This is a genomic window from Chlorobium sp. (assembly GCF_049593655.1).
Taxonomy (GTDB): Bacteria; Bacteroidota; Chlorobiia; order Chlorobiales; family Chlorobiaceae; genus Chlorobium.
The window spans coordinates 1-56,473 of sequence record NZ_JBAWHG010000015.1 but is presented as its reverse complement, the minus strand read 5'-3'; the positions used below and the strand labels follow the sequence as shown (position 1 = coordinate 56,473).

General features: G+C 55.1%; 56 protein-coding genes and 1 pseudogene (1 of these 57 cut by a window edge). 28 read left to right on the top strand and 29 right to left on the bottom strand.

What is annotated here, in order from left to right; translation table 11 throughout:
* The 4 genes and pseudogenes from WBP50_RS02515 to WBP50_RS02500 form a co-directional block, all read left to right on the top strand.
* A protein-coding gene (locus WBP50_RS02515) for a trans-sulfuration enzyme family protein (protein WP_423931490.1) crosses the window boundary here: on the top strand, positions 1-154 show its final stretch. The gene continues 983 nt to the left of window position 1, outside the view; only the last 154 of its 1,137 coding nucleotides appear in the window; its start codon lies beyond the left edge, outside the window; the stop codon is at positions 152-154.
* Between the two features lie 235 nt (positions 155-389).
* Positions 390-2,249, top strand: coding sequence for a protein-disulfide reductase DsbD (gene dsbD, locus WBP50_RS02510; protein WP_423931489.1), 1,860 nt, complete (start codon positions 390-392; stop codon positions 2,247-2,249).
* Positions 2,250-2,447: 198 nt separating this feature from the next.
* Positions 2,448-2,588, top strand: a pseudogene (locus WBP50_RS02505) (class D beta-lactamase); the annotation flags it as partial.
* Positions 2,589-2,717: 129 nt separating this feature from the next.
* On the top strand, positions 2,718-3,089 hold the full coding sequence (locus WBP50_RS02500; RefSeq protein ID WP_423931488.1) for a pyridoxamine 5'-phosphate oxidase family protein: 372 nt from the start codon (positions 2,718-2,720) through the stop codon (positions 3,087-3,089).
* Between the two features lie 201 nt (positions 3,090-3,290).
* Here WBP50_RS02500 and WBP50_RS02495 read toward each other — a convergent pair whose 3' ends face one another.
* The 5 genes from WBP50_RS02495 to WBP50_RS02475 all read right to left on the bottom strand — a co-directional run bounded on the left by WBP50_RS02495 (position 3,291) and on the right by WBP50_RS02475 (position 8,652).
* A complete protein-coding gene (locus tag WBP50_RS02495) occupies positions 3,291-5,105 on the bottom strand; it encodes an ABC transporter ATP-binding protein (protein WP_423931487.1) in 1,815 nt (604 codons plus the stop codon).
* A gap of 7 nt (positions 5,106-5,112) precedes the next feature.
* Positions 5,113-6,279, bottom strand: a complete 1,167-nt coding sequence (locus WBP50_RS02490) for a CXXX repeat peptide maturase (protein WP_423931486.1) — start codon at positions 6,277-6,279, stop codon at positions 5,113-5,115.
* Positions 6,272-7,471 carry a radical SAM peptide maturase, CXXX-repeat target family gene (locus WBP50_RS02485; protein ID WP_423931485.1) on the bottom strand — a complete coding sequence of 400 codons (1,200 nt, stop codon included), beginning with the start codon at positions 7,469-7,471 and terminating at the stop codon, positions 6,272-6,274. Before WBP50_RS02485 ends, WBP50_RS02490 begins: the two co-directional genes overlap by 8 nt.
* 159 nt (positions 7,472-7,630) lie before the next feature.
* Positions 7,631-7,873 (bottom strand): hypothetical protein, encoded by a 243-nt coding sequence (locus WBP50_RS02480; RefSeq protein ID WP_423931484.1) that lies wholly within the window; start codon positions 7,871-7,873, stop codon positions 7,631-7,633.
* Positions 7,874-7,953: 80 nt separating this feature from the next.
* Positions 7,954-8,652 (bottom strand): hypothetical protein, encoded by a 699-nt coding sequence (locus WBP50_RS02475; RefSeq protein WP_423931483.1) that lies wholly within the window; start codon positions 8,650-8,652, stop codon positions 7,954-7,956.
* Between the two features lie 327 nt (positions 8,653-8,979).
* On the opposite strand from WBP50_RS02475, the gene WBP50_RS02470 reads away from it, so the two are divergent.
* Complete coding sequence (locus WBP50_RS02470) at positions 8,980-9,228, top strand: hypothetical protein (protein ID WP_423931482.1); 249 nt, start codon at positions 8,980-8,982, stop codon at positions 9,226-9,228.
* 385 nt (positions 9,229-9,613) lie between these two features.
* Here WBP50_RS02470 and WBP50_RS02465 read toward each other — a convergent pair whose 3' ends face one another.
* The 3 genes from WBP50_RS02465 to WBP50_RS02455 form a co-directional block, all read right to left on the bottom strand.
* Positions 9,614-9,862 carry a DUF2442 domain-containing protein gene (locus WBP50_RS02465; RefSeq protein WP_423931481.1) on the bottom strand — a complete coding sequence of 83 codons (249 nt, stop codon included), beginning with the start codon at positions 9,860-9,862 and terminating at the stop codon, positions 9,614-9,616.
* A complete protein-coding gene (locus tag WBP50_RS02460) occupies positions 9,819-9,992 on the bottom strand; it encodes a DUF4160 domain-containing protein (RefSeq protein ID WP_423931499.1) in 174 nt (57 codons plus the stop codon). Before WBP50_RS02460 ends, WBP50_RS02465 begins: the two co-directional genes overlap by 44 nt.
* 229 nt (positions 9,993-10,221) lie before the next feature.
* Entirely contained in the window at positions 10,222-10,659 is a 438-nt protein-coding gene (locus tag WBP50_RS02455) for a C40 family peptidase (protein WP_423931480.1), read from the bottom strand.
* Between WBP50_RS02455 and WBP50_RS02450 the strand changes: the two genes are divergently transcribed.
* The 4 genes from WBP50_RS02450 to WBP50_RS02435 all read left to right on the top strand — a co-directional run bounded on the left by WBP50_RS02450 (position 10,658) and on the right by WBP50_RS02435 (position 13,238).
* Positions 10,658-10,954 carry a hypothetical protein gene (locus tag WBP50_RS02450; RefSeq protein ID WP_423931479.1) on the top strand — a complete coding sequence of 99 codons (297 nt, stop codon included), beginning with the start codon at positions 10,658-10,660 and terminating at the stop codon, positions 10,952-10,954. The two genes, WBP50_RS02455 and WBP50_RS02450, sit on opposite strands and share 2 nt — an antisense overlap.
* 189 nt (positions 10,955-11,143) lie before the next feature.
* Positions 11,144-11,758 (top strand): YecA family protein, encoded by a 615-nt coding sequence (locus WBP50_RS02445; protein ID WP_423931478.1) that lies wholly within the window; start codon positions 11,144-11,146, stop codon positions 11,756-11,758.
* 32 nt (positions 11,759-11,790) lie between these two features.
* On the top strand, positions 11,791-12,420 hold the full coding sequence (locus WBP50_RS02440) for a M15 family metallopeptidase (RefSeq protein WP_423931477.1): 630 nt from the start codon (positions 11,791-11,793) through the stop codon (positions 12,418-12,420).
* Positions 12,417-13,238: an SDR family oxidoreductase gene (locus WBP50_RS02435; protein ID WP_423931476.1), complete on the top strand. Its 822-nt coding sequence runs from the start codon at positions 12,417-12,419 to the stop codon at positions 13,236-13,238. The genes WBP50_RS02440 and WBP50_RS02435 overlap by 4 nt, the downstream gene beginning before the upstream one ends.
* A gap of 21 nt (positions 13,239-13,259) precedes the next feature.
* On the opposite strand, the gene WBP50_RS02430 is transcribed toward WBP50_RS02435, so the two are convergent.
* The 3 genes from WBP50_RS02430 to WBP50_RS02420 are packed head-to-tail and all read right to left on the bottom strand — an operon-like array spanning position 13,260 to position 17,032.
* Complete coding sequence (locus WBP50_RS02430; RefSeq protein WP_423931475.1) at positions 13,260-14,663, bottom strand: transglycosylase SLT domain-containing protein; 1,404 nt, start codon at positions 14,661-14,663, stop codon at positions 13,260-13,262.
* 50 nt (positions 14,664-14,713) lie between these two features.
* Complete coding sequence (locus WBP50_RS02425; RefSeq protein WP_423931474.1) at positions 14,714-15,457, bottom strand: ParA family protein; 744 nt, start codon at positions 15,455-15,457, stop codon at positions 14,714-14,716.
* A gap of 9 nt (positions 15,458-15,466) precedes the next feature.
* Positions 15,467-17,032, bottom strand: coding sequence for a CHAD domain-containing protein (locus tag WBP50_RS02420; protein WP_423931473.1), 1,566 nt, complete (start codon positions 17,030-17,032; stop codon positions 15,467-15,469).
* A 236-nt stretch (positions 17,033-17,268) separates the two neighbouring features.
* Between WBP50_RS02420 and WBP50_RS02415 the strand changes: the two genes are divergently transcribed.
* Both WBP50_RS02415 and WBP50_RS02410 read left to right on the top strand, forming a co-directional pair.
* Complete coding sequence (locus tag WBP50_RS02415; protein WP_423931472.1) at positions 17,269-18,312, top strand: BMP family lipoprotein; 1,044 nt, start codon at positions 17,269-17,271, stop codon at positions 18,310-18,312.
* Positions 18,313-18,365: 53 nt separating this feature from the next.
* Positions 18,366-19,361 carry an SDR family oxidoreductase gene (locus WBP50_RS02410; protein ID WP_423931471.1) on the top strand — a complete coding sequence of 332 codons (996 nt, stop codon included), beginning with the start codon at positions 18,366-18,368 and terminating at the stop codon, positions 19,359-19,361.
* Between the two features lie 105 nt (positions 19,362-19,466).
* On the opposite strand, the gene WBP50_RS02405 is transcribed toward WBP50_RS02410, so the two are convergent.
* From WBP50_RS02405 to WBP50_RS02390, 4 genes are all read right to left on the bottom strand, one after another.
* A complete protein-coding gene (locus WBP50_RS02405; RefSeq protein WP_423931470.1) occupies positions 19,467-20,255 on the bottom strand; it encodes a class I SAM-dependent methyltransferase in 789 nt (262 codons plus the stop codon).
* Between the two features lie 75 nt (positions 20,256-20,330).
* Positions 20,331-20,525 carry a hypothetical protein gene (locus tag WBP50_RS02400; protein ID WP_423931469.1) on the bottom strand — a complete coding sequence of 65 codons (195 nt, stop codon included), beginning with the start codon at positions 20,523-20,525 and terminating at the stop codon, positions 20,331-20,333.
* A gap of 120 nt (positions 20,526-20,645) precedes the next feature.
* Complete coding sequence (locus WBP50_RS02395) at positions 20,646-21,971, bottom strand: dihydroorotase (protein WP_423931468.1); 1,326 nt, start codon at positions 21,969-21,971, stop codon at positions 20,646-20,648.
* A gap of 47 nt (positions 21,972-22,018) precedes the next feature.
* Positions 22,019-22,753, bottom strand: coding sequence for a fumarylacetoacetate hydrolase family protein (locus tag WBP50_RS02390; protein WP_423931467.1), 735 nt, complete (start codon positions 22,751-22,753; stop codon positions 22,019-22,021).
* A gap of 170 nt (positions 22,754-22,923) precedes the next feature.
* On the opposite strand from WBP50_RS02390, the gene WBP50_RS02385 reads away from it, so the two are divergent.
* The 4 genes from WBP50_RS02385 to WBP50_RS02370 are packed head-to-tail and all read left to right on the top strand — an operon-like array spanning position 22,924 to position 26,768.
* Positions 22,924-23,511 carry a 5-formyltetrahydrofolate cyclo-ligase gene (locus WBP50_RS02385; protein ID WP_423931466.1) on the top strand — a complete coding sequence of 196 codons (588 nt, stop codon included), beginning with the start codon at positions 22,924-22,926 and terminating at the stop codon, positions 23,509-23,511.
* Between the two features lie 16 nt (positions 23,512-23,527).
* On the top strand, positions 23,528-25,666 hold the full coding sequence (ppk1, locus tag WBP50_RS02380) for a polyphosphate kinase 1 (RefSeq protein ID WP_423931465.1): 2,139 nt from the start codon (positions 23,528-23,530) through the stop codon (positions 25,664-25,666).
* Entirely contained in the window at positions 25,663-26,097 is a 435-nt protein-coding gene (gene rpiB, locus WBP50_RS02375; protein WP_423931464.1) for a ribose 5-phosphate isomerase B, read from the top strand. Before ppk1 ends, rpiB begins: the two co-directional genes overlap by 4 nt.
* Entirely contained in the window at positions 26,088-26,768 is a 681-nt protein-coding gene (locus tag WBP50_RS02370; protein ID WP_423931463.1) for a CBS domain-containing protein, read from the top strand. The genes rpiB and WBP50_RS02370 overlap by 10 nt, the downstream gene beginning before the upstream one ends.
* A 6-nt stretch (positions 26,769-26,774) precedes the next feature.
* Here the strand turns inward: WBP50_RS02370 and WBP50_RS02365 are convergent, their stop codons facing one another.
* Positions 26,775-27,503: a helix-turn-helix domain-containing protein gene (locus tag WBP50_RS02365; RefSeq protein ID WP_423931462.1), complete on the bottom strand. Its 729-nt coding sequence runs from the start codon at positions 27,501-27,503 to the stop codon at positions 26,775-26,777.
* Between the two features lie 287 nt (positions 27,504-27,790).
* On the opposite strand from WBP50_RS02365, the gene WBP50_RS02360 reads away from it, so the two are divergent.
* Positions 27,791-29,017 (top strand): M20 metallopeptidase family protein, encoded by a 1,227-nt coding sequence (locus WBP50_RS02360; protein ID WP_423931461.1) that lies wholly within the window; start codon positions 27,791-27,793, stop codon positions 29,015-29,017.
* Between the two features lie 91 nt (positions 29,018-29,108).
* Here the strand turns inward: WBP50_RS02360 and WBP50_RS02355 are convergent, their stop codons facing one another.
* Positions 29,109-30,083: a class II fructose-bisphosphate aldolase gene (locus tag WBP50_RS02355; protein ID WP_423931460.1), complete on the bottom strand. Its 975-nt coding sequence runs from the start codon at positions 30,081-30,083 to the stop codon at positions 29,109-29,111.
* 142 nt (positions 30,084-30,225) lie between these two features.
* On the opposite strand from WBP50_RS02355, the gene WBP50_RS02350 reads away from it, so the two are divergent.
* Positions 30,226-32,316, top strand: coding sequence for a carboxy terminal-processing peptidase (locus WBP50_RS02350; RefSeq protein ID WP_423931459.1), 2,091 nt, complete (start codon positions 30,226-30,228; stop codon positions 32,314-32,316).
* A 75-nt stretch (positions 32,317-32,391) separates the two neighbouring features.
* Here the strand turns inward: WBP50_RS02350 and argH are convergent, their stop codons facing one another.
* The 7 genes from argH to argC all read right to left on the bottom strand — a co-directional run bounded on the left by argH (position 32,392) and on the right by argC (position 39,873).
* Positions 32,392-33,774 (bottom strand): argininosuccinate lyase, encoded by a 1,383-nt coding sequence (argH, locus tag WBP50_RS02345; protein WP_423931458.1) that lies wholly within the window; start codon positions 33,772-33,774, stop codon positions 32,392-32,394.
* Between the two features lie 103 nt (positions 33,775-33,877).
* Entirely contained in the window at positions 33,878-35,080 is a 1,203-nt protein-coding gene (locus WBP50_RS02340) for an argininosuccinate synthase (protein ID WP_423931457.1), read from the bottom strand.
* Positions 35,081-35,098: 18 nt separating this feature from the next.
* Positions 35,099-35,545 carry an arginine repressor gene (locus WBP50_RS02335; RefSeq protein ID WP_423931456.1) on the bottom strand — a complete coding sequence of 149 codons (447 nt, stop codon included), beginning with the start codon at positions 35,543-35,545 and terminating at the stop codon, positions 35,099-35,101.
* 7 nt (positions 35,546-35,552) lie between these two features.
* Entirely contained in the window at positions 35,553-36,569 is a 1,017-nt protein-coding gene (argF, locus tag WBP50_RS02330; protein WP_423931455.1) for an ornithine carbamoyltransferase, read from the bottom strand.
* Between the two features lie 10 nt (positions 36,570-36,579).
* Entirely contained in the window at positions 36,580-37,491 is a 912-nt protein-coding gene (gene argB / locus WBP50_RS02325) for an acetylglutamate kinase (protein WP_423931454.1), read from the bottom strand.
* Between the two features lie 35 nt (positions 37,492-37,526).
* A complete protein-coding gene (gene argJ / locus WBP50_RS02320; RefSeq protein ID WP_423931498.1) occupies positions 37,527-38,813 on the bottom strand; it encodes a bifunctional glutamate N-acetyltransferase/amino-acid acetyltransferase ArgJ in 1,287 nt (428 codons plus the stop codon).
* Positions 38,814-38,841: 28 nt separating this feature from the next.
* Positions 38,842-39,873 carry an N-acetyl-gamma-glutamyl-phosphate reductase gene (gene argC / locus WBP50_RS02315; RefSeq protein WP_423931453.1) on the bottom strand — a complete coding sequence of 344 codons (1,032 nt, stop codon included), beginning with the start codon at positions 39,871-39,873 and terminating at the stop codon, positions 38,842-38,844.
* A 279-nt stretch (positions 39,874-40,152) separates the two neighbouring features.
* Between argC and WBP50_RS02310 the strand changes: the two genes are divergently transcribed.
* The 4 genes from WBP50_RS02310 to WBP50_RS02295 are packed head-to-tail and all read left to right on the top strand — an operon-like array spanning position 40,153 to position 44,887.
* Positions 40,153-41,085: a substrate-binding domain-containing protein gene (locus tag WBP50_RS02310; protein WP_423931452.1), complete on the top strand. Its 933-nt coding sequence runs from the start codon at positions 40,153-40,155 to the stop codon at positions 41,083-41,085.
* 5 nt (positions 41,086-41,090) lie between these two features.
* Entirely contained in the window at positions 41,091-42,350 is a 1,260-nt protein-coding gene (locus WBP50_RS02305) for a GGDEF domain-containing protein (RefSeq protein WP_423931451.1), read from the top strand.
* Complete coding sequence (locus WBP50_RS02300) at positions 42,347-43,618, top strand: ABC transporter permease (protein ID WP_423931450.1); 1,272 nt, start codon at positions 42,347-42,349, stop codon at positions 43,616-43,618. The genes WBP50_RS02305 and WBP50_RS02300 overlap by 4 nt, the downstream gene beginning before the upstream one ends.
* 15 nt (positions 43,619-43,633) lie before the next feature.
* Positions 43,634-44,887: an ABC transporter permease gene (locus tag WBP50_RS02295; RefSeq protein ID WP_423931449.1), complete on the top strand. Its 1,254-nt coding sequence runs from the start codon at positions 43,634-43,636 to the stop codon at positions 44,885-44,887.
* 4 nt (positions 44,888-44,891) lie between these two features.
* Here the strand turns inward: WBP50_RS02295 and WBP50_RS02290 are convergent, their stop codons facing one another.
* A complete protein-coding gene (locus WBP50_RS02290) occupies positions 44,892-45,062 on the bottom strand; it encodes a rubredoxin (RefSeq protein ID WP_423931448.1) in 171 nt (56 codons plus the stop codon).
* On the bottom strand, positions 45,059-45,532 hold the full coding sequence (locus WBP50_RS02285; RefSeq protein WP_423931447.1) for a GNAT family N-acetyltransferase: 474 nt from the start codon (positions 45,530-45,532) through the stop codon (positions 45,059-45,061). Before WBP50_RS02285 ends, WBP50_RS02290 begins: the two co-directional genes overlap by 4 nt.
* Positions 45,533-45,676: 144 nt before the next feature.
* Between WBP50_RS02285 and WBP50_RS02280 the strand changes: the two genes are divergently transcribed.
* Together WBP50_RS02280 and WBP50_RS02275 are read left to right on the top strand one after the other, a co-directional pair.
* On the top strand, positions 45,677-46,228 hold the full coding sequence (locus WBP50_RS02280) for a lipocalin family protein (protein WP_423931446.1): 552 nt from the start codon (positions 45,677-45,679) through the stop codon (positions 46,226-46,228).
* Positions 46,229-46,379: 151 nt separating this feature from the next.
* On the top strand, positions 46,380-47,015 hold the full coding sequence (locus tag WBP50_RS02275; protein ID WP_423931445.1) for a TMEM165/GDT1 family protein: 636 nt from the start codon (positions 46,380-46,382) through the stop codon (positions 47,013-47,015).
* A gap of 69 nt (positions 47,016-47,084) precedes the next feature.
* On the opposite strand, the gene WBP50_RS02270 is transcribed toward WBP50_RS02275, so the two are convergent.
* Complete coding sequence (locus tag WBP50_RS02270; protein ID WP_423931444.1) at positions 47,085-49,640, bottom strand: helicase HerA domain-containing protein; 2,556 nt, start codon at positions 49,638-49,640, stop codon at positions 47,085-47,087.
* Positions 49,641-49,762: 122 nt separating this feature from the next.
* Between WBP50_RS02270 and WBP50_RS02265 the strand changes: the two genes are divergently transcribed.
* Both WBP50_RS02265 and WBP50_RS02260 read left to right on the top strand, forming a co-directional pair.
* Positions 49,763-50,440 (top strand): ABC transporter ATP-binding protein, encoded by a 678-nt coding sequence (locus WBP50_RS02265; RefSeq protein WP_423931443.1) that lies wholly within the window; start codon positions 49,763-49,765, stop codon positions 50,438-50,440.
* Positions 50,437-51,222, top strand: coding sequence for an ABC transporter permease (locus WBP50_RS02260; protein WP_423931442.1), 786 nt, complete (start codon positions 50,437-50,439; stop codon positions 51,220-51,222). Before WBP50_RS02265 ends, WBP50_RS02260 begins: the two co-directional genes overlap by 4 nt.
* On the opposite strand, the gene lgt is transcribed toward WBP50_RS02260, so the two are convergent.
* Positions 51,205-52,059, bottom strand: a complete 855-nt coding sequence (gene lgt, locus WBP50_RS02255) for a prolipoprotein diacylglyceryl transferase (RefSeq protein WP_423931441.1) — start codon at positions 52,057-52,059, stop codon at positions 51,205-51,207. The genes WBP50_RS02260 and lgt overlap by 18 nt on opposite strands.
* A 137-nt stretch (positions 52,060-52,196) precedes the next feature.
* Between lgt and WBP50_RS02250 the strand changes: the two genes are divergently transcribed.
* From WBP50_RS02250 to WBP50_RS02240, 3 genes are all read left to right on the top strand, one after another.
* Positions 52,197-53,393, top strand: coding sequence for an ATP citrate lyase citrate-binding domain-containing protein (locus tag WBP50_RS02250; protein ID WP_423931440.1), 1,197 nt, complete (start codon positions 52,197-52,199; stop codon positions 53,391-53,393).
* A 63-nt stretch (positions 53,394-53,456) separates the two neighbouring features.
* Positions 53,457-55,289 carry a citrate/2-methylcitrate synthase gene (locus WBP50_RS02245; protein ID WP_423931439.1) on the top strand — a complete coding sequence of 611 codons (1,833 nt, stop codon included), beginning with the start codon at positions 53,457-53,459 and terminating at the stop codon, positions 55,287-55,289.
* Positions 55,290-55,441: 152 nt separating this feature from the next.
* Complete coding sequence (locus tag WBP50_RS02240) at positions 55,442-55,906, top strand: DUF6790 family protein (protein ID WP_423931438.1); 465 nt, start codon at positions 55,442-55,444, stop codon at positions 55,904-55,906.
* Positions 55,907-56,111: 205 nt separating this feature from the next.
* On the opposite strand, the gene WBP50_RS02235 is transcribed toward WBP50_RS02240, so the two are convergent.
* Positions 56,112-56,473 (bottom strand): WD40 repeat domain-containing protein (locus WBP50_RS02235; RefSeq protein ID WP_423931437.1); only part of this gene is annotated, 362 nt, incomplete at its 5' end.

Sequence of the window (56,473 nt, the reverse complement as noted above, 5' to 3'; positions counted from 1 at the left end):
GTCGCTTATCGAACATCCGGCAACGATGAGCCATTTGTCGATGGGCAACGAGCATCGTCAGGCTGTAGGGATTACCGATTCCGTGATCCGGCTTTCCATAGGGATTGAGGACCGCGATGACCTCATTGATGATCTGCGGAGGGCTCTCGGCTGATCGCTGCGACTGCCCACCCTGTCCCGCTTATCCCGAAATATGGCCGGGACAGGGTTTATTGCTGCCGATTCCTTTCCGTCCGGGAAAAACGTTGACATAATTGTTCCGGCTCTCTCTTATATTTCCGAGTGATACTCCGGCCAGTCCGACGTATGGACTGACCCTGAGGTTTTTCATTCGCTATTTCCGGAATAAGTCTTTTCATTCAACCATTCTTTTTCCCGATATACAGGTTATGCGTGATTCCTTGTTATACAGGCTGTCTCGACTTCTCTTGTTGCTGCTTTTCCTGCTCATTCCGGTACAATCCGTTTTTTCGGCCGGTTTTCTCGATCCTGAAGATGCGTTCAGGCTGAAGGCTGAATATACCGGGTCGCGCTCCCTCGTGCTCGACTGGGAGATTGCCGAAGGGTACAAGCTCTCCGGCGACCAGGTGAAGGTGAACCTGAAAAGCGGCAGGGCGGATCTGGGCGTTCCCGTGCTGCCGGCAGGGGAGCGCGTGAAGGACCCTTCCAGCGGCGAAGAGTCGGTGGTGTATCACAGGCAGCTGCATGCAGAGGTGCCGGTTTCCGGCGCCTCCGGCGTTTTTACCGTTGCGGTTGTCTATCAGGGATGCTCCGAGGATGGACTCTGTTATCCTCCTTTTACCCGTATGGTGACTGTAGATCCGGCCAGGCCGGGAATGCTGAAGGTTGTCGTGGATCCTGAATCCGGGGGCTTCGGCGGTTTTGCCGTTACGGAAAATGCCGCCGGTGATTCCTCCCCGGCCGTCGAGCCGGCCGGAAAGGATGATGATTTCTCGCTGGCGCAATCGACACTCGCAAGCCGCAGCCTGTGGAAAATCGCGCTCGCATTCCTGTTTTTCGGCATGCTGCTCTCCGTTACTCCCTGCGTCCTGCCCATGATCCCCATTCTTTCGTCAATCATCGTCGGCGACGGTGGCTCCGGCAGGGGACGCAGTTTCATGCTGGCCGTGGCATACAGCCTCGGTATGGCGCTCGTCTACACGCTGCTCGGCGTCGCCGCCGGCCTTGCCGGAGAGGGCTTTGCCGGAGCGCTGCAGCAGCCCAGGGTGCTGAAGCTTTTCGCGATTCTGCTGGTGGTGCTCGCCCTCTCGATGTTCGATGTCTATCAGCTTCAGATACCCGCTTTCATGCAGAGCGCCCTGTCGAAAACATGCGGCAGGCTGAAAGGAGGCCGGATTGCCGGAGTTTTTCTTATGGGAGCCCTCTCCGCGCTGATTGTCGGCCCCTGCGTTGCCGCACCGCTTGCCGGTACGCTGGTCTACATCAGCCAGACCCGCGATGTGGTTATCGGGGGTGTTGCGCTTTTTTCGATGGCCATCGGCATGAGCGTTCCGCTTCTCCTGGTGGGGCTCTCCGCCGGAACCCTGCTGCCGAAAGCCGGAGCGTGGATGAATGAGGTGAAATACCTGTTCGGCCTGCTCCTTATCGGTGTGGCCATCTGGATGGTTTCGCCGGTCATTTCCGGCCCGGCGGTCCTGCTGCTCTGGGGCGCTCTGGCCATACTCTCGGCGGTGTTCCTCCACGTATTTGAAATACTGCCGGAAAAGCCTTCCCCCATGCTGCGTTTCGGCAAGGCACTCGGCATCCTGCTGCTCCTTGCCGGCATTCTGGAACTGGCCGGAGCGGCTTCAGGGGGCGACAATCCGCTTCAGCCGCTTTCGAAGTTCCGTACGTTTTCCGGCAAGACCCCAAGCCCGGCGGTTGATGGGGGGCTGTTTACCCGGATCAGGACGGAAGCCGAACTCGAACAGGCGCTTGCGTCAGCCGAAAAGCCGGTCATGCTCGACTTCTACGCCGACTGGTGCGTCTCCTGCAAGGAGCTTGATCATTTCACCTTCAGCGACCCGGAGGTGCGCAAACGCATGGAAAGCATGACTCTTCTGCAGGTTGATGTTACGGCGAACAGTGCCGAAGACAAGGCGCTGATGAAACGCTTCTCCATTTTCGGCCCTCCCGCCATCATCTTTTTCGATGCATCGGGCCGGGAGATTCAGGGCAGCCGCATAGCCGGATTCGTCAAGGCGAAGCCGTTCCTCGACCATCTCGGGAGGTACGTTCCCGTCCGGTAGACTCCTGGCTTTGTGTCTCTTCTTTATGACCGAACAGGGAAATCCAATCACGTGAACCGTCCGAAACGCAGCACCCTCAAGCCGGCGATGTTGCGTATCATGCTGCTCCTCATGTTTCCGTCTCCTGCAGCGGCAGGGCTGTTCGCCCGTAAAGGCGTCGAGGGCACGATGGTGCTTTCGTCGCTGAAAACTCAGGTCGGATGGTATGTCGGTTATATCGAAACGGAGGATGAGGTCTGGTTCTTCGCCCTCAACATTGATGTTCTCGGCGAAGCCGACCTGCCCCTTCGCAAGCAACTGGTGCGCGAGGCCCTGCAGGCGAAAGGCATCATCAGGTAAGGATTCATGCGTCACGCAGGGATTTGTCTGAAGGAACGCAATATCTTGACAATTGTTTGTATATACCCTTACAGCGATGGAGCAACCGGCAGCATTACATTTTTTGTTACAACATAATGGAGAATACCGATGATTCCGGAGAAATTAAGGGAAGTATTAAAACAAGACGGAGTGGTTGCGATAGCCACACTGGGGCAGGATGGTCCTCACATGGTCAATACCTGGAACAGTTATATCCGGATCACTGATGATGAGCGAATCCTTATTCCTGTCGGGTACATGCACCGTACGGAAGCGAACATCGCTTTTGACAATCAGGTACTGATTACGCTGGGAAGCCGCAAGGTTGCCGGGCATATTGGCCCTGGAGCAGGCTTCCTGATCAAGGGTACTGCGAGCATGGAAGCTTCCGGTTCCGATTTTGACCTTATCAGGGCAAAATTTGCATGGGCTCGCGCTGTAATGGCCGTAACCGCCAGTTCCATTGAACAGACATTGTAGGGTGCCGTTACGCCGTTCTCACGGTACGGACGGGACTTCGGCCCGCATTGCAGCCTGACAGGAAGAGACTGCCTCCGGCGCTCTTCGGCAAAACCGGAGCGGAGGGTATTGTGCAGCCCATCGCGGTATCTTCCTTCAGAAGTTTCCCTCGACGTTCGATTCCATTTCCATTCGGGACTTCGAAAAAAAACGGATAACCCTTCAGAATGCCTCTTTGTCCATTGTCTCGTTCGGCCAGACTTGAGTTGCCACACGCTCCTGTTCATTTCGAATCATCCAAAATCGGGTATACCGGCCTTGCTTGTTGAGCAGCTCCGTATGGGTGCCTTCTTCGACGATCTCTCCATGGTGCAGCACCAGTATTCGATCTGCATTACTGATGGTATTGAGCCGGTGGGCGATAACAAAGCTTGTCCGGTTTTTCATGAGCCTGTCCAGCGCTTCCTGAATAAGCTGCTCGGTGGCATTATCGACGCTTGCAGTTGCTTCGTCAAGTATGATAACTGGTGCATCTTTTAACAGCGCTCGGGCAATGCTGATACGCTGTTTCTCGCCTGAGCTGAGCATGACACCCCGTTCGCCGACAAGGGTTTCGTAGCCTTCAGGCAATGCCTCAATGAATGCGCTGCAGTTAGCGGCATCCGCAGCAGCAAGCATTTTCTCCAGTGAGGCTTCGAGTTGGCCATAAAGCAGGTTGTCGCGTATGGTGCCGTTGAACAGAAACGGTTCCTGGCTTACGAGGCTGATCTGTTTGCGCAAGGAGTGGATCGGCACCGAGGAGATATCCCGTGAATCGATGAAAATCTTTCCGGAAACTGGACGATAAAAGGCTAACAAAAGGTTTACCATGCTTGTTTTACCTGCCCCTGTCGAGCCTGCAAGCGCGATCTTTTCTCCCGGTGCGGCATGAAGCGAAATGTTTTTCAGGACAGGCACTCCCTCCTTGTATCCAAAGCTGACGGACTCATACCGGACATCTCCTAGCACTTTTTCCGGAAAAGGGGTGTTTCCGGTACTCTCTTTCCGTTCGGTATCCAGATCAAGAATCGTGAAAAGCCTTTCCGAGGACGCCCGCGCTGATTGCACCATCTGGTTCAACCCGTCGATTCGTCCGACAGGTTCGTAAAAGAGTCCGAGATAGAAAAGAAACCCTACAAGTTCGCCAAGGGAAAGCTGTCCGTGCATCACCATGGGCGTTCCCGCCCAGAGAACCAGTACTGTTCCGAGCGAGCCAGCAAAAGTCATGGAGGGAGTATAGACGGCCCAGATGTCCATGACTTTGATAGTACTTTGGCGGAGCCTTTCGGCCTGTCCGGAGAACCGTATGCTTTCGAATTCCTCACGTCCGTAAGCTTTGATCTGTCGGATTCCTTGCAGGGAGTCCATGATTAGAGCATTCAGTTTTCCGATTTCCCGGCGTTGACTCCGGTAGCCTGGATGAGCGGAGAAGGTATACCAGAGTGCTCCAGCTGTCAGCACGGCAAGCGGTAGCAATGCAAGTGCGGTGAGACTGTAGCTCTTGAAAAGAAGAATCACCAGTACGGCAAGAATGCTCATGAAGGTTGTCAGGGCGCGTTCAACGCCGTCTGTGAGTATGCGCTGTACGGAAGCTACATCGTCGATGATGCGCGTCATGAGGTCCCCCGATGCATGGCGATCGAAAAATCCTGTCGGCAGAGAGAGCAGATGATCGTAAACATCCCGCCGCATATCGAGAATAACCTTCTGTCCGAATCGGGTGTTGACTGCAATGCGGAGCGCATTACTGACGGCATGCAGCAAAAATGCGCCCGTTAGGGCCACTGCTGCGGGAATGATCATTGATTCCTGTCGTTTCGCAATAACAGCATCAATGATGTACTGCGTTATCTGCGGGTACATGAAATAGAAGCTGATGGTAAGCATGGCCAGCAGCATGTTGGCTGCCGCCATAATCCGGTAGGGCTTGAGATAAACCAGCGTGCGCTGCATAAATTCCGTTACGTTAACGGTGCGCGGAGTGGTGTACTGCGTCATTGCCTGCTCAGTTTGTTTCGAGGTCAGGTGGATGACAGCAGCGCTGTTTCAGCTTTGTGAGCAGGGCTGGATCGATGCGGTAGAGCTGCAGAAGAAGCTCCTTTACCGGTACCTCTTCGAGCGGCCTAGAAAGCAGTCCGGCAAAGAGGCGATCCTTGTCCGCCGGGCCGAGCGAGGGATCGGCGAGAGGAAGAAGCGGATCGAGATAATCGATAGCGGGAATCGGGGCAATCCGTTTTTCGGGAGGAAGATAATGATTGATCGTTTCCGCCAGTTTCCTTGACTCGTTGCGCTCGGTATGTGCAATTGAGCACTGTTGGCTCGAAGGCGTATTCAATTCCCCTGTAAGCTTCCTGTTCAGAAATATGCATCGTTTGCAGTGATATGCATCGCAGTTGCGGCAGACTGGTGCGTGAGCAAGATCAAGTAGATGCGAGTCGTCGATCGTGTATCCAGAGGCGATATCGCCAATGCTGTTTTCAGGATTTTCGTAATAAAATGCCGGGCAGAGGTAGAACCTGCCGTTCGGTGCAAGTGTAAGATGATCGAGGCCAGCGCCACAGTTATGCATGGAGGAAAGAAACAGTCTGTCGGAAACAACGTTGATTTCGCCGAATGCTCCTTGCCGGTAACGCTTTTCGAGCTGTCGCCGGATGGATTCGAGTTCAGCTCTGTAGCTGTCGAGTTCAGCCTGACCGAATTTTTCCGGGTCACGGATTACCAGATTCACCCTGCGGCAGTTTTCGGCAAGATGATTGACGGTTTCAGCCAGAAAGGGGATCTCTTTTCGCGAAAATCGCAGGATAATATTGCTATTGCTGTCGTCCCTATCAGGAAGTGCTTTGGCACGCATCAAAGTTTCGGAGACACCGTTGGCCAGATCGATTACCTGCATACAATCGGTACCGTGACAAACCGTTTGGTCTGGAATGATCTTGACGTGTTCAACCGATTCAATGAGTATGGCATGAGCTGGCGGCAGGGGGGTGTCGCCATAAAGAAAACTTGCAAACAGCCTGTTGGTGATGGCATAATGGACAGCCTTTCGCAGGATGTCTGCATCGATCAGGCAGCTCTGAGCGGAGCCGCTGTTTTCGTAGTGACAGAACGAGGTTGACCCTTCTTCAAGTATTACAATCAGGAGGTGCGGCATCTGGCAGAAAAATTCAGGCATGAAGAATACGGTCGAGCCGGTTCCGGTAATAGTTATTGGCCCTTACCCTGGCTTTGTGCATGGAGCAAAGGTTGGTGGCTCTCCTGAAAATGGTTTGGGTTTCTGCATAATCGTAGTTTGCCCCCTGACACCAGGCACAACCCGAGGCAACAGGACATTCCACGCACTCGGCTGTGCTTTGTGAACGCAGATCAAGCGAGAGGAAAGGCCGCAATCTGTTGAGATTAATCCCGTCAAAGCAATTGCCAACAGAAATTGCTTTTTTCCGCGAAAGCGATGGAGGGGTAAACCGATGGCAGGGGTAAAAGTTTCCCTCACTATCGACGGCAAGCATCCTTCCTGCGCCGCACCAGTTGTTATTGTCCATTCGCGGATAACCAATGGTTTCAGAAAAGAACGAGCAGGTGCATTGCCTGAATAATTCCTGATCGATGAACGCGTCGGCAAGCGTGATCAACTGCTCTTCGAACAGTTGATCATCGCCTTCTTTCCACGCATCTTCGAAGACGACATTGATGCTGACGTGCCTGATACCCAGATCATGCAGGTGCAAGACGCTTTCGGCTACAAAAGGCAGATCGTCGCTCGAAACCGTTACTTTCGTACTGGCGTCAGGAAACTGTTTGAGCCAGAGCGGGATATTTTTGACGATGTCTGCATATGAGCCCTTTTCCGAGGGATAGACTCTGTTCAGATCGTGTTTTTGTGGTGTTCCGTCAAGTGTGAGACCGATGCTGAGATTTTTATGGTTTTTCGTGATATAGCGTTGTACGGCAGGATTGGCATAGAGGATGCCGTTTGTTGTAATGCTGAAACGGTAACTTGCGCCCCACGGATGATGCTTTTCTTGTTGACGGACCTTTATATAGTTACAAATTTCATCGATAAGACGAATCTCCAGCAGGGGTTCCCCACCGATAAAATCCCATACAATCGAGGGCTCTGAAAAGAGTTCCCGATTTTCTGTAAGGTAATCCACAACCTTCCGGGCGACCTCAAAACTCATGGCGCTGTGGCTGTTTTTTCCTGTGAAATAGCAATATCGGCAACGTAACTGGCAATCTTCGGTTACCATGAACGTTACGGTTTTCGCTTTGGACTGCTGCCACACGACTGGTGGCCTGGCGACAGATGCACACATAAATACACGATAATCATTGATCACAAGAGGGGAAGGCGTACAGCGATACATCAGCTGTTGCTAAAGCATGCAAATACTGCATCATCTCAAGACCATAAAGGAGGTTGGGGCAAAAACACAGTCGTTGAATGCGGAAATACAAACTGCGGGGATGAACATTCTGATTCGATCCCCGCAGTTTGTAACGGATATCCTGAATAGCGGAACAGCTTATTTGCTGACCGTAATGCACTCATCTTTACAACCGGAGAGGCACTGGCCTCCACAACCCCCATCGCAGTCGCTTGCGGCCTGTATGTCCATATGGGCTACCGTATTTTGTGATCCCGAGTTCAAGAAACCAAAACCGGGGAGGGTCTTTCTTGCCATGCGATGCAGGCGTTCCCTTTCTGCGCTGATGATTTTTTCCATTGCATTATTCATGATTTGGTTTGCAAAAACGGCAATTCTCATTGACCAATGATACTGATATGGAATCTTATTTACAATAGCCATAACAAAATACGGAGATATATCAGTGATTTCTTCTGTAACTAACCAGGGCTCTGAACCGGCAGGGGTAAACTTATGTGCCTGCGAGCCTTCAGATCGTAAATATAGAAAGTATGAAGGTTTTGGCTGAAGCGAACATAGTGTTCATCGTAAGAGAAATTTGCGGCGATGGGGCGACTCCAGAGTATTTTGCCATCACGGCCAAGCAGTGTAAACGCCATGTCGCTGTTATCGCTCTTGCGGGTAGCTACCAACGAGTAATCTCCTTTCGGTGAAACCACAATATCGACGACAACACCAAGGCTGGTATTCTGTGTCCATGCAATATTGCCGGTTGCGGTAATGAACATGGTAATGGTTGATTGTTTTGTTCCATTTTCGCCGGTCACAATCATGTCTCCCTCAGGAGAAACCGCATATTTACTGATCCACCGGAGCGAGTTGTTCTCCGTTGCTGCATTCCTGAAAAGTATTTCCCGAACCAGATTTCCATCCCTGTCATGGACAGCCATGCCGCTCGATCCGCCTTCGTCGCTCCAGCCCCAGAGCGGGAGAATAATGACCGAGCCGTTGTCGGACACTGAGGCATGACCGGGCTCAACCCAGAGCGGCTTGTTCCAGAGTTCATAACCATGCTCTTTCATACTCCATGATGCGGAGTTGTTCCCGTAGGTGATCGTCACCGTATAGCTTCCATTATCGGACGTATACGTTTCCGCCTTGCCAGCAAGATTTGACATCCGTTCAGCTGTGATACGAGCATGACCGCTCGGCAGTTTAAGAGAAAAAATAACTGCGAATATAAGGCAGCATCGTAAAATGGTTTCTGTTACGGCCAGCGTTTTTGACGGCCTTATTGTGCCACTCCCCATTGTTACCGGTATTGCGTTTATTTAAGAAATAACGTTTTGGCCGTCAGATTATCAAGGCAGGAATACATCGGTTAAGTCATTGTTTTAAAAAAACTTTTTCATGATATGGATTTTTAATGGATTGTGTTTGATAAATGATATTTTCAGATGTTTTTTTGTGTAATTGATCCAATCAGGAATGAAAACGCCACAGTTATGAAAAAAGTGTATCGCGTCCTTTTTTTAATTGCCATGGTTGGCATGCTCGGCAACAACAGCATATTTGCAGAAAGTGCTCTTGATCAACTCAACGATGCTGCCAGAGATGGGGATGCTGCGACAAGTGAACCAACAGATGAAGGCGCTCGAGAGGGTACTTCATACGGATTCGACAAACCCTCAGATACGCCTGTGGATTTAAGTGACGACCAGGATGTCGTTGATCCTGCTGATCTGAAACAATAAGCTATTATAGGAACGGTATTATTGGATGTGTTGTTCGCACGAAAATCCTTTGACACCATGAAGATGCTCTGCTGATTATCGGCAAACACTGCCCGTTCAAGAAGCGGGAACGGGAATATATGTGATTTGAAATATCAGAAGCACTACTTCTGGGCAGAAGAAGGGAACAGCCTTAATCCGCTTTGCTGAACCTGTCGGTTCCGGTCAAACAGTCCCGTCCAGTTGTACTTTTCGAGAGAAAGCTTCCCTCGATGTTCGATTCCATTTCCTGATACATCAGGTAGCGAGTTCGAGCGTATGATCGCCACAGGCATGAATTGCACAGGCCCTTTATGGCCTGCCTGGGGGGAGCTTTTCGCGTGAGGGGGGAATCCATAAGAAAAAACTATTCAAAGGAGAGCGGATAGTTTTCGGGATGCTCAATCATACCGATGCTGATATCGACATCCAGTTCGGGCCAGTAAAAATGGCCGGGGCATGGTTCTTCAATATTCAGGATTTTTCTGAACCAGGGAAATTCGTCGAACGAAAGGAAGTGCTCCTTTCCGCAACTGAGCAACCAGAATCCGTGAGACGAGATGTTTGTCACCTCAGGCTTTAATGTGTTTTTGCCGGGAGTTTCCGAGCTCATCATGACGATCCCTGATGATTCCTTCTATCTCTGACAGTTCTGCAGGTGTTAAACGATAATTTTTTTCGAGCTGTATTTCAGGTTCGAGCCGGAATTTTGCCTCACCGTTGCCACAGTGGACATGAACAGGCATTCTGTTTTTTTTCTTGAAAAGAAAAAAGCCTATAATCTTTTTCAATGAAAATAGTTAAACAGTCTGATGGGTTCTTTGCGCCGGAAAGCCTCTATCTGACATAAGCAGCAAATACCTCTGCATGCTTACTGAACCTTGTCAAGCAGGGCAAAAGGATATGAATGCCTGACAGGTTAACCGCTTGTCGGCAGAATGGAAGAAAGAAAAAAAAGAAAACCCCGCAAGCCTCTCAGGAAGCTTCTTTGTTCTCTGTGTTCCTGCTGGACTGCAGGGGCAAGGAAGGGAAGTCGGGGATGATGTTGTCGAGCACCCGCACGGCCCCGGCGAAGCGTTTGTCGTAGTAGTTCTGCTGGAGCTTGTCTTCGGTAATGCCCCTGGAGACGGAGGAGTGTACGAAGGTGTCGTTGCCGACGAAGATGCCTACATGGCTGATACGGTTGCCTCCGCGGGTCTGGAAAAATACCAGGTCGCCGGGCTTGAGTTCGCTGCGCTCGACCTTCTGCCCGATGCTGGCCATTTCAATCGAGGTGCGGGGAAGTTTCGTGTTGAACACCCGGTCGTACATGAACCGTACAAATCCGGAGCAGTCGAATCCTTCCGTACTCTGTCCGCCGAAGCGGTACCTGATGCCGAAAAACTGCCTGACGTCGCTGAAAAAGCTCCGCATGGAACAGGCGGCCTTTTCGGTGCCGGACTGGATGAGACTTTGTTCAGAAGATGGAGCTGCAAAACTGTCGGAAGAAGGAGCGAGGAAAATCGAGGAAGAGAGAAAGAAAAAGAGGCAAAATGAACGGAACGGGTGCCGGGATTTTCCGGAAACGGAGCGCGGTAGGCATAACAAATTCCTGTGCTGCATATGCGAAGCGTTTGTTAAGATGAACGGGATTGTCACTTCTGGCTTTTGGCCGGTCGGCACTCAACTTTTCAAGTTAGTTGTTTTTCAGCATGAAATCCAAATGTAATTCCAAAAAATCCCGCACGTTCATGCCGGGTATCTTTTTCCTGAACAGGCGGTCGAAAAACTCATAACAGACGAAATTATAAAGCTTTTATTCATCTTCTCAAGGAATATCGTTACCTTTCGTATAGGCTTTCTGTCTGAAACTCCGTGTAAAAACGTGCAAGGCTAACCACCGAAAACATTCTTTTTTATGACTTCTTCCGACGATCTGTTTCAGTCGCTTTCAAGCGAAGAGCTCGACGAGCTTGAGGATTTTCTTCTTCTCGACACCCACGACGACAAATCCATGACGCTCGATATGCTCGACGGGTTCCTCGCCGCTCTGGCGGTTGGGCCCTCGCTCATCACACCATCAGAGTGGCTGCCGATGGTTCTGGATGTCGAGGGTGAGGCGCCCCCCTCGTTTTCATCTCCCGAGCAGGGTGCCCGTATGACAGGCCTGATCGTACGTTACATGAATTCGGTTGTTTCGGTTTTCGATGCCGATCCCGAGAGTTACTCCCCGCTTTTCGACCAGTGCGTGTTCGGCGATCCCGAAGAGGAGGAGCTTGCCGTAAAGGCCTGGGCGCTGGGATTCATTCTCGGCATGGAGCTGCGGTGGGACGACTGGCTGCCGGTTTTCGACGCCCTCAATGCAGAGGGCGATGCCGAAGCGCATCTGCTTACCCCGATTTTTCTGCTGTCGGGAACCGACGAAAATATGCCCGAATTGAATGATGAAGAGCGCGAGGAGTGGCGTGAGCTGATTCCTGAAAGTGTTTCGAGGCTCTACCGTTACTGGCTGCCTTCCCGCTCCCAACAGTAATATCAATCAATGCATTCGGATTTCATGATCATATGAAAAAAGGGTTCATTTTTCTTTTTCTGCTCGTGCTGCCTTTCGGATCGGCTATTGCACGAGGACCTGATATGATGTTCGCCGATCTTGCGGACTATGACGCTTCGATCATTCTCGACATCCGTTACGCGACAGCAAACAATTTCACCGGCAAAGCGATCTATCCCGCATCGAGGTGTCTCCTGCGCCGCGATGTCGCCATGCGGCTTCTGAGGGTAGAGGAAAAGCTTCGCCGGAAGGGGTACCGGCTGATTGTTTTCGACTGTTACCGCCCGTTGTCGGTGCAGAAAAAATTCTGGGCCATTCTCCCCGACGAACGCTATGTGGCCGATCCGAAAAAAGGGTCGCGCCACAATCGCGGAGCCGCCGTCGATGTAAGCCTCGCCGACAGCACCGGGCGGCCTCTTGAGATGCCTACGGGTTACGACGATTTTTCCGAGAAGGCGGCCAGGGGCTGGACCGGTTCCTCGGCTGCCGCCCGGCGCAACAGCGAACTGCTTGAATCTTCCATGAAGGAGGAGGGGTTCGAGCCGTTTCCCTCCGAGTGGTGGCATTTCGACGCATCCGGCTGGGAACTTTACCCGGTTTCCGATTTTCCTCTTGAAAAAACCGGCGGTTGCGAAGATTGAACACGACGGGACAGCTGGGCGTGGTCATTACCGGGGGAAGTGCGGGGCTCGGTCTTGCGCTTGCAGCGGGATTTCTTGAGGCCGGCGACCGGGTGGCGATCTGCGGCAGGGATGCGGTGCGTCTGGCAGGCGCCCTTGACGATCTCGTACTCCGGGTGCCTTCGGGTGAGGTGCACGGGATGGTGTGCGACGTTTCCCGTCCCTCGGAGCTGACCGGTTTTCTGTCGTTCGTGCGCGAACGCCTCGGGAGGGTGGACCGCTGGATCAACAATGCAGGAAGCGCCGGTACCCTGCAGCGTCCGCTCTGGGATCTCGACAGCAGGGAAATGCTCGAGGTCTGCTCTACCAATCTTGCGGGCAGCATGATGGCCTCCGGCGAAGTGGTGGGGCTCATGCTCCGGCAGCCCCCTTCGCTCCGGCCGCTCTATCACCTGTTCAATATGGGGTTTTCGCCTGCAGGAGCACGTTTTTCACGCTCTTCGCTGCCGCACAGGGTCTCGAAAACCGCCGTGGCATCTCTCACGGCCTTTCTTTCGGAGGAACTTCTCCGAAACGGCGTCGGCTCTATCGGCGTGCATGAACTGAGTCCCGGCCTGGTCAGAACCGAGCTTCTTTTTCGGGGAGTTTCACCCGAAACCCGACGATTTCTGGAGCATGTCGCCGAAGATCCGGAACGGGTGGCAAAAGCCCTGGTCCCGAAAATCCGCCGGATCTCCAGCCGAAGCCGCCCTGTACGACACGCTTCGTTTCCGGAAATTCTTTTCAGGTCGCTCAAAGCCGTATTGGTTTCCCGAATGGCCCGTCCGGCAACGTCTTAGCATCCGCTGGCTGACGGCTGTTCACTGCGGAATGACCTGTTTGTACTGTGCGTATCTGGAGAGAATGTTCCGCGCGTAATTGACCGGCATGATGCCGTTGCAGAAACCATATTCGGCTACTTCGTCGCGGTAGTAGAAGGGGTCCGATTTCAGCTCCAGATACCTTTCCACGCTGCCTTCCCAAACATCGGGATCCCTTCCGTATTTCCTTGCCAGTTTCTGTGCGTCGCGAACATGGCCGGGACCGGCATTGTAGGAAGCGAGAATGAAGCGTATGCGGTTTTCCGGGTCCGCAATATCGTTCCACTCCCTGTGCAGCCAGGCAAGGTAAAGCGTTCCCGCCCTGATGTTGGTTTCCGGGTCGAAGAGATCGCTCATGCCGAACATGCGCGCCGTTGCCGGCATCAGCTGCATGAGGCCCATGGCTCCAGCCCAGGAGACGGCCTGAGGATCGAAATGCGACTCCTCGTAGAGCAGCGAAGCCAGCAGCCTCCAGTCCCACTTGATGCTTTGAGCATATTTTTTGACCAGAGGGTCGTAGTCGGAAATTTCGCCGGCTTTTCCGGAATAGAAGGCGTGCATCGCCCTTTTTTTGAAGGTGTACTGCTGCCGGTAGTATTTGTCCTGCAGCACCTTTACGTATGTTTGCGTGCTTTCACGGGCGAGCCACCGGTTCAGCGCTCTCAGCAGCCCGGCGGATTGCTTCGGGACGGCCCATGCCAGCGGAAGGTTTCGGCTCAACCCGGTTTCGAAATCGAGATCGGGGTAGAGCGACCTGTGCGCATCGGCAATGTTCCGGTCGGTCACCGTATAGGCGATCTTCCGGTTGGCGACATCCGTGATGATCTCGCTGGTGCTTTTCGAGCCCGGTACGGTGAGAATATCGAGATCGATTCCCTCGGAACGCTGGAGATTCTGCAGCCGGGTGTAGTAGGCCGAGCCTGAGCGGACATGGATGGTTTTTCCGTGGAGTTCCCTGATTTTTCTGATCGGCTCCTTTCCCGCCTCTTTTCTCTGCACCAGCACCTGGCTGGTGAAGCTGATGGGTTCGGTAAAGTTCACTTCGAGCTTTCTCGGGCCGGTAATGGTAAGGTTGTGGGCTACGATATCGCCATTGCCGGACCTCAGGCTCAAAAGCAGCCTGTCGAGGTCGCGAACCATGACCACCTCCATTTCCACGCCGAGATCGTCGCAGAACTTCCGGGCAAGTTCGTAACTGTAGCCCATCGGGGCGCCTTTGTAGATGAAATAGTTGACCGGATCGCAGGTCATGATGACCCGGAGTTTCCCTGATTTTTTTACGGCATCGAGATCCTGCGGCGGTTTCAGGAAGTGGCAGAATGCAAGAATCAGCAGGACGGCTGCCGATGCAATGCCGGCAAAGATGGTCCGGTTCAGGTGGAAAGATGCCTTTGCCTTTTTCATACTGGATCAGGAAAGGTTTCAAAATAGCAGGCCGGGCTTGCTTCGGAGGGTTACCGCAACGCTTTCAGGCACAGTTCTTCCCAGAGCCGGCTGTAGGCTTTTGCGGCGACGGAGGAGGGGAGCACGGCATTGAGAGGCGCCCGGTAGAGCCCCATTTTTTCGACTTCGGAGTTGTACGGGATGATCTCCCGGAAAAAGTCGGGCTGGCTGGAGCCGGCTTCGATAATGTCCCGGTGCATCGATTTGCGTTTTTCGGCCATGGTAAAGAACGCCCTGATTTTCGAAGCGTCGAGGCCGCTGCTTTCGAAAAACCCCTTGAGCTGCTCATAGGTTCGCATGGAAAGGGTGGTGGGTATGACCGGCACGAGAATCAGATCGGCGGCGGCAAAGATGCTTTCGGAAAAGAGGGTGAGGTTCGGAGGACAATCGAAGAATATGTAGCGGTATTCATCGCTGAGTTCCTCGAGATTTTTCCTGAGTTTTTTCTGCGGGTTTTTCTCCTCGAGGAGCTCAAGGTCGAGATTGCGGTATGAAAAATCCGACGGCAGCAGATCGAGGTTTTCGTAGTCGGTCGCCTTGATGTTCCGGTATATTTTTTTGCTGCCCTGAAGAAACTTGCTGCTGTTGTATTTTTCACGCGCGGCTATCCGGAAGTAGTAGGAGCTTGCGCCCTGGGGGTCCAGATCGCAGACAAGGGTCTGTTGCGAGTTCCTCGATGCCAGATAGGAGAGATTTACGGCGGCGGCGGTTTTTCCGACCCCTCCCTTTATGCTGTAGAGCGCAATGGTTTTCATTCTGGTTTATCAGCTGTTGAGAAGTTCCCTGAAAAGTGTCCCGGTTTCGTCGTTGTCGAAAAGCCGGAAGGTGTGGTGAAAAGCTTTCCGGGCCTTCTCCTGCCGGAGATGCAGCAGGCTGACAAGTCCCCCAAGCGCTGCGGCGAGTTCCGGGTTCGGGGGCTTTCCCTTCATGCCCTCCAGGCAGGTGAGCAGATAACGCTGCTGTACGGCCAGATCGACGAACATGCCGAGATTTTCCTGAAGTTCCTTCAGGTGTCTGACGACCGGTCCGATGGTTTTATCGGGAAAAAGCGATGAAAACAGTTCGAGGAGGTATCGCAGCCTCTTGCAGTCGATTCTCAGCATGTGGAGCTCGTCGTCGGAGGCCTCCGACGGGATCGCCCGTCCATGGCGCACTACCTTTTTCCATGCCTTTTCGATATGTTTTTTCGCAACGGAGAGCGTCGGTTCAAGCCCGGCGGCAGGGGGAGTGCCTCCATAAGGGTTGTCGAGCACCTCTTCGAGCAGCCTCTCCCATCCGGCGATCATTCCGGAGTATGTTTTTGAACGGAGATATGCGCTGAAACGCCTCCGCTCGGAGGTTCGGGCCGCACGAAGGTCCCGGAAGAAAGGGTCGATATGCCCGGCAAGCGACAGGGGAAGCATTGCCCGGTATTCGGACTCCATGAGCAGATAGACGTCGCTGTCCCTGAATGCGTTGCACCGGTTGCCTGCTTCACGGAATGCCCTGCTGCAGGTTTCGGTTGTTTCCGGATCGAAAATACCGCCGATCCGGCTGATGACCGAACGGGTTCTTCTGACGGCTACCCGGTAGTCGTGCAGAAACTCGGTATCGACATCCATTCCTATCCACCCTTCGTTGCGTTTCATGACGCCCAGGGCGGCAAGCAGCAGAGCGGCGACGGATTTCCGCACAGGGTCGCCGGGCCGGAGTGCGAGGGTGATTTTCGCGCTGTAGTCGTTTATCCTCCGGCCTGCCTTTTCCATCAACATGGTGAAGATATCCCTGAATTCCGAGACGCATTCGCCGCCCAGAAGATCCTCGAAACGCCGGGCGAGGTCCCGGGTCTCATCCTGGAACCCTTTAAGGGGCTTCAGGGCGAGTGTTCGGATAACGGGCTCCTTTTCGCCTTCCCGTACCAGGGCGAAGCTTTCCCACAGCAGAAAGCCGGTCGTTTTTTCTTCGCTGTCGAGTATTCTCGCGCGGAACACCTCCGTATCGACAGTGCAGCGCCTGAGCAGCGCACGAAGACCGGCGGTCGCCTCCAGCTCCGTTCTGAGGGCTCCGGGAGTAAGGGTTGCAGGGAGAAAATGTCCGGGAGTGGAAAGAAACGGTATCGACAGGCGCTCGATACCGCTTTGCAGATCGAGCAGCACGAGCCTCCTGCCGGTTATGGCCACGGCAAGCCCCTGATTGAAAAACTGCCATTCGAAGGTGTCGTAAAAAATCCGCCGCTCCTTTCGCCGCTGTTCGGGCCGGAACCGTACCGGAAATGCCGAAGAGTTCAGAAAAGATTCGATGTCGAAACCTTCCCCCGGCTTGAAGTATATGGTTTTCAGCGCGACATCCATCTGCAGGGCATTTTCTCGAGGATAGTTCTTTCTCTGTTGGTAAAGGTAAATATAACAGGAAGTTTGCGATATACCGCCAACTCCGGCAGACGATATCCCGGATGCGCATCCATCGTGCCGGCAAATTTCTTGCAGCTCCATTTTTAAATGGAGCCGGTTTTTTCTAACTTGGAATTCGTGAAAAATCTTGATACCCGACATCATTATCTGCAATCCAGCCTTTTCCTGTTGCAATCATGAACCGTCTTTTCCGTTTTTTTCTGGCATCCGTTTTTTTTCTCGGCGCCTGTTCGGGTTCTTCGACACCCGAGAAATCATCCTCCAGACCGGAAGCGGGCAACCTGAGGGTTGGCCTTGTTTTCGATGTCGGCGGTCTCGGTGACCGCTCCTTCAACGATTCGGCTTATCACGGCCTTGAGCTTGCAAAAGAGAAGCACGGCATCAGCTTTATCCATTCAGAACCCTCAGGCGAAGGAGCCGACAGGGAAGCGGCTCTCAGGCAGATGGCGGCCGATCCCGATGTCGATCTGGTCATCGGCGTAGGACTCCTTTTCAGTGATGACATTACCGCTATCGCCAGGGATTTTCCCGACAAGAAATTTGTCTGTATCGACTATATCCCGAAAAAGGGGACGCCGCTTCCCGAAAATCTTTCAGGTGTTGTTTTTGAAGAAAAAAGAGGTTCGTTTCTTGCCGGGGCGGTTGCGGGTCTGGTTACCAAAACCAATACCGTGGGCTTTATCGGAGGCATGGAATCCGGCATCATCAGAAAGTTCGAGACCGGCTTTACCGAAGGGGTGAAGTATGTCAATCCCGAGGCGACGGTCATTCCCGCCTATATCGGCATGACCGGAAGCGCTTTCGCCAATCCGGCCAAGGGCAAGGAGCTCGCTCTCGGTCAGTACGCCCGTGGCGCCGATATCATCTATGAGGCTGCCGGCGCAAGCGGCATGGGGGTGATCGAGGCTGCCCGCACCGCAAAAAAACTGGTTATCTGCACCGATCGCGACCAGGAGCCTGACGCTCCGGGGTTTGTTCTGACCAGTATGGTCAAGACCATCGACCGGGCCGTCCTCAAATGCGTTGAAGATGTGCTCGCCGGCACCTTCAGAGGCGGAGCCGTGAGGGTTTTCGGAATCGGCGACCGTTATACCGATTATGTTTACAACGACCGCAACTCGGCGCTTTTCGGCGCAGGGGTTCACGATCGTGTCGAGGATATCCGCCGGAAAATTCTTTCCGGCGTCATAGCAGTAGAGGAGCAGGCTCCGACAGAATAAGTGTTCTCTCGGCAGGCCTGTGCCGTTCTTTCAATGATTGAAGTACAGTATTGGTGAAGAAAAAAATTCTGGTGACTGGCGGTACGGGTTTTATCGGATCGCGTCTTGTCCACAAACTGGCCTCGACGGCCGACGACATTCATGTTCTTGTCCGCAAAAGCTCCGATCTGACCTCCCTGGAGGGAGTGCTCGACAGGATAACCCTTGTCTATGGAGATGTTACCAACCGGAACTCTCTGGACAGTGCGCTCAAGGACACCTGGCAGGTCTATCATTCCGCCGGGCTCACCTACATGGGCGACAAGCGCAATCCGCTGCTGCAGGCCGTCAATGTGGAGGGTACCAGGAATATCCTCGATGCATCGATGGGAGCGGGTGTGCAGAGGGTTGTGCATGTCAGTTCGATTACGGCAGTAGGCATGTGCAGCGGGAAAAAGCCTCTCGATGAAAATTCGAGGTGGAACTTCGACAGCCTCAATCTTGAATATGCCCGGACAAAACAGAAGGCGGAGCAGCTTGTGGCCGAAGCGGTGAAAAAAGGCCTGGACTGCGTCATCGTCAATCCCGCCTTTGTCTTCGGTGCCGGAGACATCAATTTCAATGCAGGACGGCTGATCAAGGATGTGTACAACCGTAAGATACCGTTTTTTCCGGTTGGCGGCGTCTGCGTGATCGATGTGGAAATCGTAGCGGAAACGATTGTTGCGGCGATGGAGAAGGGAAGAACCGGGGAGCGGTATATCATCGGCGGCGACAATGTGTCCTACAGGGAGCTTGTCGCGACGATTTCAGCCGTTACCGGAGCACCGAAAGTGTATCTTCCCCTGCCGTTCTGGATGGCCAGAATACTGAAATCGCTTCTGGATATGCACAAAGGCCGCAACGGCATATCCAAGCTTTTCAACCTCTCCATGTTCAGGGTGGCTTCGGAAAACCTCTATTACGATTCGTCGAAGGCCGTTCGCGAACTCGGCATGAGGCGCGAGCCTCATGCAAACAGCATCAGAAGCGCATTCGAGTGGTATCGCGACAGGGATATGCTGCATTAGACAACTCCGCTCCCGTCCGGCCCTGTTCGGCAGACAGCATCACGTTCCTCTGCCTGAAGGCGCATCCCGAGCCGCTGGTGCACTGCGGGCGGATCGCCGTAAAAATCAGGGTTTCAGGGCGAAAAGCATCATTCTCGGAGAGTGTTCCTCATCGAAGTCGCTGCCGCTGTAGTCGCCGGCAATCGATTCCAGACTGAACCCGGCCTCGGCAAGCATCGCCGATATGGTTTCCCTGCTGAAAAGACGAACGGATTCGGTGAACAGCAGCGGCTCCCCCGTGTCCGGAGTGATTGCTATCGTTTTGGTTATCCGGTTTCCCTCCAGGGTGCGTCTCTCGACGACCGTCAGATTTTCGATGGTGCGCCGGGAAACCGGAACGAGATTCCGCTTCAGATGCTGAGGATTGATGAGATCGAGCACATACCATCCGCCGCTGTTGAGTGCCCGGAAAGCATTTGCAAGCACCCTGCGGTCGTCCTCTTCCGATTCGAAATATCCGAAACTGGTAAAGAGCTGCACAACCAGGTCGAAACGATCCTTTTCGGGAAACATACGCATGTCGCAGCAGCTCAGTACAAGTTCGATGCTGCAGGCAAGGGCCTCCCTGCGTGCGGTATCGAGCAGAAAGGGAGAGAGATCGTTGCCGGTCACGCAGTAGCCGAGCCGGGCGAGTTCAAGCGCATGGCGGCCTGCGCCGCAGGCGATATCCAGCACGCTGACCGAAGATGGCTGCCGGTTTGCGGGCTGTGTGCGATTGATGATGGTTCGGATGCAGCGGGCTGCCTCCCCTGTATCGCGATGACTGTAGACCCTGAGGTAGAGCGGATGATTGAACCATTCCGCAAACCAGGACGGGCGGGCATCGTGACCGGAAGAGTTACCGCTTTCTGGCATGAATGAGGGAGATCGTATGATGAAAAGAGGATGCGCGGGGTAACGCCCGGATGCCCCGCGCAAGAGGAAAACAGCTTATTTTACCGCATCGCTGACGGCTTTTGCAAGAATAGCCTGTTCATTTTCGCCGTTGGGAATGCGGACGTTTTTTTCAACGAATTTCCATGCCTTGCTTTTTCCCGACGGGACGGAAAGCACGAGTTTGGCTACCTTGAAGTCGCTGCCGCCGGTTTTCTTTCCTTTATCGCCGAACGTTTGTTTCTTTGCCATGACTGATACGCTGGTTCTTGTGGTTGTTTCGTAACGTAATTATACTTTCGCTTAAAAGAACTTGAAGGTAATAAAAAAATTACCTCTATACAAGCTCCAAACCGCCCCCGCCCATTTGCGCTACAGCTGGTTTTCGATGAATTTTCCCCTGTGGCAGATGCCGGCGGCCTTCCCTTTGAGACGGCGTCCGATAAAGGGGGTATTCAGGGATCTGGAGTGCAGATTTTCCTTTGTAACCGTCCACTCCAGATCGGGATCGATAACGGTAAAGTTCGCGATTTCTCCCTCGCGGAACCGGATTGGATCGAGATGCATGATCTTTCTCGGGTTGACGGAGAGCATCTCGACGGCTCTTGCAAGCGTGATCACGCCTTTCCATACAAGCTCCGTCATGGTCAGACCTACGGAGGTCTCCAGTCCGGTTATGCCGAATGCGGCCTGATCGGGAGGGCACTCTTTTTCGTGGGCGGCATGGGGCGCATGATCGGTAGCGATGGCGTCGATGGTTCCGTCGGCGATGGCGTCAAGCAGGGCCTGGCGGTTTTTCGCGGAACAGAGCGGCGGCTTCATGATGAAGTTACCCTTGGCCTCCGCCCTGAAGAGGTCTTCATCGGTCAGCGTGAAGTGGTGGGGGGTTACTTCGCAGGTAACCTGCAGCCCTTCCGCCTTTGCCTGCCGGACAAGGTCGAGGGCGGCTCTGGTGCTGATGTGCGCGACATGGTATCGGGAAGGGTTGAGCGGATCATGCAGTTTGTGTTCCTGCAGATAGCGCATGAGCTCAAGGTCACGGGCAAGCGTTATGGCTTCGGCGGCGTCGGGAATGCCTTTAAGGCCAAGCATGGTGGAAAAGCGACCTTCGTTCATGATGCCGCCCTGCGTCAGCGTCCTGTCTTCGCAGTGCTGGATGACCAGCAGGTCGAAATTCGAGGCATATTCAAAGGCAAGGCGCATGATCTGTGTGTTCTGGATGGCGGTGCCGTCGTCCGAAACGGCCCTCACTCCGTATGAGCGGAATTTGCCGAAAGGGGCGAGGGTTTCGCCCCGGCTTTCGAGGGTCATCGCGCCGAGAACTTCAAGGTCTATCGGCAGCTCGGCGGCATGATGGCGGATATAGGCCACTCCGAGAGGGCTGTCGATGACCGGGCGGGTGTTGGGCATGAGCGCCACGCCGGTAAAACCTCCGGCTACAGCTGCCGCAGAGCCTGTTGCAAGCGTTTCCTTGTACTCCTGACCAGGGTCACGGAAGTGGCAGTGCATGTCGAAGAGGCCGGGCACAAGCACTTTTCCTCCAAGGTCGACGACCCGGTCGTCGGCGTTTTGCGCAATGGTTTCGTTACCGAAGGCAAGGGTTTCGATGACGCCGGAACCGGAAACCTTCAGCGATGCGGCTGTATCGAGATTATCTGCAGGACTCAGGAGACGGGCTCCTTGAAAAATAATGCTCATGGTAAAAGAATGATTGATGAAAAATTGGCGGAGCCGTTATGTGCGATTCATTTTTCCGGAAAATCCTGAAGAACCGAAACCCGGAGTGCGGCAAGTTCATAGGACTCGTTTTCGAGACTGCTTCGCTTGCAAAGCTTCGCTTCGAGCACATCGCCCGCTACAACCCGCCCGACTCCGGCCGGGGTTCCCGTAAAGATCAGGTCACCCCTGCGCAGTCCGTAAACGGACGAAAGATAGTGTACGAGAAACGGAGGTGAAAAAACAGTTTCATCGAACGAGCCGTGCTGAACCCTTTTGCCGTTGCAGTCCAGGAACAGTTCAAGGTCGCGCCAGCTTCCGGCTTCGCTGCGCTGAACGAAATCGGATACAAGGGCGCTTTTTCTGAACCCCTTGCTTTTCAGCCAGGGATTGCCCTGTTTTTTCGCTTCGAGCTGAACATCCCGGAGGGTCATGTCGAGACCTACGCCGTAACCCTTGACGGCTTTCATCGCCTCCTCTTCGGTGCATTCGTCGCAGTCCGCGCCCATGAGCAGCACGATCTCCGCTTCATAGTGCAGGTTTTCCGAAAGAGGACGGCCCTCGAACACGGGAATCATGGTTATCCCTCCGGTTTCAAGTGCGGATGGAGGTTTGAGAAAAACAACCGGTTCCCGCTCTTCCGGGGAGTTTCCCTCGCGCGGTTCTTCCCAGAGCTGCATTTCGCGTGCATGATCGCGATAGTTTTTTGCGATGCAGTAGATTGTTCCGGGAGCGATGGATGAAACATCGATAAGGGGCGTCATATCGGAGAAAGGCTTGTTTGTTCAAAAGGGTTTATTGCAGTAATGTAAAATCATTCGGGGTGAACTACAACTTGCCGGCCTGAGGAAAGACTGGTGCCGAAAGACGGACAAGTTTTTTATCTTGCTGATCAGGGAGAAATTTACGGTCATCAACGGCGGATTTGCGAGTCATGAGCACCCCTTCGGAATCGAAACCGGCGGTAAGGAAAAAGCTTCTTGCCCTCAGGAGAAGTCTGCGCCAGGAGGAGTGGCTCGAAAAAAGTGCGGCGATTGCGGCGAGGATCTCCGGGATACCGGAAGTTGCCGGGGCGCAACATGTCCTTGCGTATCTTTCCATTGCCGAAACCCGCGAAGTCTTCACCGGAGAGATCATCAGCCGCCTGTGCGGCTCCGGCCGGAAAGTTTCCGTGCCGGTTATCCGTGATGACAGGCTTGCTGCCTGCACCTATCTGCCCGGAGAAAAGCTCGGGAAAGGCATGTTCGGTCAGCCGGAGCCCGCGCTGTTCCGTCCCGTCGATCCTTCCGGGATCGATGCCGTGATCATCCCCCTCGTCGGGGCTGATGAAGAGGGGAACCGGATGGGTTACGGCAGGGGGTATTTCGACCGTTTTCTTTCGGAACTCGCGGCGGACGGGCATTTTCCCTGTCGTGTCGGACTGGCGTTCCGCCTCCAGATCGTGCCGCTGCTTCCCCGTGATGTGTGGGATGAACGGCTTGATTACACGGTGCATGAGGGCGGCGTCATGCGATTCACCTAATTTTTTTTGTACCAGTATGGAACCACAGCATATCGATACCGAGTCGGCCGAGATTCTTCCGGATCTCCGTGATCCGGCATATTACATCAACAGGGAGCTGAGCTGGCTCGAATTCAACCAGAGAGTGCTTGAAGAGGCGTTGGCCCCGGACGGGCATCCGCTGCTCGAACGCGCCAAGTTCATCTCGATATTCAGCTCCAATCTCGACGAGTATTTCATGATTCGCGTTGCCGGTATCGAAGATCAGCTCGACGCCGGCATTCAGGAGCGCACCATCGACGGTCTGACGCCGGGCGAACAGCTTGAACGAATCCGATCGAGGATTCTGCTGCAGCTTCGCCAGAGGAACGACTGCTTCTATAACGATATTCTGCCGGCGCTGAAAGAAAAGAGCGTGGAGTTTGTCCGGTTTACCGATATGAGCCCCGAACACCAGGAGCTGCTCCGTCTTTATTTCCGTCAGGAGATATTTCCCGTGCTTACGCCTCTGGCGTTCGATACCGGCCATCCCTTTCCCTTTCTGTCGAATCTTTCGCTCAATCTCGCCATCGAGCTTGAGGACAGGGAGACCCGTACGCATAAATTCGCCAGGGTCAAGGTGCCGAGCATCCTGCCGCGCATGCTCAATCTGGGGAGTATCGAAAATATCGTTTTCGATGACGGGATTACCCGTTTCATCTGGCTCGAGGATCTTATCGCCAACAATCTCGGTCAGCTTTTTCCTGAAATGCAGATCATCAAGTCGCATCTGTTCAGGGTGATACGCAATGCCGATATCGAGATAGAAGAGGATGAGGCCGGCGATCTGCTGGAAACCATAGAGCAGGGGATCCGTTCCCGCCGCTACGGAAAGGTCGTGCGTCTTGACATCGGTCCTGAAATGCCGGACTCGGTCAGAAAGCTGCTCATGAACAATCTCGACGTAACGGAGCGCAACGTCTATGAGATCGGAGGGGTTCTGGGCCTCGGGTGCCTGATCGACCTGCTCAAGGTAGACCGTCCGGAGCTGAAGGATGAGCCGTTCGTGCCGGTAAACCGGATCGAGGAACAGTTTCAGGGCGATATATTCAGAGCGGCGAAAGCGCAGGATATTCTCCTGTACCACCCCTACGACTCGTTCAAGCCGGTCGTGGATTTCATCCGGCAGGCGGCCAGCGATCCCGATGTGCTCTCGATCAAGCAGACGCTCTACCGTGTAGGCAGCAATTCGCCTATTGTCAAGGCGCTGATGTCCGCCGTCGAACATGGCAAGCAGGTGGCGGTGCTGGTGGAACTGAAGGCCCGGTTCGATGAGGAGAACAATATCGTATGGGCAAGGGCGCTTGAAGAGGTCGGCGCTCATGTGATCTACGGCCTTCCCGGCCTGAAAACCCATGCCAAGCTTACCCTGATTGTCCGGCGGGAACATCACAAGCTGAAACGCTACCTTCATCTGGGTACGGGCAACTACAATCCGGCAACCGGTAAAATCTATACCGACTACAGCCTCTTTACCGTCAACGAGCGACTTGCAAGCGAGGTGGCCGAACTGTTCAACGCGCTGACCGGATATTCGAAGTACACCGGATACAAAAAGCTGCTGGTATCGCCGATCAACACCAGGAAGCGGATCATCGGCATGATCGAAAGGGAGGCGGAACAGCACCGGAGCAAGGGTGGCGGGCGCATCATCATGAAAATGAACGCCCTTGTGGACGACAAGACCATCAGGGCGCTTTACCGGGCGTCCAGGGACGGCGTGCAGATCGACCTCCTTGTGCGAGGCATCTGCTGCCTGAAACCCGGCATTCCCGACATCAGCGAGAACATCCGGGTTGTCAGCATTATCGGAAGGTTTCTCGAACACAGCCGGGCTTACTATTTTTCCAATGGCGGCTCAGGCGAGCTCTATCTCGGAAGCGCCGATATCATGCCGAGAAATCTCGATCACCGGGTTGAAACGCTCTTTCCCGTGCCCGACAGAAAGATCGTCCAGCTGGTCAAATCCGATCTCGAACTGATGCTTCTCGACAATGTCAAGTCATGGGAGATGCTCCCGGAGGGCTCCTACAGGAAAGTGAGCGACGGAAAAACGGAGATCAACAGCCAGAGTGTTTTTTTGAATCAGTCGGCCAGAAAGAAAATTTCCAATAAATTTAAAGCAGAAGAGTTATGAAGATTGCCGTAGGAAGCGATCATGCCGGTTTCGAGCTGAAAAACTATGTCGTCGAGTGGCTCCGGGAAAACGGCCATGATGCCGTCGATATGGGTCCGTTCAGTGAGGAATCGGTCGATTATCCCGATTACGCAAGAAAAGTCGCCCTGAGCGTTGTGGCCGGAACCGTCCAGCAGGGGGTTCTTTTATGCGGAACAGGTATCGGCGTTTCGATTTCCGCCAACAAGGTGAAGGGCATACGAGCCGCCCTGGCCTGCAGCCCGGAATTCGCCACGCTTGCACGTCAGCATAATAATGCGAATATTATCTGTTTCTCCGCAAGGTTTACCGACAGGGAAACCATAGCCAGAAGTCTTGAAAACTGGTTTGCTGCGGATTTTGAAGGCGGAAGGCATGAACGGCGGGTCAATAAAATCGAACCATGCTGCTGAACGAGTGTATAGAAGACTGTCTTGACAGAACATATCCCTCTTTTGCCGACGATTCGCCGGCAGGGGAGGTTCTTGCCCTCATGCAGGAGAAAGGCCTTCAGTGCGCTCCTATCCTGCATGAGGGCAGGGTTGTGGCCGTCGTCAGGCCGGAGGATCTGGCGGGGTCGAAAAAAAAGGAGGGCCTGCGCCTCGGCGATCTCTCCTCAACACCCGTCAAAAGCGTCGCATACAACGAACATCTCTTCAACCTTTTCGAGCGGTTCCGCGCCTCGTCCGATTCGATCATTCCCGTATCGGATGAAGATGGGCGATATGCCGGCGTTGTTGAAAAGAGCAGGGTTCTCGAAAAAATCGCCATGGTATTCCATCTCGGTCAGGATGCCACGACCCTTGAGCTCGATCTTCCATCGCACGGGCTGAAGCTTTCGGAGATCATTGCCACCATTGAGAAAAACGACGCGACGCTCCTGAGTTTCGGTTCCTACTATGCCGATCCTGAAAAAGAGAGCGTTGTGCTCGCTTTCAGGGTTCAGACCCACGACCAGTTCCGCCTGGTCAAGAATATGGAGAAATACGGCTATGCGATCCGCTACGCCTCGCCCCTCTCCGCATCCGAATATGACGAACTGAGGGAAAAGGCGCTTGAATTCATCCGGTACATGGATATGTAGCCGTTGCTATCCGTAATGCCGGAGGGCGGCAAGCACGATGCCGAGAATGCGGAAATCCATATCGGGTGTTATGGCTATCGGCCGGTAGGCGGGGTTTTCCGGAATCAGCGAAACCGCTCCACCCCCGCTGATGGAGAGGGTCTTGACGGTAACCTCCCCGTTGATGCTCGCGATGACCACCTGGCCGTGTTTGGCTTTTTCGCGCGCTTCGACAAGCAGGGTGTCTCCATGCATGATCCCGATATCGATCATGCTGTCGCCGTTGACCTTGAGCGCATAAATGTTTTTTTTACCCCGAACCCATGAGGCGGGCATATCGAGGTACTCTTCGATCTCTCCGGCGGCCATATCAGGCGTCCCGGCCGGCACCGCGCCGATATAGAGAGGAACTCTTGCGATGGCCTCGCCGGGCTCACGATGCGTTTCGGCTTCCAGTACCCGACGCATCTGCCGTTCAAGCACATTGATCCGGACACTGAAATCGACAGCCGGCAGGGCGCTTTCTGGGTCGCCTTTGAGCATCATGCCCTTTCCGGAGAGCACCCATTCCGGATTGACGGGAAATTCCCTGCACAGCGACATCAGTACGGACGCCGTTGTGCCTCCCTTGTCGTTTTCGATTTCCGAAACCCTGTTTCCTGAAATACCTGCTCTCGCTCCGAACTCATCCTGGCGAAGCCCGAAATGATCACGAAGGAGCCTGACTCTCCGGCCAAGCGAAAGAACCGTTTCCATAGCTGTTCATGTTTTCTTTTTACCGGGAGTCCGTTATCGGATAATCGGTAATTTCAGGGGAAAAGTTCACTATTATCCGAATTTATGAAAAAATTCCGACAATCTCCAACACTTCGCGGGATCCGCACTGCGTGGCCGGGACAAATCCGTTTCCGGCGACCTCCGGTTTTTCCTTTCGTTGCGATATTTGTACCTTGAAACTTCACTCCAGAGAACAAAAACCACCGGTCGGGCTTCATGCATCCCGACGTCGAGGGAAGAGCATGAACGCTGTCAATCACTTGTTTATGAATACAGACTATTCTTCCGGATTTGCACGGCGTATCCGGGAGCGGGCATCGGAGATTTTTCCGGAAACGGTTTCACTGCGCCGTGAGATACACCTTCATCCGGAGCTCTCCTATGAAGAGGTGAAAACCACTGCGCTGATCGATGGGTATCTGCGCTCGCTGGGCATCGAACCGGAGCCTCCTTTTCTTGAAACCGGCGTCGTAGCCCTTCTCAGGGGGGAAGGGAAGCGGGGCAGCGGCAATCTGGTCGCTCTCCGGGCGGATATCGATGCGCTTCCGGTAACCGAGGAGAACAGCCACGCATTCTGCTCGCTCGAGCCCGGAAAAATGCATGCCTGCGGCCACGACATGCATACGGCAATGCTGCTCGGTGCGGCCAGGATTCTTTCCGGCATGAAAGATGAACTTCACGGGGATGTCCTGCTGATTTTTCAGCCCGCCGAAGAAAAAACGCCCGGAGGGGCAAAACCCCTGATCGAAGCCGGCCTTTTCCGGCGCTTCAACCCTGCGGTCATTATTGGCCAGCACTGCTTTCCGAACGTTCCAGCCGGAAAGGTGGCGCTTTGCAAGGGCAGCTTCATGGCGGCCACCGATGAGCTTTATTTCACGATATCAGGGCAGGGAGGCCACGCTTCCGCGCCCCACAAGGCTGCGGACCCCGTGCTCGCTGCCGCCCATATCATTACGGCGGTTCAGCATCTCGTCAGCCGGGTGGCTCCCCCGCATGAACCGGCGGTTGTTTCGATAGCCTCCATTCACGGCGGCAATGCCCCAAACGTCATTCCGGGAAAAGTGAGCATGTCCGGCACCATGAGAACCATGAACGAGGAACTGCGCACGCTCCTGAAGGACAGGCTCCGCCAGACGGTCATGCATGTCGCCGAAGCTTTCGGCGTTCAGGCCGAACTGGAAATCAGGAACGGTTACCCGGCTCTTGTCAACGATCCTCAAGTCACCCTGCAGGCCGTGGCGGCATGCACCGAGTACCTCGGAAGCGGGAACGTGCTCCAGAGCGAGCCGCTCATGACGGCAGAGGATTTCGCCTACTACCTCCTCGAACGGCCCGGAACCTTCTGGCAGATAGGGACAGGCACCCCTGAACAGGAAAAGGGCAACACCCTGCATTCACCTACGTTCAACCCTGAAGAACGGGCTCTGGAAACCGGAAGCGGGCTCCTTGCCTATTCGGCCTGGAGGTTTCTCGACCTGCTCTCCGGCAGGTAGGGTGCTTTTCCGGAAGCTGCGTTCCTGAAGCACAAAAAAAAGGCGCTCCCGGAAAAGAGCGCCTTCTGCGTTAAATGCTTCGGAACCTGAATCAGGCTTTGCCGTTGGAACCCAGTACGTTCAGGATCTTGTGGATATAGAGTTTTTTCAGGGAATCCCTTGCAGGTCCGAGATACTTGCGCGGATCGAACTCTTCGGGTTTTTCATCGAGCACCTTCCGCACTGCCGCCGTCATGGCAAGACGTCCGTCGGAATCGATATTGATTTTACAGACCGCCGACTTGGCTGCCAGACGAAGCTGGTCTTCACTGATGCCGATGGCATCCTTCAGTTTGCCGCCGTGTTCGTTGATGGTCTGAACGAGCTCCTGAGGGACGGAGGAGGCTCCGTGCAGGACAATGGGGAAACCCGGTATGCGCTGTTCGATTTCGGCGAGGATGTCGAGACGGATTTTAGGATCTTCACCCGGTTTGAACTTGAATGCGCCGTGTGAGGTGCCGATGGAGATGGCAAGGCTGTCGACACCGGTTTTTGCAACGAAGTCCTCCACCTCTTCCGGCTGCGTATAGGTGTGGTGGGCAGCGGAAACTTCGTCTTCGATGCCGGCCAGCACGCCGAGTTCGCCTTCGACGGTCACATCGTACTGGTGGGCGTATTCGACAACTTTTCTGGTAAGGGCGACGTTCTCTTCATAGGGCAGATGCGATCCGTCGATCATGACAGAGGAAAAACCGGATTCGATGCAATCCTTGCAGAGTTCGAACGTGTCGCCGTGATCGAGGTGAAGGACAACCGGGACAGGCGTTCCCAGTTCCGCTGCGAACTCCACGGCGCCCCGTGCCAGGTGCTTGAGCAGGGTTTCGTTTGCGTAGCTGCGGGCTCCCTTGGATACCTGAAGAATAACCGGAGAGGCGGTTTCGGCGCAGGCCATGATAATAGCCTGGAGCTGCTCGAGGTTGTTGAAGTTGTAGGCCGGAATGGCATAACCGCCCTTGACGGCTTTGGCGAAAAGTTCACGGCTGTTGACAAGTCCGAGCTCTTTATAGCTTACGGATATCTTTTCCATAGAAAGGTTTTGCTTAATTGTTATTGTCTGAGCGAATTTTTACTTTCCCTGCATCAGGAGATTTCAGCGGGTTGACTGTCCTCCAATATAATATATTTGTGAACTCATTCAAGAACACTCAAGCGGCAGATACCGATAAACCATGGATTATCATACACCGGCAATCATCAGAAAAGGTCTGATTGTCGTCATCGTTTCTTTAGGCTGTTCAGCTCAGACCTTCGGCAAAAACCCCTTTCCCCTCAAGCCTGCCGTAGCTGTTGTACCACTCAGGCCGACGGAAACGCAACTGGCAGCCGGCAGATATGTAACGCAGTATCTCCAGAAGAACCACTACCGCAGGGTTGCGGTGAACGACTCGCTCTCCCAGCAGATTTTCCGCCGTTATATCGATAATCTCGATGGTTCGAAAAGCCATTTCCTTTCCGGAGAGGTTGCCGCACTGAGGACAGCTTACGGAAACCGCCTCGACAACGAGTTGCTCGAAGGCCGCTCGACTGCGGGGTTTGCCATTTACAACCAGTTTCTGCGCCGCTCGAGAGAGAAAATGAGGTTCATGAAAGCCACCGTCGATACCGTGCGTTTCGACTTCACCAGACCGGAATCTCTCGATCTCGACCGCAAAAACGACCCCTGGCCGGCGGACTTCCGTCAGCTCCGGGCTCTCTGGAGAAAAGAGCTCAAATACCAGTGGCTGAGCATGAAGTACTCGGAAGGCAGCGGAAAGTCCATTCGCACGGAACTTTCCAAAACCTATGCAAACCGGCTCAGGCTCCTCAGCCGGCAGAAATCCGACGATGCCTTCCAGGCCTACATGTATGCGGTAACGACCTCCTTCGATCCGCATACCAGTTATTTTTCGCCTGACGAGTTCGAGAACTTCCAGATCGATCTCAGCCGCTCGCTGGAGGGAATCGGAGCGAAACTGCAGATGGAGAGCGAATATACGGTGGTCAATGAGATCATTCCCGGCGGGCCGGCCTTCAAAAGCAATCTTCTGAAAAAATCGGACCGCATTATCGGTGTCGGCCAGGGCGCCGCCGGTGAAATCGTCGATGTGAGGGGATGGAGGATCAATGATGTCGTCAAGCTTATCCGGGGCAGCAAGGGAACCCTGATCCGCCTGAAAATCTATCCGGCAAGCCAGGGAGGCAGGGGACCGGCAAAAGTCATTCAGCTGGTGCGCGACAAGGTGAACCTCCAGGAGCAGGCGGCCCGCAAGAGCTTCATTGACGTGGACGGACGTAAAATCGGCGTCATCACCATTCCTTCCTTCTATCTCGATTTCGAGGCACAGAAGCTCAATGCCAACAACTTCAACAGTACGACACGCGATGTCGCCCGTATCCTCCAGGATCTCAACAGCGCTGGTGTCGACGGCGTGATCATCGATCTGCGCGACAACGGCGGAGGCTCGCTTGAAGAGGCCGTAAACGTTACCGGACTGTTTATTCCGGCTGGCCCGGTGGTGCAGATCAGTAACTCTTCGGGCGGAAAAATGGTGCTGCGCGACGAGGACAAACGGACAATGTATGAGGGCCCTCTGGCCGTGCTGGTCAACCGGTACAGCGCTTCGGCATCGGAAATCTTCGCCGCCGCGGTTCAGGACTACGGCCGGGGGGTCATTGTCGGCGAGCAGACTTTCGGCAAAGGCACGGTGCAAAGTCTGGTCAAGCTGAGCCGGCCTTTCGGCTTTCTCTCCAGGCAGACCGATCTCGGCCAGCTGAAGCTGACGATTGCGAAATTTTACCGGATTTCCGGAGGCAGCACCCAGCACAAGGGAGTCTCGCCGGACATTGCGATTCCCTCACTGATCGACAACTCCTCGGTCGGAGAGGACACCTATACCAGCAGTCTTCCATGGAGCACGATATCAAGAACCTTCTACCGTCCCGTTTCCGATATTTCACGTGACGATATCCTGCATCTGCGCCAGAATTACCATGCGGCATCGCTTCAGAACAAAACGAGCCGGGAGTATCTCCGCGATCTGGGCATTCTGAACCGTATCAGGAAAAGAAAGGTTGTCGCCCTCAGCGAGGCAGCCTACAAGGCGGAAAATGACGAGCTGAAGAGAATAGAAAAGCGATGGATGATCGAACCCGACAGCATCAGGGACAGCAGCCGTGATTTCATGCTGAACCGTTCCGCTGAAATCGTAACCCGGCTGGTGGAACTGAAAAAATCCAGACAGGCCGGCGCTCCTCCGAAGAGAACGCTGTCGGTGAACTGAACGGTCCGCACAACAAAACAGAAAAGGCTGCCCTCACCCGGCAGCCTTTTCTGTTTTGTGTTGCCCATGATCTCTTCAGAGCAGCTTTCTGGCCTCTTCAAGCTGCGCTTCCACGGAACTGAAGGAGCAGCTGCCGCGACTCTTTTTGGCCCTGATGCTCGCTTCGGGTTTGAGCGAAAGGTAGATGTCGTTTTCGAAAAGCGTGGAAAAGGTTCTGTACTCTTCCAGCGTTATGTTCGGAAGGGTTTTGCCTGAAGCGATGCTGTGTGAGACGATCCTGCCGGTAACGCGGTGGGCATCCCTGAAAGGCATCTGCTTGCGGACCAGATACTCGGCGATTTCCGTGGCGAGGCTGAGGTCCTCGGCGGTCAGTTTTGCAAGCCGCTCCTCCCTGAGGGTTGTGTGCTCGAGCAGCTTTCCGAAAATCGAGACACACTCGATGGTCGTTTCGGCGCTGTCGAAAAGCGGCGGTTTGTCCTCCTGCATGTCGCGGTTGTAGGAGAGGGGGAGTCCTTTCATGATGGTGAGCATGGAGACCAGACTGCCATAGACCCTGCCGGTTTTTCCCCTTACCAGTTCCGCGATGTCGGCGTTCTTTTTCTGCGGCATGAGCGATGAACCGGTAGCGAAGGCGTCGCTGATTTCAAGGTAGCCGAACTCGTAGGAGCTCCAGAGAATCAGGTCTTCGGCAAAGCGCGAAAGGTGCATCATGATCATCGAACAGGCTGAAATGAACTCGATCACGATATCCCTGTCGCTTACGGCATCGATACTGTTGGAGAAAACTCCGTCGAAGTCGAGCAGTACGGCGCTTCTTTCGGTATTGAGCGGAAGCGTGCTTCCGGCAAACGCGGCTGCGCCGAGAGGGGAGATGTTCACCCGCCTGAAGAGATCGGCCAGCCGGTCGCGGTCGCGGCGGAACATGTTGAAATAGGCCAGATAGTAGTGCCCTGCGGAGATCGGCTGGGCTCGCTGCAGATGGGTGTACCCGAAAATGATGGTCTCCTTGCAGGCGTCGGCCTTTGAAACGAGGATTTTCTGCAGTCCATGCAGCGCCGCGTCAAGCGTGCGGATCTGCCGGCGCAGGTAAAGACGGGTATCGGTTGCCACCTGATCGTTCCGGCTTCTTCCCGAGTGAATCTTTCCTGCAGCAGCTCCGATTTTTTCTTTCAGCCGGTTTTCGATCACCGTGTGGATATCCTCATCCTCCCAGTGAGGCACGAGCGCTTCGGTTTCAAGTTCCGTTTCGATCTCCCTGAGTCCGGCTATGATCTGTCGGGCCTCCTCCGGAGTGATGATTCCCTCTTCGGCCAGCATGGTGACGTGGGCGGTGGACCCCTGGATATCCTCCCTGAAGAGCGCCTTGTCGACATGCACCGATGAGGAGAAACGCAGGGCATCACGGTCGAACGGCAGGGAGAAGCGGCTCTGCCAGAGAAGTTCTTTCTTGTTGCTCATGAAAAAGTCGTGTTTTTGCAAGATCGTTCGAATGGGAAAAAGAGCCGTCAGGTGCGCTCCCCGACGAATTGCCTGAGGGGAGCGCAGACGCGGTTTTCCGGCCTCAGAGGCCCGGATTGACCTGGCTGAAGGTTTTCATGCCGAGGCCGTACAGGTGAATGAACCCTGCAGCCGCCTTGTGGTTGAAGGTATCGGCTTCGGTATAGGTTGCCAGCTCCTCGTTGTAGAGCGAGTTCGGCGAATTCCTGCCAAGCAGCGAAAGGCTGCCCTTGTAGAGCTTCAGGCGCACCACGCCGGTCACCGGCTTCTGGGTTTCATCAACGAACGCATCGAGCGCCTTGCGCATCGGGGAGAACCAGGTGCCGTTGTAGATGATGTTGGCGTAGTCCTGGCTGATGTTCTTCTTGTACTGGAAGACGGTTTTTTCAAGCGTCAGTCGTTCGAGTTCCCTGTGCGCGAAGTGCAGGATGGTTGCCGCGGGTGCTTCGTAGATCTCCCTCGACTTGATGCCTACAACCCTGTTTTCGATCATGTCGAGACGTCCGATACCGTTGGCTGCGCCGGTTTCGTTGAGTTTCTGGATCATGTCGAGCCCGCTCATGCGCTGGCCGTCAAGCGCAACCGGCACACCCTGGGCGAATTCGATCTCAACTGATGCCGGGGTATCGGGCGCATTTTCCGGTGAGGTGGTGATCTGGTAGGCATCCTCCGGAGGGGTTACCATGGGATCTTCAAGCACGCCGCATTCGATGCTGATGCCCCAGATGTTCTCGTCGATCGAGTACGGGCTCTTCTTTGTGGCCGATACCGGTATGTTGTGTTCGAGGGCATAGGCGATTTCCGCTTCACGCGAGGTGAACTCCCATTCGCGCAGGGGAGCGAGCATCTTCAGATGGGGAGCCAGAGAGGCGAAGGTGACCTCGAAGCGTACCTGGTCGTTGCCTTTTCCGGTGCAGCCGTGCGCAAGCATGGTGCAGTTCTCCTCAAGCGCCACATCGACAAGCGCCTTTGCGAGCAGCGGCCTGCCGAGAGCGGTGGCCAGAGGATAGACATCCTCATAAAGCGCGCCGGCTTTCAGCGCTCTCCAGATATACTCCTCGACGAAGGTCTTGCGGAGATCGACGAACCTGAACGCCGAAGCGCCGGTCGTGAGGGCTTTCGATTCGAGATTCTCGATCTCTTTCTGCTGGCCGAGGTTGCCGGTGACGGCAACGATTTCGGCGTCGTATTTGTCTTTAAGCCATTTGATCATCACGGAGGTGTCCAGACCACCGGAATAGGCAAGTGCGATTTTTTCCTTACTCATGCGTTGCGTGATTGATTATCAGTTTTTGGAAAGATTTTCTTGAATATAGGATATCACCTGGGAAATCTGCGATACCGATCGGGGAATCACCAGAACGGTGTCGTCACCGGCAACGGTGCCGAGAATGGGAGAATTTTTCATCTGGTCGAAAAACGATGCCACCCCATGCCCCCTTCCGGGAAGGGTTTTGATGATGACCACGGTTTCATTCGATTCGATGGAGAGCACCTCGACCCCGACCAGCCCCTTGATGATGTTGCCGGGATTTTCCTCGGGCAGAACCAGCCGGTAGCCGCCGGCGCCCCTGGAGCGTACAACGCCGATTTCCGTACAGTCCCGCGACAGTGTCGCCTGCGCCACCTTGATGCCGGCCTCCTCGAGCAGACGGATAAGATCGTGCTGGTTGCCGACCTCATGAAGGCGCAGCGTCTCCCGGATTTTCAGTTGCCGTACCTGTTTGTTCATCGCCGGTTCAGGCCTTGATGTTTTTGGCCGCATTGAGCAGACGGTGCGTAAGATGGAATTTCCGGTACTCCTCGTGATTGAGCAGCTTCACCAGAAGGGCTTTCTGCACATGGAGCCGGTTTTCGGCTTCGTCGAATATCAGCGACTGCGGTCCGTCCATCACCTCTGCGGTAATTTCCTGGCCGCGGTGAGCCGGCATGCAGTGCATGACCACGGCGGAGGGTTTGGCCAGAGAGAGCAGGCGGCTGTTGACCTGAAACGGGGCGAAAATTTTCAGCCGGCTCTCATGCTCATCCTCCTGGCCCATGCTCGTCCAGACGTCGGTATAGAGCACGTCGGCATCCAGGGCGGCGGCTTCAGGATCGTGGGTGACCTCGATACGGCTGATGCCGGCTGCCCGCGCGGCTTCAAGGATCCCTGCGTCGGGGGTGTACCCTTCAGGGCAGGCCAGCACGAAATGGAAGGGGAGTATGCCGGCAAGCTCGATCCACGAGTTGGCGACATTGTTGCCGTCTCCGACAAAGACAACCTTGATCCCTTCGTGCCACAAACCCCTTTCGTAGAGGGTAAAGACGTCGGCAAGCACCTGACAGGGGTGCGACAGGTCGGTCAGGGCATTGATGACGGGAATGGAGGAGTTCTCCGCAAGACCCTCGATGATGCTGTGCTCATGCAGCCGCGCTACGATAGCGTCGTTGTAGCGGGAAAGCAGCCGGCCAACGTCCTCTACGGACTCCCTGGAACCTACTCCGATCGCCTTTCCTTCGAGGATTATGGCATAACCTCCGAGTTCGTGAATGCCGAGCTCGAAGGAAACCCTTGTCCTCAGCGAATGTTTGCTGAAAATCAGGACAACCGTCTTGTTTTTAAGTGGCTGGAAGGTGTTGTTCGCCGTGAATTCCTCCCTTTTCCGCTTGATATGAAGGGAGTAGTCGAAAAGTTCGATGACTTTGGCCATATCGAGCCGGGAAAACCCGAGGAAATCACGTTTCCCGGCATTAGCGTGTTTCTTAGCCTGTTCCATAACGGTTGTATTAGCTGTTTTCTGGTTGATCGTTATCCTGTTCGGCGATGAACTGGGTTCCTACCCCCTCATGGGTAAAGATCTCAAGCAGCAGGGAGTGCGTGAATTTACCGTCGATCAGATGGATTTTTCCGACGCCGCCGTCGAGGGTCTTGAAAGCCGAAAGCACTTTCGGGATCATGCCGCCGGAAATGATGCCCTGTTCGATAAAATCTGCGGCTTCCGACTTGCAGATGGTTTTCAGTATCCGCTCCCCGACCTGTATTCCCTCGACGTCGCTGACATAGATGAGTTTTTCCGCCTTGAGCGCGATGGCGATGCTGCTTGCCGCATCATCGGCGTTGATATTGTAGATGTTGCCGTTGTGATCGTATCCGATGGGAGCAATAACCGGAATGAGCCCGGCATGGCAGAGCAGATCGATATAGCCGGTGTTGATCGCCTCGACGTCGCCCACCAGCCCCAGCGTTTCGGCGTTCGGGCCGGGAAGGGCCTGGATGGTATCGGCATCGAGACCGGTAACCCCTACGGCCTTGCCGCCGTGTTCGCTCAGGAGACGCACGATATCCTGGTTTACCTTGCCGGCAAGGGTCATCTGCACGACATCGATCATCTCCCTGTCGGTGACGCGCTTGCCGTGGACAAACTGCGATGCAAGCCCCAGTTTCCTGGCGGTACGGGTGATGGCGTCTCCTCCGCCATGCACCAGGACGACATTGATGCCTACCTTTCTCAGAAGGGTGACGTTCTGGGCAAAACTGTTCTTGAGCACCTCATCTTTCATGGCGGAGCCGCCGTACTTGATGACGAATGTCTTGCCCTCGAACTTGCGGATATAGGGCAGTGCCTCGATGAGCACCTGGCCGATAGCCGCTTCCGGAGCCTTTCTTGCGGATTCGAATTCGCTGCACAGAGGATTCATGCTTTTGATGACGGTTGCGTTAACAGGTAAAAAAATCAGCTTCGGTAGCTGCCGTTGATTTCGATGTACTCCTTGCTCAGGTCGCAGGTCCAGACGGCGGCCTTTCCCGGACCGTTTCCGAGACGCACGGTCATGGTATAGGAGGGTTTTTTCAGAATCTCCGCGGCATCCTCTTCGGAAAAAACAGCCTTCAGGCCCGGTTCGAGAATGGAGAGGCCGTCAAAAAGAATCGCGACATCCTCCTGCCTGAAAAAAGCCCCGGATCGGCCGGCGGCGGCGATGATCCTGCCCCAGTTGGCGTCCTGGCCATGCAGGGCGGTCTTGACGAGCGGCGAGTTCGCTATGGTTTTAGCCGCAATCGCGGCGTCCCGGTCCGAAAGGGCTCCCTCTACGCGAATTTCAACAAGTTTCGTGGCGCCTTCGCCGTCAATGACGATAAGCCTGGCAAGAAAGGTCATGAGCAGTTCGAGAGCCCCGGCGAAAATTTCAGCATCCCGACTTTTTTCCGCGATGGAGGGTCCTTTTCCTCCGGCAAGAATCGACACCATATCGTTGGTGCTGGTATCGCCATCGACGGTTATGGCGTTGAAGCTGTTCCGGTTGGCGTTCTCGAGCATCCGCTGCAGGAGCGCCGGTTCGATTGCTGCATCGGTGCAGAGAAATGCCAGCATGGTGGCCATATCCGGGCAGATCATGCCGGAACCCTTGGCGATGCCGCTCACCCTGGCCGTGCCGCCGGAAAGGCGGACGTCGAGCGAAAAAAACTTCGGAAAGGTATCGGTGGTCATGATGGCTTCGGCGGCATCGAGGCTGGAGTTCCTTGCAAGAGCCGCAGGAAGCTCCGGCATGGCTCCGAGAATTTTCGGCATCGGCAGGGGCTGGCCGATCACTCCGGTGGAAGCCACCAGCACCTCTTCGGGTTTCAGGCCGAACAGGGCGGCGGTCGCCACGGCCATAGCCGCGGCATCGGCGAGACCTTCCGGGCCGGTTGCCGCGTTGGCGTTGCCGCTGTTGCAGATAATCGCCCTCATGCAGCCGCGGCTTTCCAGCAGACTGGCTCTGGAGTGCATGACCGGTGCGGCGGAGCAGAGATTGGTCGTGAACAGAGCGGCTGCCGATGCCGGATTGTCGGCAAGCAGGATCATGAGATCCCTCTTGTCGTATCTGATGGCGGCCGAAACCCCGGCGGAACGAAATCCGTCGGGCCAGAATCCCGCCTCGTCGAGGCCTGAGGGGAGCAGGGGAGTTACGGATTCGGGCCACCGGGTGGCAGCGGCAAGTTCCCTTATGGTATCGAGTGCTTTGTGCAGGTTAGGCGTCACGGCAGTACGGTATGTTTTTTTCTGGTAATCAGGACAGTCCGAGCGTCTCTTCAAGGCCGAGCATGATGTTCATGTTCTGCACGGCCTGACCGGCCGCACCCTTGAGCAGATTATCGATGGCGCTGACAATCACCAGCCGGCCGTTTTCAGGCCCGCTGGCGATATGGATGTCGCAGAAGTTCGTCAGGGCGACATGGCGCACTTCGGTCATGGTGTCGCGCAATCTCACAAACGGTGCGCCGGCATAAAAATTCCTGTAAAGATCGTCGATGGCGCTGCCGGAAGCTTCGCCATCGAGCGAAACGTTCAGCACGGAATAGATCCCTCTGGTAAACGGCCCGATAACCGGGGTAAAGGTGAAATCAAACGCGGGTTCGGAAACCGAAGAGCCGAGCGCCTGCATGATTTCCGGCGTGTGCTGGTGGCACCCGACCTTGTAGGCTCGCATGTTTTCGCTCATTTCCGAGAACGAAAGTTCGGTCTTGCTGGTGCGTCCGGCCCCCGAAATGCCCGAGATCGCCGTGCAGTTGACCGAACTCACCCTGAAGGGACGATCATTGCCATGAAAGAACGGAGCGAGTCCGAGAATGATGCTTGTCGCATAGCAGCCGGGATTGCTCACGGCCTTTGCCTGCGCAATTTCGTTCCTGAACAGTTCGGGCATGGCATAGGTCATCGAGGAGCCTGCTGTCTTCGGCTGCAGGTAGTAGCGTTCATGTTCATCCGTATTTTTCAGCCTGAAATCGCCGGAAAGATCGATAACCATCTTTCCCCTGCCGATCAGTTCGGGTACAAGCTTCAGGGCTTCGCCGTGAGGAAGGGCAAGAAAGCAGATATCGGCGTCGCATTCGCCTGCATAGCGCAGGAGCTCCATGTCGCAGGAGACGGAAGGATAGAGATCCGAAAATCGCTTCCCGGCCTGCGAGAAAGCGTAGAGCGAGTCGAGGCGCAGGGCGGGGTGGCGGAGAATGATGCGCACAAGCTCTGCGCCAGAATAGCCGGAGGCCCCGATAACCGCAACCGAATGGAGTGCCCCGGAGGGCGCCTTTGAATGTGTCATAACCTTTATCTGCGTGCTGGATGAACATACCGCCTGAAACCTGCGATGATATTCTATTTTAAGGATATTTAAAAGTAATTAACAGAGAAAAAACAGGATACGGGCCATGAATATTCATTCAGTACCTGAATATATATTCAATAAAGTGAATATATTACACTTTTCAAGGGAATTATCAAGAGCATTGCGGGCTTTTTTCCCTTTCCGTAACCGGATCTCTCTTTTTTGGAAAAGCTTTTTCATCTGCAATTCTCGCGGGGTATTGCTATCATATGCTTTATGATTACAGGTAATAAGAACAGCGGAGACCGTAAACGGTCCGCAGGCGCAGCTTTCATGCGCTCATCACTGGCGGCGGCCCTGCTCGTCCTGTCGATGTCGGGGTGCGGCGCCGGCGGGGATGCGCGCACGTCGGCCACGGAAGGAACGCTTCGCCTTGCCGTCGACGCATCCCTTGCCGAAGCCGCGGTTTCGCAGGCGGAAATATTTTCCGCGCACTATCCGGAAGCGTCCGTAGCCGTCACGCCGGAGCTGACGGGAAAAACCCTCCTCACACTGCTTAAAAGGGAATCCGATGCCGTGCTCGTCAACGGCTCGCTCCTGCCGGAAGAGGACTCGCTGCTTGCGCGTCCGAAGCTCGGCGGCCGGAAGGAGCCTGTGGCCCGTGACGCGCTCATCTGCATTGTCAGCCGCCTGAGTCCGCTCGATTCGGTCTCCACCGGAGCGCTCGGAGCAGCGCTTTCCGGCAGGAACCCCTCGAAGACGGGGTTCATTGTATGGACTGCACGCAACGACTACCGCCTGCTTGCAACCCTGCGCCATCTGCTCGATACGGGAGACGCAGCGCTTCATGCCATGCAGACCGATTCCGACTCGCTGCTTGTCGAAAAAACAGCCGTCGACCCCAGGGCCGTCGGCCTGCTCTATCTTTCGGCCTGGAACACCCTCTCCCTTTCCGAAACGACACGGAGCCGGATCCGCATGCTTCCGGTTGCATCCGAAAAAGAGGGCTCAGGAGCCGTAATGCCTTCCGAACAGCATATTTATGACGGGCAGTACCCGCTTGCCACCCTTGTGTATTACATCTATATTCCCGGCAATCCTCTTGCCGCAGGTCTCGGGTCCTGGCTCTCCAGGGAGGGACAGAAAGGCTTTGAGCGGAACTATCTTGCGCCGCTGCGTCAGTTGCCGAGAACCATAATCCTGAAATGACAAGCATGAGCAGCGAGATACCCCTGAATCAGCCGGTTCACCTGAAACGCATCACTCTCGGCGCAGCGCTCTTTCTCCTGCTCCTCGGGCTCGTGATCGGGGGATTCATGCTCTACCGGAACATGCTTGTCGAGGATATGCAGCACAAGCAGGCGCTCTACCGCAACCTGGTCGAACTGAAGGGAAAAGTGGCCGGTTTCGAAAAAAACCGCGAACTTTCAAGCAGGGATGACGACGCGACGATCAAGGTCATGCAGTTCATGCTCGATGAGGTACTGGAGAGTGCCGCCATAGCGGGCAAACCCGATATTCCGGGCGTACTGATCCGGAAGCGGAACGATCGCGGCTACTTTTCGGCGGCCAACCGTGAAGTTTTCCTGCTCGCGCTCGACAACAGCACCCGGAAGGCCGACAAGGAGCTGCAGGGAGCACTCGATGCCAGTGTATGGGTCAGCAACGTATTTGTCATGACGCTTTCGCTTCTCGTTGCGGGATTCGTCATCGCCGCATGGCGACGGTTCTACATAATCTATACCATGACGCTGATACCGCTCTCGCGGCTTTCAGGCAAAGTCAGCCTCATCAACAAAAACATTCCGGAAAGCATTCATGATACGGCCGATGATATCCGCAACGACCTGGCCCTGACGCCGCACTCCTGGGAGATCTCCCGCATCACCGACACCATGGTGGACTTCTGCCGGGATATCGAAGCGAAAAACAAGAAACTCGACGAGCTCTACATTCGCGACGAGAAAACGAATCTGTACAACTACCGGCACTTCAAGGAACATCTCATCATGGAAATCGAACGTTCGAAACGGCTCGACGACAAGGTATCGATAGCCATGATCGATATCGATCACTTCAAGCACTATAACGACGAGAACGGACATGTGGCCGGAGACCAGGTGCTGGAGCAGCTTGCCGGCATTATCGGCACCACCTGCCGCACATCCGACATGCCCTCGAGGTTCGGAGGGGAGGAGTTTGCCGTGCTTTTTCCCCGAACGGGAATCGACACCTCCATGCAGATTTCCGACCGTCTGCGCATGATCATCAGCGCCGAACCGGTTGCGCATGAAAAAAAACAGCCGGGTGGACGCCTGACGGTAAGTATCGGCATTGCAACCTTTCCTGACGATGCACAGGACTGGTATACCCTGGTCAACAATGCCGACCGGGCGCTCTATCATGCCAAATCCGCCGGCCGCAACAACGTATGCGCATTTTCGGCAATCAAGAGCGGAGATGAAGGCAAATGAAACCGGTTCTCTATATAGCCCGGCGCTTCGCCTTCCGGGAGCGCACCGGATCAAGGCCGGCGTTTATCGTGCTGGCATCGGTCATCGGCATCGCCGTAGGCACGGCGGCTCTGATTCTGACGCTTTCCATCGTCAAGGGGTTTGCCGGAAGCGTCGAGGGCAAGCTGATCAGCTTTACCTCGCACATACAGGTGCGTCAGGGAGACGAACAGTACTTTCCCGCAAGCCGATACGAACAGGGCCTCATCGCGGGTTTTCCGGGTGTCGTCTCGGCCTCGCCCTTTCTTGAAAAAAGCTTCATTCTCCGCAGCCGTCCCGGAGAGAAAAAAGGGTCGGCGGCGGTACGCCCCGTCGTGCTGAAGGGGATAACCGCCCTTGAGCGCAAGGCGTTCCTGAAACAGTATCTGATCGGCGGTGAGGGACGTCGGCAGCCGACGGAAAACGGGATACTCTCCCTCTATATCGGAAAAACGCTTGCCGAACAGCTCGGCGTGAAAAGCGGCCAGAAAGTTCTGCTTGCCGGACTGGACCGTGAGGTGAAAGATGGCATCAGCAGCGGAAACCGGGATATCGTGGACCTTTTCGCCTCCCTCGATCTTGAAGCCGCAAGGATCAGCGGCATTTACGACACCGGGCTGCAGGACGGGTTCGACGATGTGGTGGTTATCGCCTCGCTCGACGAGGTTCAGAAGCGCTTTCATCCCGACATGATCAGCGGTTACGATGTGCGGGTGGGGGATCTGTCGAAGATCGGCACGATTTCGGGAGAGCTGGCCCGGCAACTCGGATTTCCGTTCTACACCTATACGGTGTTCGAGCGCTATGCGAACCTTTTCGAGTGGCTCAAGCTCCAGAAAAACATCTCGCCCTTGCTCATCATAACCATTACCGTCGTTGCGGTATTCAATATCATCTCGACGCTCCTGGTGCTGGTTATCGAAAAAACGCGCGAAATCGGCATGCTGATCGCCCTGGGGCTCGAGCCCGGGAAAATCAGGCTGATTTTTTTAGGCCAGTCCATCCTCATCTCGCTGGCAGGAGTGGCCGCAGGAGCCGCAGTCGCCCTCTCGCTGACCCTTTTCGAACAGCGATTTCATCTGATAACCCTTCCCGAGAAGAGTTATTTCATCAAGTATGTGCCGCTGATGATCGATCCACTCGACTATCTTATGGTGGGCCTCGCCGTCATTTTTCTGACCATGCTTTTCGCCTTCATACCGGCAAGAATCGCATCATCGCTCAATCCCGGAACGGCGCTGACTACCTGATCTAATTTTTCCCGTATGAAAACAGCATTATGGATTGCCCGCAGGTTCAGCTTTGCCCGCAAACGCTTCAGGATTATCAATGTGATCTCTGCAATCAGCCTTGCCGGGATCATCGTGGGAGTGAGCACCCTCCTTATCGTGATGAGCGTCCTGAACGGCTTTCAGAAGCTCGCATACGACATGTTCACCACCATTGAAGGCGAGGTTCAGCTGGTTTCCCGCAGCGACGGCGGCATCAGCGTCAGCGACAGCCTGCTTCAGGCCCTGGCATCGGTCGAAGGGGTGGCGGCTGCCGAACCGTTTGCCGAAGGGGAGGCAATCATGTCGTCGGGCGGCGGAAAAAGCGAACTGGTCATGATCAGAGGACTCAGCGGGGAGGGTCAGCGGGAACTGATGCGAAGGACCTCGGCCATCAAGCCCTTTTTCAGCGGAGAGACGGTTTCCGCCGGCGATCTGCTTGCCGGACGCCTGGAGCTTTCGCCCTTCAGCGAGGTCAGGCTGTTCAGCCCAGAACTGATCAGCGTCGGTCTTGAACTGCTTTCGGAGCCCTACATGCTGGCCGCTCTGAGAATCCCCGAAACGAAGGTTTCCTCGACATTCTCCCTGCAGAAACTCTTCGACGACCGCTATGTGCTCGCGCCTAACGAATTTGCCCGCAAAGTGCTGCTTCTTGGCGGCGACCGGTACAGCGGCATCGATATCAGGGCCGAAAAGGGCGTCTCGGGCCGCAAACTCCTGAAACGTCTCGAAGCGAGGATTACCGGCACGCCTCTCGGGCGGAGCTGCACCCTGAGGCCTCTGGAAAAAAAGTACGGGGATATCTTCGCGGTCATGGAGCTGGAAAAATGGGCAAGCTTCAGCGTCCTGATGCTGGTGGTGCTTGTCGCCGCGCTCAGCCTTACAGGCTCCCTTGCCATGACGGCAATCGACAAGCAGAAAGAGCTTTTCTACCTCCGGTGTCTCGGGCTGGAACGGCCTCAGTTCATGGGAATTTTTCTGATCCAGGGCACCATGACCGGCATAGCCGGAACCGCCGCCGGATCGCTGCTGGCATGGATCGTCTGCCGGCTTCAGGAGGCCTACGGTCTCGTCCGCCTGCCATCGCAAAGCGCATTCGTCATCCAGTCATATCCCGTAAGCATGCACGCCTCCGACTTTTTTGCCGTAGGCCTGACCGCCGTCGCCCTGAGTTTTCTGGTGAGCCTCTATCCCGCCCGCAAGGCAGCGGCTATCGCCGTAAACCATTCGCTCGACAGCAAGGCCAACTAACCGTTCAGGCGGCAACCATAGGATCGAAGCCGCTTTTCCGCTCGCTGCATACCGGGCAGCACCAGTTGCCGGGAAGCTGTTCGAACGCTGTTGCCGGACGGATCCGGCTTTCGGGATCGCCGTCGGCAGGATCGTAAAGATAGCCGCACTCACGGCACTGCCAGCACCCGTTCACGGGGTTTCTCCCTGATTGTCAAGCTGTTTTCTGAGCACTACCATCGATGATGGCGTAAAACCAGCCCGGTGATAGAAATTCAGGGCGGCGGTATTGTCGTGATCCGTCAGCAGGGTTATTCTGCCCAGCCCCTCATGCCGGGCAAACTCCACGGAGTGGGCGATAAGTCGGGCGCCGATTCCCTGTGCGCGGAACGCCGGATCGACAATCATGTCTTCGAGCAGGGCGACTTTTTTGCCGAGAAAGGTGCTGACGGTAAAGAGCAGCATCACCATGCCGGCTATCCTGCCGCCGGTTTCACAGACAAACACCCGACCGGTCTGCGGGCTGTCGAGAACGAGTTCCAGGCCCCGTCTCTGGGCAACCGGGTCCGGAGTGAATTCCCGTTCCGCCGCAAACAGCATGCCGAGCAGTTCGGCGCATCGTCCGATATCGGCGGTTACGGCCTCTCTGATTCTTATATGCGCCATAGACACAGGTTCTGGTTGAAAAAATGACGATCTCCACAAGAAGTGCATTGCCGTTAAGTTAACATTTCAGGGCGGGACGCAAAGCGGGGAAAAGCCGGGTGGAAAATTCTGAAACTTATCGGCGGAGTTCCGGGTTTCACTGAAGTGAAAGAAAAAAAGCGGCGACAGCTCCTGGAGCGTATGCTGCGGCCAAGGATTTTAGTCACAAGCCATATCGCCATGTCGTTTTTCAGAAAGAAAACCCGTATCCCTGCGTCACTGCATACCGTAGAAGCTGTGGATGTCGCCCGTTACTGCGGCACCTGGTATGAAGCCGCTTCGATTCCCCGTAAACGCCAGAAAAGATGCGCCAACACCAAGGCGGAGTACACCCTCACGCCGGAAGGCAAGGTTCGCGTCGTCAACTCCTGCCGCAGGCATGGAAAAACGGTTTCGATAAAGGCTCTGGGATCTCCGGTGTCCGGCAGCGGCAACGCATGGCTGAAGGTGCGGTTTTTCGGCATCATCAATGCCGATTACCGGGTCATCGAACTTGCTGCGGACTACTCCTGGGCCGTTGTTTCCAATACTACCGGATCGGGACTCTGGGTGCTCAGCCGCACGCCCTATCCGGACAGGACCGTTTATGACGGCATCATGGAAAAGCTGCGGAGCCGGGGCATTGAAACCTCGGGAATAGAGAAAACCGCTCAGTGATGCATGGGGAATTTTCCCCGAAAAACAGTGTTTCCGGCTTTTAAAACCCCCGTTTTTCCGCTATACTTGTCCTCTTTCATCCGCAGGTTACGGGCATCGCTGTTTATGGAACAGATGCCCTTGAGGATTCAGGCAATGCTAACAACCGGCTATGGACGCTTTCTGGCTCTCGCTCGTCATGATTTTTCTGGCTGAACTCGGCGACAAAACGCAGCTTGTCGCCCTGACGCTCGCCACCTGTTACAACACGAAAACCGTTCTCTGGGGCATTTTCTGGGCCACCCTCGCCATTCATGTTTTTTCCGCCGGCATCGGCTGGTTCCTCGGTGAAAGGCTTCCTGCCGACTGGATAGGCTTCATCGCCGGCGCAGCCTTTGTCATTTTCGGTTTCTGGACACTCCGGGGGGATCATCTCGACGATGAAGATGCCAGCTGCAAAAGAACCATCCACCCGTTCTGGCTTGTCTTTACAACATTCTTCATGGCCGAACTTGGCGATAAAACCATGCTTTCGACCATAACGCTTGCTACAAACAACCCGTTTCTGCCGGTCTGGATCGGCTCGACCATCGGCATGGTGATCTCCGACGGCCTGGCTATCGTAGTAGGAAAAATGCTCGGCAAGAGACTGCCCGAAAAAACCATTCAGGTCGGAGCCGCAGTCATATTCTTCCTGTTCGGCGCTGTCAGCATGTATCAGGGCGGTGCGGCTTTTCCGCCCGGGGTCTGGGGTGTCGCTCTTGCGGTGATTGCCGCTGTCGGTTTTTTCTTTTTGCGCAAGTCCTGAGAGAAACCCGATCCGGCGTTTTTTTTATTCCGGCGGGAGTGCAGGGGCAACCCCCGCCGGAACAGGTCTTCAGGTTTCGCCGTCGGCGAGCGCGTAGGCCGGCAGGGTAAGTGTTGTCGCTCCGTCAGGGCCGTCAACGGAGAGCCTCCAGGAGGGGAGCCAGCCGAGGGCAACGAAATCGACCGACACGTCACTGCGGCGCGGAACCAGCTCTTCGCTCGTCAGGGCGGCTTCAGGATTTTCCCACCTTGCGGAAATCTCACGGACCCGGTCCTGCATTTCCGCACCGACCTTTTCCTGTTCCCGCTGCAGCTCCTCTATGGTTTCGGTTGACTCATCGATATCGGCCTTCGCGTTCGAGGTCATTCTTCGGCGGGTAAGGGCGCTGCCGATGCCCCGCGTGCTTTTTCTGCCGAGAAAGAAACCAAGCACGCTTTCTCCAAGCCCGACCAGTTCGCTGGTTTTGCGGCTCCTGTGTTCGGCTTCGTCCTGGGCAAGCTCCCGCTCCTCCCGTCTGATTTTTTCACTGATGCGCTCGAGCTGGGGCTCAAACTTCTTTTCAAGCGCATCGACCTCCCGGTCGCGGTTTTCCCTTGCCGCCTGCTGCAGGCGGATGGTGAAATCCCGTTCACTCTCGCCGCTGCGACGGAAAAGTCCGGTTCCGGGATGAACGGTCAGCTGAAAACGGGAGTGCTGGTAGAGCCAGTCGGCAAAGGGCTGGCCGAAAGCCGCGAGATTGCGTGGCGTACTGAGGTTTTCCGGAAGCGACGCGAATGCCGCCGCGCGGCTGTCCGGCATGCCGGACAGGGACGACTGCGCCATGCCAAGCGTTTCGCTCTCTTCCCATGAAGCCGTTCCGGCCGCGGACGGAGAGGGAAAGGCGGCCATTACCAGACGCCGGTTTTCACTGATGGCCCGCTTGCGGTCGGAAAAGGCCACCGAAGCCGAACCGATAACCGCCGGCTCGTAGACCAGCTGTTCGGCACTCACCGACGGCAGGCTTCCCGAATTCCGGGCATGATTTTCAAGAGCCGCCCTGGCGTCGAAACGGACCGGAACGAACACCTGCTTCATCGAAGGATCGAGTCCCGGAGGGTTCGGGCTGAATCCGCAGGGCAGTGTGCCGCCGCCTTCACGGGCATCTTTTGCGGCCGCAGCCGGAGTTGCCGCTGCCGCGGTGGCAACCGCCGGCCCGGCCTCTCCTGGGGCTTTGCGGGGGTCCATGAGTTTCCTGATCTGCGGTCTTGTCATCGGTCCGGAGAGGTAACTCATCGCCCATCGGGTCTGAAAGACGACCGGACGGTCTTCGTGAACATTGTGGAGCAGAAAAACCCGGTTGCCCAGCTGGCTGATGATGCTGTCGTAATCGACGGAGCCGCCCGATCCTCCGGCCTCTGAAATGGCGCTTTTGAGCCCTTCGAGCACCCGCTGCTTGTCGCGTTCGGCCTGAAGTTTTCCGATGAACCAGGTTCCGGTATTGGTCAGACCCTTGTAGTCGAGATCGACCGGGTTCTGGGTAACCAGCACGCAGCCAACGCCGAAAGCGCGGGCCTGCTTGAGCAGCGTGAGAAGCGGGCGTTTGGAGGGCGGCTCGGCAACGGGAGGAAGATATCCGAAAACCTCGTCGAAGTAGAGGAGCGCCCTGAGGCTGGAGGTTCCGGATTGCGCGCGGGTCCAGGTCAGTATGTTTTCAAGGAGCAGCGTGACGAAAAACATCCGTTCGCTCTCCGAAAGATGGGCCAGATAGAAGATGCTGTGGCGAGGCTTTCCCCCGGCGGTATAGAGCATCCGGTCGATATCGAGCGGGTCTCCCTCGAGCCAGCTCTGGAAGGAAGGGGAGGCTATCAGGGAGTTGAAGGCCATGGCAAGCTCGAATCGCTCTTTTTCGGGATAGAACGTGTTGACATCGAACACGCCGACCTGTCGCATGGGAGGATTCTGGATCGAGGTGATCAGGGCCGCAAGATCGAGATCCTGGCCTTTTTTCCAGAAGTGTTCGAAAATGCCGGCCAGCAGAATCGATTCACGGCTTCTGGTGGGATCGGCCTTGATGCCTGCCAGCCCGAGCAGGGCGCTTACCGTGCCGCCGATGCGTTCACGGATGGTTTCGGCATGTTCCTCGAAATCGAGAGGGGGAGCGGCCAGACTTCCGAGAATGCTGACCGGCACGCCGGTTTCGGAACCGGGTGTGTATATGGTATAGTCGGCGCTCTGCCCGAGCTGCCGTATCCTGTCCGGAGCTATTCCCCAGTCGGCAAGTCCGGTTTTCCACTGTTCGGCGGTCGATGCCGCAAGCTCCTCGGAGCTTTTTCCCTTGCGGCGGGCGTCATCCTCATTGATCCAGGGCAGGAAATTTTCCGGCAGGAGATCCGGAAACTGCAACAGGAGATTGGTCATGTCCCCCTTGGGATCGATCAGAATAACCGGAACCTTGTCCAGCGCCGCCTCTTCGAGCAGACCGATGCAGAGACCGGTTTTGCCGCTTCCGGTCATACCGACGCAGACGGCATGGGTTGTAAGGTCCCGCGCGTCGTAATGCACGGGTTTCTCGAGGCGCTGCGACGAGGCAAGGTCATATTCAGCGCCGAGATAAAAAGAGCCGAGTCGTTCTTCGGGTGCCTGCATAAGCTTTGTTCTGGTTATATTTTCCCGAGGGCCTGACGCCGTCGTTCTGCCTGCGTTTACTTACGATGTTTCCTTTAATAAACATCTATTTATCGATCTTTTCAAGATACCGAAACCCGGATATGAACCAGTCGCTGCTTGAAATCAGAAACCTCGCTTTCACCTATCCGGGCGCTTCCTTACCGGTATTCGAGAGGCTCGATCTTGCCGTCCGGAGCGGAGAGTTCATTCTGATAAAGGGCCCTTCGGGAACCGGCAAGTCCACGCTGCTGCGCCTTATCTGCCGTCTGAACCAGCCGCAGGACGGCACCGTCCTTTTCAGGGGACGCGACATCACCGTCATCCCTCCGGCCGCGCTCCGCTCGTCGATAAGTTATGTGGCCCAGCTTCCGCAGATGATCGACGCTCCGGTGGGAGAGAATCTGCTGCTGCCGTTCTCCTTCAGGGCGAACAGCAAAAAGAGGGCGCCGCAACCGGAAACGCTTTACCGGATGCTCGACGAGTTCTATCTCGGCGGCATCACGCTCGAACAGTCGGCCCTGAAACTCTCCGCCGGCCAGAAACAGCGGCTGGCCATCATGCGCTCGATCCTCCAGGAACCTGAAATGATGCTCCTCGACGAACCCACATCGGCGCTCGATCCTGAAAGCGCCGCCATGGTTTTTTCGATCATGGAACGGCTCAACCGTACGGAAAAAATGACCATCATGACCGTAACACACAGCGATTACCGTCCGGAAACCCTCCGGGGAATCGTTTACCGGCTTGAAAACAGAACCCTTCAGCTCAGAGAGGAATGAACCGTATCATCGATATTTCCACAGGAAAGCTGCTGCTCGCCTTTGTATTCATCATCGTGGCGCAGGCCAGCTCGATCTTCTACCATCTGGGACTCGGCCGGGACATTGCCATCGGGGCGCTTCGCACCTTCGCGCAGCTCTTTCTGATGGGGTATGTGCTCACCTTCATTCTCGGTTCCGAAAATCTGCCGCTGACCATCGCCATATTTGCCATCATGGTGATTTCGGCAATGTCCATCATAAAGGGGCGGGTGAAGGAAAAACAGGTCGCCTACATCCTGCCGACCTTTCTGACCATGCTGGTCACCTACTTCGCGACGGCATTTTTTGTTTCCGGCATCATAGTCGATTCCACACCATGGTGGGAGCCCCGCTACTTCATTCCTACGGGCGGCATGGTTATCGGCAATTCGATGTCGGCAATCGCCATCGCTCTCGAACGGCTGTTCAGCGAGATGCGCCAGCGACGGGAGGTGGTGGAGATGAAGCTCGCCCTGGGAGCCGATTTCAGGGAGGCGAGCGACGATGTTTTCAGAAATGCCGTCACGTCGGGCATGATCCCTTCGATCAACGCCATGATGGGAGTTGGACTGGTGTTCATTCCCGGTATGATGTCCGGTCAGATACTTTCCGGTACGGATCCTCTTGTCGCCATCCGCTACCAGATCGTCGTGATGTTCATGCTGGTGGGATCGACCGCCGTAACCTCGATTATCGTCATGCTGATCGTGCGCAAACGCTGTTTCGGCAGCGGGGAAGAGGTGTTACTCTCTTCCCGGTGAATCCTTGGCTCCTCTTGCCTGCACCATGACGGCAACTCCGGCGATCATCATGACGAAGCAGAGCACCTGGCCCATGGAAAAGTCCAGGAAAACAAAGCCAAGATGGGCATCCGGCTCACGGAAAAACTCTATGAAAAACCTGACGAATCCGTACCCCAGAAGGTAGAGTCCCGAAAGAAACCCCGGATACGGAGACTTTTTGCGCAGGGCCCAGAGAATGACAAACATCACGATTCCCTCGAAAAACGCTTCGTAAAGCTGGGAGGGGTGACGCAGCTCCACCGTGGGAGCCATGGGAAAGTACATGCCGACAGCCGCATCGGTTACCCTTCCGTAGAGCTCGCCGTTGATGAAATTGCCGAGCCGTCCGAAGGTGTAGCCGAGGGGAAGGGCGGGAAGGAAGAGGTCGAAAATTTCCAGAAATCCTTTCTTCTGCGTTCGGGAAAAAAACCACATGGCAAGCACCACGCCGATCACCCCGCCGTGATAGGACATTCCCGTTATGCCGGCAAAGCTGCAGCCGCCCGATGCAAAAGACCACGGAATGAGCGTTCCGAGCGGATCGGCAAAAAAGCTGTCCAGCCCGTAGAAAAAGATATAGCCCAGCCGACCCCCGAGCACGACGCCGACCATGGCCCAGGTAAGGGCGTCTCCGACGAACTGGCGGTCGAAGCCGGTTTTTTCGGTTTTCAGGCGATAAAGCGTAAGCAGCCAGACTATCGCAAAGGCGATGATGTACATCATGCCATACCACCGAACGGCAAATCCTCCCAATGAGATAATCACCGGATTCATCTGTGAAGGCAGGTGCTGCCACCAGAAGAGAAAATCATTCATATAAACTGGATTTTCGTAAAGTTTCCCAAAATTAACAATTCTAAACTGTTGGATTACATAGAAATATAGTTAACTTAAAATCTTGCGCTTTTCTTTGTTTATTTCATTTACCCAAAACATATAAACAAACCAATAGTATGGCTAAGATACTTGAAGGGCCGGCTATGAAACTTTTCAATAAGTGGGGCATTCCTGTGCCCAACTATGTGGTTATCATGGACCCCAACCGGCTTGAACAACTTGGTGAAGCTAATAAATGGCTGAGAGAATCAAAACTTGTTGTCAAAGCTCACGAGGCTGTCGGCGGACGTTTCAAACTGGGTCTTGTCAAGCTCGGCCTGAATCTCAGGGAGGCCGTAGAGGCAGCCCGTGAGATGATCGGGCGCGAGATCGGCACCGCTGCCGTCCGTCAGGTCATTGTAGCCGAGATGCTCGAGCACGATGAGGAGTACTACGTCTGCATAAACGGCAACCGTGACGGCGCAGAAGTGCTGCTGTCCAACCGGGGCGGTGTCGATATCGAGGAGAACTGGGATACGGTTCGCCGTCTCTTCATACCCATCGATGAGAACCCCTCCATCGAACGACTCACGGAATTTGCCTGCGAAGCCGGTTTCAGCGGCGAAATCGCGGAACGTGTCGGCAAGATCGTATCGCGGCTCGTCCTCTGTTTCGACAACGAAGACGCCCAGTCCATCGAGATCAACCCGCTCGTGATCCGCAAAAGCGACATGCGCTTTGCCGCACTCGATGCGGTCATGAATGTGGACTACGATGCCCGTTTCCGCCATGCCGACTGGGACTTCAAACCGGTTTCGGAAATCGGCCGTCCCTTCACCGATGCTGAACTGCAGATCATGGAGATCGATGCCCGCATCAAGGGATCGGTAAAGTTCGTCGAGGTGCCCGGCGGCGAAGTCGCCCTTCTGACGGCAGGCGGCGGCGCTTCGGTATTCTATTCCGATGCCGTCGTGGCAAGAGGCGGAACCATCGCCAACTATGCCGAATATTCAGGCGATCCGTCCGACTGGGCGGTTGAAGCCCTGACGGAAACCGTATGCGCCCTTCCGAACATCAGGCATATCATTGTAGGCGGCGCCATCGCGAACTTCACCGACGTCAAGGCGACCTTCAACGGTATTATCAACGGATTCCGCGAAAGCAAATCGAAAGGCTATCTCGAAAATGTGAAAATCTGGGTGAGAAGGGGCGGTCCGAACGAAAATCAGGGACTTGCCGCCATCAGAAAACTGCAGGACGAGGGCTTTGACATCCATGTGTACGACCGCAGTATGCCGATGACCGATATTGTCGACCTCGCACTGAATTCGTAAGGTGACGGTATCCTTAACTACCAATTATAAAGGAACTTATAACTTTTTAATCAGGAAAGAATCGTGAGTATATTAGCAAACAGGGATACACAGGTTGTCATCATTGGCGGTGTTGCCGGCCTGAATGCCGCAAGGAGGATGGCGCAGTTCGACTTTCTGGTCAACCGGCCGCTCTCCGTTCAGGCATTCGTCTATCCCCCCGAAGAGGGCCAGCAGAAAGAGATCTATCGCGGCGGTGAACTGAAAAACGTCCCGGTATATTCCTCGCTCGACGATGCGCTGGCTGAAAATCCGGGCATAAATACCGCTCTTATCTATATAGGGGCAAACCGCGCATACCTGGCGGCAAAGGAAGCCATCGAGGCCGAAAACATCCAGCTGGTTTCGATGATTACCGAAGGCGTTCCGGAAAAGGATGCAAAAAGACTGAGAAAACTTGCCATTGCAAACGGCAAACTCTTCAACGGACCATCTTCGATCGGCATCATGTCGGCAGGGGAGTGCCGCCTCGGCGTTATCGGCGGAGAGTTCAAGAACCTCAAGCTCTGCAACCTCTACCGTTCGGGCTCATTCGGCGTCATCACCAAATCGGGCGGCCTGTCCAACGAAGCGATGTGGCTCTGCGCCCAGAACGGCAACGGCATCACCACGGCCGTAGCCATCGGCGGCGACGCTTATCCGGGCACCGATTTCGTCACCTATCTGGAAATGTTCGAAAAGGACCCTGAAACCAAAGCCGTCGTCATTGTCGGCGAGGTCGGCGGAACCCTTGAAGATGAAGCCGCAGAGTGGCTGGCCGCTGAAAAGCGCCGCATCCGTCTTATCGCCACCATCGGAGGCACCTGCCAGGAGGTTCTGCCCCAGGGCATGAAATTCGGCCATGCCGGCGCCAAAGAGGGCAAGAAAGGCATCGGTTCGGCACGCTCCAAGATGAACGCGCTGCGTGAAGCCGGCGCTCTGGTGCCCGACACCTTCGGCGGTCTTTCAAAATGCATCAGGCAGGTTTACGAAGAGCTGCTCGCCGACGGAAGCATCAAGCCGGAACCGGAGATCGACGAGGCGCTGCTGCCCGAGCTGCCGCTGAAAGTTCAGGAAATCATGAAGCAGGGCGAAGTTATCGTCGAACCGCTCATTCGCACCACCATTTCCGACGACCGCGGCGAAGAGCCCCGTTATGTCGGTTATGCCGCTTCGGAACTCTGCGAGAAGGGTTACGGCATCGAGGATGTCCTCAGCCTGCTCTGGAGCAAGAGGCTGCCTTCGCGTGAAGAGTCGGAAATCATCAAACGCATCATCATGATCTCCGCCGATCACGGTCCGGCCGTGTCGGGTGCATTCGGAGCCATTATCGGCGCCTGTGCCGGCATCGATCTGCCCCAGGCGGTTTCGGCAGGCATGACCATGATCGGCCCCCGTTTCGGCGGAGCGGTCACCAACGCCGGCAAGTACTTCAAGTACGGCGTCAAGGAGTACCCGAACGACATCGCGGGATTCCTTTCATGGATGAAGCAGAACGTCGGCCCCGTACCCGGAATCGGCCACAGGGTGAAAAGCGTCAAGAATCCCGACAAGCGCGTGAAGTACCTGGTGGACTACGTGAAGAACCACACCTCGCTGCACACGCCTTGTCTCGACTATGCGCTCGAGGTCGAAAAGATCACCACGTCGAAAAAGGACAACCTGATTCTCAACGTGGACGGAACCATCGGCTGTATTCTTGTCGATCTGGACTTCCCGGAACAGTCGCTCAACGGCTTCTTCGTTCTGGCCCGTACCATCGGCATGATCGGCCACTGGATCGATCAGACCACGCAGGGATCGAAGCTGATCAGGCTGTACGACTATCTGATCAACTACGCCGTAAAGGAAGAGCGCGAAGTGCCCGAAAAGAAGTAAGGCAACTGGCGACATCTTTACGATCTGACCATATGACCATAGAGGCCGTCCCGGAACTGAAAACCGGGACGGCCTTTTTTTGTCCAGAAAAACAGGAAATACGCTATATTATTAAATTATAAACCGTTAACGAACAGCAAGCCCATACCCCCATGATCATAAAATTGCTCGAGGCCCTGCGTATCGCAGGAACCTTTCTTGGCGTTTTTCTTGCGTATTATTACGGCGATTCACCCGAAGAGGTGCTGCGCATCATGACACCGTGGTTTGTCGGTTCGATTGCAGGACTTTCGGCAATAGAGGGACTTTTTTTCGGAGATGAGGCGGCAAAGGAGAAAGGATTCGAAGGGCGCAGCAACTACCAGCGCCAGAACGCCTTCTGGTTCCTTGCCGTGGCCGTAACGTCACTGGTCGCGTTTATCGCACACTGGGACGCCTATGCGAACGTCGCCGTGGTATCGGTTTTTTGCCTGTTCCTGATTCTTTCAGCAGCCAACCATACCTGGTCGATGATAGCGGAAAGAAACACAAAATGGCAAAACGTCATCCGTCCGGTCCTGACGGCACTCCTTACCGCAGCCTTCTGGCATCCGGTAACCGGGGTACTCTTCAAATAACCTCGTCGTTCGGGGAAGTGCATACCAAAAAACCCCGCAGGGAGCCCAAAACCGCCTGCCGGGCTGCCCTGCCATTTTGTTGTATAATATAAATTATGTAAAGCTAACGATATCATAACTATTATTATACAACAAGCAATAATCATAATTACAGAGCATCTCTTATGCCTCTGTTTTCAATTTCCCTCTCCTGAAATCAATGTAATCACTGAAGACTTCGAGTTAATGAATCTGTCGGATCGTCGAGCAACTCGATTGGCAGACGACGACAGCCATCAGCAAGCCCGATCCACCGCCAGGCCTCTTTCGATGCCGAAAGCAGCTTTAGCTCCGTTTCACTCCATGAAGCGGTTTCATTGTTCGGCAGGTTTGCCATCGTTATGAGGCAGTTGCCGGAGGCGGCATCCCAGAGCTTGAGGGTTTTGTCGGAAGAGCCGGAAATGATGCGCGAGCCGTCCGGGCTGAAAGCTGCGGCCATGACTCCGTTTGCCTGGCCGGAGAGGGTCATGAGGCAGTTGCCGGAGGCGGCATCCCAGAGCTTGAGGGTTTTGTCGGAAGAGCCGGAAA

Coding starts and splice junctions, on each gene's coding strand:
- dsbD (WP_423931489.1), top strand. CDS start 390: ATGCGTGATTCCTTGTTATACAGGCTGTCTCGACTTCTCTTGTTGCTG.
- WBP50_RS02500 (WP_423931488.1), top strand. CDS start 2,718: ATGATTCCGGAGAAATTAAGGGAAGTATTAAAACAAGACGGAGTGGTT.
- WBP50_RS02495 (WP_423931487.1), bottom strand. CDS start 5,105: ATGACGCAGTACACCACTCCGCGCACCGTTAACGTAACGGAATTTATG.
- WBP50_RS02490 (WP_423931486.1), bottom strand. CDS start 6,279: ATGCCTGAATTTTTCTGCCAGATGCCGCACCTCCTGATTGTAATACTT.
- WBP50_RS02485 (WP_423931485.1), bottom strand. CDS start 7,471: ATGTATCGCTGTACGCCTTCCCCTCTTGTGATCAATGATTATCGTGTA.
- WBP50_RS02480 (WP_423931484.1), bottom strand. CDS start 7,873: ATGAGAATTGCCGTTTTTGCAAACCAAATCATGAATAATGCAATGGAA.
- WBP50_RS02475 (WP_423931483.1), bottom strand. CDS start 8,652: ATGTCAAATCTTGCTGGCAAGGCGGAAACGTATACGTCCGATAATGGA.
- WBP50_RS02470 (WP_423931482.1), top strand. CDS start 8,980: ATGAAAAAAGTGTATCGCGTCCTTTTTTTAATTGCCATGGTTGGCATG.
- WBP50_RS02465 (WP_423931481.1), bottom strand. CDS start 9,862: ATGATGAGCTCGGAAACTCCCGGCAAAAACACATTAAAGCCTGAGGTG.
- WBP50_RS02460 (WP_423931499.1), bottom strand. CDS start 9,992: ATGCCTGTTCATGTCCACTGTGGCAACGGTGAGGCAAAATTCCGGCTC.
- WBP50_RS02450 (WP_423931479.1), top strand. CDS start 10,658: ATGGAACAGGCGGCCTTTTCGGTGCCGGACTGGATGAGACTTTGTTCA.
- WBP50_RS02455 (WP_423931480.1), bottom strand. CDS start 10,659: ATGCGGAGCTTTTTCAGCGACGTCAGGCAGTTTTTCGGCATCAGGTAC.
- WBP50_RS02445 (WP_423931478.1), top strand. CDS start 11,144: ATGACTTCTTCCGACGATCTGTTTCAGTCGCTTTCAAGCGAAGAGCTC.
- WBP50_RS02440 (WP_423931477.1), top strand. CDS start 11,791: ATGAAAAAAGGGTTCATTTTTCTTTTTCTGCTCGTGCTGCCTTTCGGA.
- WBP50_RS02430 (WP_423931475.1), bottom strand. CDS start 14,663: ATGAAAAAGGCAAAGGCATCTTTCCACCTGAACCGGACCATCTTTGCC.
- WBP50_RS02425 (WP_423931474.1), bottom strand. CDS start 15,457: ATGAAAACCATTGCGCTCTACAGCATAAAGGGAGGGGTCGGAAAAACC.
- WBP50_RS02420 (WP_423931473.1), bottom strand. CDS start 17,032: ATGGATGTCGCGCTGAAAACCATATACTTCAAGCCGGGGGAAGGTTTC.
- WBP50_RS02415 (WP_423931472.1), top strand. CDS start 17,269: ATGAACCGTCTTTTCCGTTTTTTTCTGGCATCCGTTTTTTTTCTCGGC.
- WBP50_RS02405 (WP_423931470.1), bottom strand. CDS start 20,255: ATGCCAGAAAGCGGTAACTCTTCCGGTCACGATGCCCGCCCGTCCTGG.
- WBP50_RS02400 (WP_423931469.1), bottom strand. CDS start 20,525: ATGGCAAAGAAACAAACGTTCGGCGATAAAGGAAAGAAAACCGGCGGC.
- WBP50_RS02395 (WP_423931468.1), bottom strand. CDS start 21,971: ATGAGCATTATTTTTCAAGGAGCCCGTCTCCTGAGTCCTGCAGATAAT.
- WBP50_RS02390 (WP_423931467.1), bottom strand. CDS start 22,753: ATGACGCCCCTTATCGATGTTTCATCCATCGCTCCCGGAACAATCTAC.
- WBP50_RS02385 (WP_423931466.1), top strand. CDS start 22,924: ATGAGCACCCCTTCGGAATCGAAACCGGCGGTAAGGAAAAAGCTTCTT.
- ppk1 (WP_423931465.1), top strand. CDS start 23,528: ATGGAACCACAGCATATCGATACCGAGTCGGCCGAGATTCTTCCGGAT.
- rpiB (WP_423931464.1), top strand. CDS start 25,663: ATGAAGATTGCCGTAGGAAGCGATCATGCCGGTTTCGAGCTGAAAAAC.
- WBP50_RS02370 (WP_423931463.1), top strand. CDS start 26,088: ATGCTGCTGAACGAGTGTATAGAAGACTGTCTTGACAGAACATATCCC.
- WBP50_RS02365 (WP_423931462.1), bottom strand. CDS start 27,503: ATGGAAACGGTTCTTTCGCTTGGCCGGAGAGTCAGGCTCCTTCGTGAT.
- WBP50_RS02360 (WP_423931461.1), top strand. CDS start 27,791: ATGAATACAGACTATTCTTCCGGATTTGCACGGCGTATCCGGGAGCGG.
- WBP50_RS02355 (WP_423931460.1), bottom strand. CDS start 30,083: ATGGAAAAGATATCCGTAAGCTATAAAGAGCTCGGACTTGTCAACAGC.
- WBP50_RS02350 (WP_423931459.1), top strand. CDS start 30,226: ATGGATTATCATACACCGGCAATCATCAGAAAAGGTCTGATTGTCGTC.
- argH (WP_423931458.1), bottom strand. CDS start 33,774: ATGAGCAACAAGAAAGAACTTCTCTGGCAGAGCCGCTTCTCCCTGCCG.
- WBP50_RS02340 (WP_423931457.1), bottom strand. CDS start 35,080: ATGAGTAAGGAAAAAATCGCACTTGCCTATTCCGGTGGTCTGGACACC.
- WBP50_RS02335 (WP_423931456.1), bottom strand. CDS start 35,545: ATGAACAAACAGGTACGGCAACTGAAAATCCGGGAGACGCTGCGCCTT.
- argF (WP_423931455.1), bottom strand. CDS start 36,569: ATGGAACAGGCTAAGAAACACGCTAATGCCGGGAAACGTGATTTCCTC.
- argB (WP_423931454.1), bottom strand. CDS start 37,491: ATGAATCCTCTGTGCAGCGAATTCGAATCCGCAAGAAAGGCTCCGGAA.
- argC (WP_423931453.1), bottom strand. CDS start 39,873: ATGACACATTCAAAGGCGCCCTCCGGGGCACTCCATTCGGTTGCGGTT.
- WBP50_RS02310 (WP_423931452.1), top strand. CDS start 40,153: ATGATTACAGGTAATAAGAACAGCGGAGACCGTAAACGGTCCGCAGGC.
- WBP50_RS02305 (WP_423931451.1), top strand. CDS start 41,091: ATGAGCAGCGAGATACCCCTGAATCAGCCGGTTCACCTGAAACGCATC.
- WBP50_RS02300 (WP_423931450.1), top strand. CDS start 42,347: ATGAAACCGGTTCTCTATATAGCCCGGCGCTTCGCCTTCCGGGAGCGC.
- WBP50_RS02295 (WP_423931449.1), top strand. CDS start 43,634: ATGAAAACAGCATTATGGATTGCCCGCAGGTTCAGCTTTGCCCGCAAA.
- WBP50_RS02285 (WP_423931447.1), bottom strand. CDS start 45,532: ATGGCGCATATAAGAATCAGAGAGGCCGTAACCGCCGATATCGGACGA.
- WBP50_RS02275 (WP_423931445.1), top strand. CDS start 46,380: ATGGACGCTTTCTGGCTCTCGCTCGTCATGATTTTTCTGGCTGAACTC.
- WBP50_RS02270 (WP_423931444.1), bottom strand. CDS start 49,640: ATGCAGGCACCCGAAGAACGACTCGGCTCTTTTTATCTCGGCGCTGAA.
- WBP50_RS02265 (WP_423931443.1), top strand. CDS start 49,763: ATGAACCAGTCGCTGCTTGAAATCAGAAACCTCGCTTTCACCTATCCG.
- WBP50_RS02260 (WP_423931442.1), top strand. CDS start 50,437: ATGAACCGTATCATCGATATTTCCACAGGAAAGCTGCTGCTCGCCTTT.
- lgt (WP_423931441.1), bottom strand. CDS start 52,059: ATGAATGATTTTCTCTTCTGGTGGCAGCACCTGCCTTCACAGATGAAT.
- WBP50_RS02250 (WP_423931440.1), top strand. CDS start 52,197: ATGGCTAAGATACTTGAAGGGCCGGCTATGAAACTTTTCAATAAGTGG.
- WBP50_RS02240 (WP_423931438.1), top strand. CDS start 55,442: ATGATCATAAAATTGCTCGAGGCCCTGCGTATCGCAGGAACCTTTCTT.